The sequence below is a fragment of the Pseudoduganella sp. GCM10020061 genome, from assembly GCF_042683405.1.
Classification (GTDB): Bacteria; Pseudomonadota; Gammaproteobacteria; order Burkholderiales; family Burkholderiaceae_D; genus Telluria.
The window spans coordinates 338230-395355 of record NZ_JBHUJS010000002.1; the positions used below are offsets into that span (position 1 = coordinate 338230).

At 65.6% G+C, this 57126-nt stretch carries 48 protein-coding genes, 2 tRNA genes, 1 other RNA gene and 1 riboswitch (2 of these 52 cut by a window edge); of the genes, 21 read left to right on the top strand and 30 right to left on the bottom strand.

Annotated elements, in window-relative coordinates; all coding sequences use genetic code 11:
- Together ACFSQR_RS05360 and ACFSQR_RS05365 are read right to left on the bottom strand one after the other, a co-directional pair.
- A protein-coding gene (locus ACFSQR_RS05360; RefSeq protein ID WP_377728594.1) for a hypothetical protein crosses the window boundary here: on the bottom strand, window positions 1–91 show its 5' portion. Its footprint begins 299 nt before the window's first position; only the first 91 of its 390 coding nucleotides appear in the window; its start codon is at window positions 89–91; the stop codon falls past the left edge of the window.
- A gap of 138 nt (window positions 92–229) precedes the next feature.
- Window positions 230–1309, bottom strand: a complete 1080-nt coding sequence (locus ACFSQR_RS05365; protein WP_377728595.1) for a porin — start codon at window positions 1307–1309, stop codon at window positions 230–232.
- Window positions 1310–1528: 219 nt separating this feature from the next.
- Here ACFSQR_RS05365 and ACFSQR_RS05370 point away from each other — a divergent pair, with 219 nt between their 5' ends.
- Window positions 1529–2629, top strand: a complete 1101-nt coding sequence (locus tag ACFSQR_RS05370) for a DNA topoisomerase IB (RefSeq protein ID WP_377728596.1) — start codon at window positions 1529–1531, stop codon at window positions 2627–2629.
- A 69-nt stretch (window positions 2630–2698) separates the two neighbouring features.
- On the opposite strand, the gene ACFSQR_RS05375 is transcribed toward ACFSQR_RS05370, so the two are convergent.
- Window positions 2699–3007: a hypothetical protein gene (locus ACFSQR_RS05375; protein ID WP_377728597.1), complete on the bottom strand. Its 309-nt coding sequence runs from the start codon at window positions 3005–3007 to the stop codon at window positions 2699–2701.
- A gap of 87 nt (window positions 3008–3094) precedes the next feature.
- The gene (locus ACFSQR_RS05380) at window positions 3095–3604 is read right to left on the bottom strand and encodes a hypothetical protein (protein WP_377728598.1); all 510 of its coding nucleotides are present in this window, start codon (window positions 3602–3604) and stop codon (window positions 3095–3097) included.
- 198 nt (window positions 3605–3802) lie between these two features.
- Here ACFSQR_RS05380 and ACFSQR_RS05385 point away from each other — a divergent pair, with 198 nt between their 5' ends.
- Complete coding sequence (locus tag ACFSQR_RS05385) at window positions 3803–4873, top strand: flavodoxin family protein (protein ID WP_377728599.1); 1071 nt, start codon at window positions 3803–3805, stop codon at window positions 4871–4873.
- Between the two features lie 30 nt (window positions 4874–4903).
- On the opposite strand, the gene ACFSQR_RS05390 is transcribed toward ACFSQR_RS05385, so the two are convergent.
- On the bottom strand, window positions 4904–5536 hold the full coding sequence (locus ACFSQR_RS05390; RefSeq protein WP_377728600.1) for a 4'-phosphopantetheinyl transferase family protein: 633 nt from the start codon (window positions 5534–5536) through the stop codon (window positions 4904–4906).
- A gap of 187 nt (window positions 5537–5723) precedes the next feature.
- On the opposite strand from ACFSQR_RS05390, the gene ACFSQR_RS05395 reads away from it, so the two are divergent.
- The 5 genes from ACFSQR_RS05395 to ACFSQR_RS05415 all read left to right on the top strand — a co-directional run bounded on the left by ACFSQR_RS05395 (window position 5724) and on the right by ACFSQR_RS05415 (window position 10305).
- Window positions 5724–6545 carry a formate/nitrite transporter family protein gene (locus tag ACFSQR_RS05395; protein ID WP_377728601.1) on the top strand — a complete coding sequence of 274 codons (822 nt, stop codon included), beginning with the start codon at window positions 5724–5726 and terminating at the stop codon, window positions 6543–6545.
- Window positions 6546–6651: 106 nt separating this feature from the next.
- A complete protein-coding gene (locus ACFSQR_RS05400; RefSeq protein WP_377728602.1) occupies window positions 6652–7971 on the top strand; it encodes an amidohydrolase in 1320 nt (439 codons plus the stop codon).
- Between the two features lie 22 nt (window positions 7972–7993).
- Window positions 7994–8557: a hypothetical protein gene (locus ACFSQR_RS05405; RefSeq protein ID WP_377728603.1), complete on the top strand. Its 564-nt coding sequence runs from the start codon at window positions 7994–7996 to the stop codon at window positions 8555–8557.
- 81 nt (window positions 8558–8638) lie between these two features.
- Window positions 8639–9865, top strand: a complete 1227-nt coding sequence (locus ACFSQR_RS05410) for a DUF4214 domain-containing protein (protein ID WP_377728604.1) — start codon at window positions 8639–8641, stop codon at window positions 9863–9865.
- A gap of 29 nt (window positions 9866–9894) precedes the next feature.
- Window positions 9895–10305: a secondary thiamine-phosphate synthase enzyme YjbQ gene (locus ACFSQR_RS05415; RefSeq protein ID WP_377728605.1), complete on the top strand. Its 411-nt coding sequence runs from the start codon at window positions 9895–9897 to the stop codon at window positions 10303–10305.
- Between the two features lie 24 nt (window positions 10306–10329).
- Here the strand turns inward: ACFSQR_RS05415 and ACFSQR_RS05420 are convergent, their stop codons facing one another.
- The 3 genes from ACFSQR_RS05420 to ACFSQR_RS05430 form a co-directional block, all read right to left on the bottom strand.
- Window positions 10330–11007 (bottom strand): LuxR C-terminal-related transcriptional regulator, encoded by a 678-nt coding sequence (locus ACFSQR_RS05420; RefSeq protein ID WP_377728606.1) that lies wholly within the window; start codon window positions 11005–11007, stop codon window positions 10330–10332.
- Between the two features lie 211 nt (window positions 11008–11218).
- Window positions 11219–16393, bottom strand: coding sequence for a DUF5801 repeats-in-toxin domain-containing protein (locus ACFSQR_RS05425; RefSeq protein ID WP_377728607.1), 5175 nt, complete (start codon window positions 16391–16393; stop codon window positions 11219–11221).
- 306 nt (window positions 16394–16699) lie between these two features.
- Window positions 16700–16789: transfer RNA gene (locus tag ACFSQR_RS05430), tRNA-Ser, on the bottom strand.
- Between the two features lie 200 nt (window positions 16790–16989).
- Here ACFSQR_RS05430 and ACFSQR_RS05435 point away from each other — a divergent pair.
- Window positions 16990–19779, top strand: a complete 2790-nt coding sequence (locus ACFSQR_RS05435) for a response regulator (protein WP_377728608.1) — start codon at window positions 16990–16992, stop codon at window positions 19777–19779.
- A 1-nt stretch (window position 19780) separates the two neighbouring features.
- Window positions 19781–21907: a putative bifunctional diguanylate cyclase/phosphodiesterase gene (locus ACFSQR_RS05440; protein ID WP_377728609.1), complete on the top strand. Its 2127-nt coding sequence runs from the start codon at window positions 19781–19783 to the stop codon at window positions 21905–21907.
- A gap of 25 nt (window positions 21908–21932) precedes the next feature.
- On the opposite strand, the gene ACFSQR_RS05445 is transcribed toward ACFSQR_RS05440, so the two are convergent.
- The 8 genes from ACFSQR_RS05445 to ubiD all read right to left on the bottom strand — a co-directional run bounded on the left by ACFSQR_RS05445 (window position 21933) and on the right by ubiD (window position 31108).
- On the bottom strand, window positions 21933–24335 hold the full coding sequence (locus tag ACFSQR_RS05445; RefSeq protein ID WP_377728610.1) for a penicillin acylase family protein: 2403 nt from the start codon (window positions 24333–24335) through the stop codon (window positions 21933–21935).
- A 60-nt stretch (window positions 24336–24395) separates the two neighbouring features.
- On the bottom strand, window positions 24396–25535 hold the full coding sequence (locus tag ACFSQR_RS05450) for a glycosyltransferase (RefSeq protein ID WP_377728611.1): 1140 nt from the start codon (window positions 25533–25535) through the stop codon (window positions 24396–24398).
- Between the two features lie 69 nt (window positions 25536–25604).
- Entirely contained in the window at window positions 25605–26195 is a 591-nt protein-coding gene (gene recR / locus ACFSQR_RS05455; protein ID WP_377728612.1) for a recombination mediator RecR, read from the bottom strand.
- Between the two features lies 1 nt (window position 26196).
- Window positions 26197–26484 (bottom strand): YciI family protein, encoded by a 288-nt coding sequence (locus tag ACFSQR_RS05460; protein WP_377728613.1) that lies wholly within the window; start codon window positions 26482–26484, stop codon window positions 26197–26199.
- A 6-nt stretch (window positions 26485–26490) separates the two neighbouring features.
- Complete coding sequence (locus ACFSQR_RS05465) at window positions 26491–26817, bottom strand: YbaB/EbfC family nucleoid-associated protein (protein ID WP_377728614.1); 327 nt, start codon at window positions 26815–26817, stop codon at window positions 26491–26493.
- Between the two features lie 23 nt (window positions 26818–26840).
- Window positions 26841–29069, bottom strand: a complete 2229-nt coding sequence (locus ACFSQR_RS05470) for a DNA polymerase III subunit gamma/tau (RefSeq protein WP_377728615.1) — start codon at window positions 29067–29069, stop codon at window positions 26841–26843.
- 287 nt (window positions 29070–29356) lie between these two features.
- An RNA gene (gene ffs, locus ACFSQR_RS05475) (signal recognition particle sRNA small type) lies at window positions 29357–29455 on the bottom strand.
- A gap of 168 nt (window positions 29456–29623) precedes the next feature.
- Window positions 29624–31108 (bottom strand): 4-hydroxy-3-polyprenylbenzoate decarboxylase, encoded by a 1485-nt coding sequence (ubiD, locus tag ACFSQR_RS05480; protein ID WP_377728616.1) that lies wholly within the window; start codon window positions 31106–31108, stop codon window positions 29624–29626.
- A 566-nt stretch (window positions 31109–31674) separates the two neighbouring features.
- Between ubiD and ACFSQR_RS05485 the strand changes: the two genes are divergently transcribed.
- A complete protein-coding gene (locus ACFSQR_RS05485) occupies window positions 31675–32484 on the top strand; it encodes a transglycosylase SLT domain-containing protein (RefSeq protein WP_377729022.1) in 810 nt (269 codons plus the stop codon).
- A gap of 230 nt (window positions 32485–32714) precedes the next feature.
- On the opposite strand, the gene nusB is transcribed toward ACFSQR_RS05485, so the two are convergent.
- From nusB to ribBA, 3 genes are read right to left on the bottom strand one after another with little or no spacing between them, the layout of a single operon-like run.
- On the bottom strand, window positions 32715–33179 hold the full coding sequence (gene nusB, locus ACFSQR_RS05490) for a transcription antitermination factor NusB (protein ID WP_377728617.1): 465 nt from the start codon (window positions 33177–33179) through the stop codon (window positions 32715–32717).
- 13 nt (window positions 33180–33192) lie between these two features.
- Window positions 33193–33672, bottom strand: a complete 480-nt coding sequence (gene ribH / locus ACFSQR_RS05495; protein ID WP_377728618.1) for a 6,7-dimethyl-8-ribityllumazine synthase — start codon at window positions 33670–33672, stop codon at window positions 33193–33195.
- 48 nt (window positions 33673–33720) lie between these two features.
- Entirely contained in the window at window positions 33721–34833 is a 1113-nt protein-coding gene (gene ribBA / locus ACFSQR_RS05500; RefSeq protein ID WP_377728619.1) for a bifunctional 3,4-dihydroxy-2-butanone-4-phosphate synthase/GTP cyclohydrolase II, read from the bottom strand.
- A 194-nt stretch (window positions 34834–35027) separates the two neighbouring features.
- Between ribBA and ACFSQR_RS05505 the strand changes: the two genes are divergently transcribed.
- Window positions 35028–37883 carry a M16 family metallopeptidase gene (locus ACFSQR_RS05505; RefSeq protein ID WP_377728620.1) on the top strand — a complete coding sequence of 952 codons (2856 nt, stop codon included), beginning with the start codon at window positions 35028–35030 and terminating at the stop codon, window positions 37881–37883.
- 40 nt (window positions 37884–37923) lie between these two features.
- On the opposite strand, the gene ACFSQR_RS05510 is transcribed toward ACFSQR_RS05505, so the two are convergent.
- The 10 genes from ACFSQR_RS05510 to glyA form a co-directional block, all read right to left on the bottom strand.
- Window positions 37924–38547, bottom strand: coding sequence for a riboflavin synthase (locus tag ACFSQR_RS05510; protein WP_377728621.1), 624 nt, complete (start codon window positions 38545–38547; stop codon window positions 37924–37926).
- A 12-nt stretch (window positions 38548–38559) separates the two neighbouring features.
- Entirely contained in the window at window positions 38560–39627 is a 1068-nt protein-coding gene (ribD, locus tag ACFSQR_RS05515; RefSeq protein ID WP_377729023.1) for a bifunctional diaminohydroxyphosphoribosylaminopyrimidine deaminase/5-amino-6-(5-phosphoribosylamino)uracil reductase RibD, read from the bottom strand.
- Window positions 39628–39679: 52 nt separating this feature from the next.
- Window positions 39680–40231, bottom strand: a complete 552-nt coding sequence (locus ACFSQR_RS05520; RefSeq protein ID WP_377728622.1) for a GspH/FimT family pseudopilin — start codon at window positions 40229–40231, stop codon at window positions 39680–39682.
- Complete coding sequence (locus tag ACFSQR_RS05525; RefSeq protein WP_377728623.1) at window positions 40228–40662, bottom strand: type IV pilin protein; 435 nt, start codon at window positions 40660–40662, stop codon at window positions 40228–40230. The genes ACFSQR_RS05520 and ACFSQR_RS05525 overlap by 4 nt, the downstream gene beginning before the upstream one ends.
- Entirely contained in the window at window positions 40659–44138 is a 3480-nt protein-coding gene (locus ACFSQR_RS05530) for a pilus assembly protein (RefSeq protein ID WP_377728624.1), read from the bottom strand. The genes ACFSQR_RS05525 and ACFSQR_RS05530 overlap by 4 nt, the downstream gene beginning before the upstream one ends.
- Entirely contained in the window at window positions 44135–44734 is a 600-nt protein-coding gene (locus tag ACFSQR_RS05535; RefSeq protein ID WP_377728625.1) for a PilX N-terminal domain-containing pilus assembly protein, read from the bottom strand. The genes ACFSQR_RS05530 and ACFSQR_RS05535 overlap by 4 nt, the downstream gene beginning before the upstream one ends.
- Window positions 44731–45645 (bottom strand): PilW family protein, encoded by a 915-nt coding sequence (locus ACFSQR_RS05540; protein ID WP_377728626.1) that lies wholly within the window; start codon window positions 45643–45645, stop codon window positions 44731–44733. The genes ACFSQR_RS05535 and ACFSQR_RS05540 overlap by 4 nt, the downstream gene beginning before the upstream one ends.
- 5 nt (window positions 45646–45650) lie before the next feature.
- Window positions 45651–46181 (bottom strand): type IV pilus modification protein PilV, encoded by a 531-nt coding sequence (gene pilV, locus ACFSQR_RS05545; RefSeq protein ID WP_377728627.1) that lies wholly within the window; start codon window positions 46179–46181, stop codon window positions 45651–45653.
- A gap of 137 nt (window positions 46182–46318) precedes the next feature.
- Entirely contained in the window at window positions 46319–46786 is a 468-nt protein-coding gene (gene nrdR / locus ACFSQR_RS05550) for a transcriptional regulator NrdR (protein WP_377728628.1), read from the bottom strand.
- Between the two features lie 20 nt (window positions 46787–46806).
- A complete protein-coding gene (glyA, locus tag ACFSQR_RS05555; protein WP_377728629.1) occupies window positions 46807–48054 on the bottom strand; it encodes a serine hydroxymethyltransferase in 1248 nt (415 codons plus the stop codon).
- Between the two features lie 97 nt (window positions 48055–48151).
- A riboswitch (ZMP/ZTP riboswitch) is annotated at window positions 48152–48262 on the bottom strand.
- A gap of 111 nt (window positions 48263–48373) precedes the next feature.
- On the opposite strand from glyA, the gene ACFSQR_RS05560 reads away from it, so the two are divergent.
- The 10 genes from ACFSQR_RS05560 (at window position 48374) to ACFSQR_RS05605 (ending at window position 56742) form a co-directional block, all read left to right on the top strand.
- A complete protein-coding gene (locus ACFSQR_RS05560; RefSeq protein ID WP_377728630.1) occupies window positions 48374–49120 on the top strand; it encodes an SDR family oxidoreductase in 747 nt (248 codons plus the stop codon).
- Window positions 49121–49437: 317 nt separating this feature from the next.
- Window positions 49438–49848 carry a tol-pal system-associated acyl-CoA thioesterase gene (gene ybgC, locus ACFSQR_RS05565; protein WP_377729024.1) on the top strand — a complete coding sequence of 137 codons (411 nt, stop codon included), beginning with the start codon at window positions 49438–49440 and terminating at the stop codon, window positions 49846–49848.
- A gap of 19 nt (window positions 49849–49867) precedes the next feature.
- A complete protein-coding gene (gene tolQ / locus ACFSQR_RS05570) occupies window positions 49868–50551 on the top strand; it encodes a protein TolQ (RefSeq protein WP_377728631.1) in 684 nt (227 codons plus the stop codon).
- Between the two features lie 16 nt (window positions 50552–50567).
- On the top strand, window positions 50568–51002 hold the full coding sequence (locus tag ACFSQR_RS05575) for a biopolymer transporter ExbD (RefSeq protein ID WP_377728632.1): 435 nt from the start codon (window positions 50568–50570) through the stop codon (window positions 51000–51002).
- 10 nt (window positions 51003–51012) lie between these two features.
- Window positions 51013–51855: an energy transducer TonB gene (locus tag ACFSQR_RS05580; RefSeq protein WP_377728633.1), complete on the top strand. Its 843-nt coding sequence runs from the start codon at window positions 51013–51015 to the stop codon at window positions 51853–51855.
- 4 nt (window positions 51856–51859) lie between these two features.
- On the top strand, window positions 51860–53122 hold the full coding sequence (gene tolB, locus ACFSQR_RS05585) for a Tol-Pal system beta propeller repeat protein TolB (RefSeq protein ID WP_377728634.1): 1263 nt from the start codon (window positions 51860–51862) through the stop codon (window positions 53120–53122).
- Window positions 53123–53149: 27 nt separating this feature from the next.
- Window positions 53150–53674 carry a peptidoglycan-associated lipoprotein Pal gene (gene pal / locus ACFSQR_RS05590; protein ID WP_377728635.1) on the top strand — a complete coding sequence of 175 codons (525 nt, stop codon included), beginning with the start codon at window positions 53150–53152 and terminating at the stop codon, window positions 53672–53674.
- A 71-nt stretch (window positions 53675–53745) separates the two neighbouring features.
- Complete coding sequence (gene ybgF, locus ACFSQR_RS05595; protein ID WP_377728636.1) at window positions 53746–54501, top strand: tol-pal system protein YbgF; 756 nt, start codon at window positions 53746–53748, stop codon at window positions 54499–54501.
- A 159-nt stretch (window positions 54502–54660) separates the two neighbouring features.
- Window positions 54661–54736 (top strand) — tRNA-Lys (locus ACFSQR_RS05600).
- A 281-nt stretch (window positions 54737–55017) separates the two neighbouring features.
- Window positions 55018–56742 (top strand): methyl-accepting chemotaxis protein, encoded by a 1725-nt coding sequence (locus ACFSQR_RS05605; protein WP_377728637.1) that lies wholly within the window; start codon window positions 55018–55020, stop codon window positions 56740–56742.
- Window positions 56743–56878: 136 nt separating this feature from the next.
- Here ACFSQR_RS05605 and ACFSQR_RS05610 read toward each other — a convergent pair whose 3' ends face one another.
- Window positions 56879–57126, bottom strand: partial view of a TspO/MBR family protein gene (locus ACFSQR_RS05610; RefSeq protein WP_377728638.1) — the 3' portion only. It continues 244 nt past the right edge of the window; the window shows 248 of its 492 coding nt (coding positions 245–492); the start codon falls outside the window, past its right edge; its stop codon occupies window positions 56879–56881.

A 57126-nucleotide genomic window follows, 5' to 3' on the forward strand; every position in this document is an offset into this window, starting at 1 on the left:
TCCCGCGCGCGGTGCCCGATTCGAGGTCGGAGGTGGTGCCGCTGCCCAGGTCCAGCTCATCCTGCTGCGCCAGACCGGAACCGCCCACCATGTCGCTGCCGCTGTCCGAGGTATCGCTCGGTCCAAGGGCGCCCGTTCCGTGCCCGCGGCCTACGCTGCGGTCACGCCCTACCGGAAAGTTGTCCGGATCCAGAGTACTCGTTCCACTCATATCACACTCCAATATCGGTCAAAAAGCGTGGCGCATGCCGATGTTGATGGCCTTGTCGCCACTGCCTGAGTCGCTGGCGTTGCCTACCGTGTAGTTGGCGCCGCGGCGGTTGTGGATGCGCGAGACTGCCGCATAAAAATCGGTCCTGCGCGACAGCGCATAACTTGCGCCAAACGCGACCTGGTCCGCGTCGTTGTTTGCGAATTCCCTGTCGTTCTTGCGGATGAAGGAGACCAGCCACGTGGTCGGGCCGGACGGCACCGCCAGCCCGACCAGCACCTCGCGGCTGTCGGTCGATGGCGTGGTGGCCACCGCCGCGCTGAACGGATTGGTCGGATTCCACAGCGTGGCGTTGCCGTAGCCGCGACTGATGCCGAACGCCGTGTAGGCGATCGCCGGTCCCACCCGCAGGTTGGCGGCAATGATCGAATGCCGCGAGTCGTAGCGCTTGCCCGCCGGCATGATGGTTTCCGTGCTGGTAGCGTTGCGCTTCTGGTGAGCCGCGCGGATAGTGAGCGGCCCGCGCTGGATGCCGAGCGAAATGCCCCAGTTGCGGTTGCCGCGCACATCGCCATAGCGTTCGCGCACCGTATAGCTGGCGGCGGTAAAGATGCCTTTGCGCGTGCGTTCGAAACGGATGCTGTCGTCGGTCTGCTTGTCCAGGTAGCCAATGAGGTTGGTCGCGGTGCCCGCCATGCCGCCCTTGAACGGGTCGCCCACGTCCCGGAGGGCCAAATAGTCCAGTGCGAACTGGCGTCCCAGCGTCAGGCTACCGAAGTTCCCTGACAATCCCACGTAGGCCTGGCGGTTGAACAGGCGGTCCTCGTCCTCGCGCCTGCCGGTATCGAGCTGGATGCCAGCTTCCAGCCCGAACACGGCATTCAGGTTCTCGGAAATCTGCTCGGAGCCGCGCACGCCAATGTGCGACGTGGTGGCGATCCCGCTGCTGACCTTGGTGGACGGGCAATCGTTGACACAACCACGTTCTGCGACGAGTCCTGCGTCGGCCACGCCATAGAGCGTGACCGAATTTTGAGCGGAGGCGCCCGCTGATGCCGCTACAGTGAGCACAGCAAGCGCAACGTTGACCGTTTTCATTACGCAACCTCGCTTATGCATTCTTATACATATTCGTTTTATCTCCCGAACACGTTTTCCGTTCTGTCAAATAGCCCACATTACGAAGCGGTGACTCGACAAAAAAGCGTGAACGGTTAAGCAACTAACGCAAATCCGGCCCGCTTCGCTCTAAGCTTGCGACAACACAACACGCACACATGCCTGCACAGGCGGTGCGCAGCCTCCCACAGGAACGGCATGAAACGCGAAGACAGCATCACCGCGCCGCTCGCGGCAGAACCGGTCGCCGCCGCGCGCGCAGCAGGGCTGCGTTATGTCAGCGACGCCGCGCCGGGAATCTCGCGCAAGCCGGCGCGCACCAAGGGGTTCAGTTACGTCGATGCGGATGGCAAGGCGGTCAGGGACGAGTCCACGCTCGACCGGATCCGCAAGCTGGCGATCCCGCCTGCGTGGACGGACGTCTGGATCTGCCCGCACGCCAACGGCCACCTGCAGGCAACGGGACGCGACGCGCGCGGGCGCAAGCAGTATCGCTACCACGCCCGCTGGCGCAGCGTGCGCGACGAGGTCAAGTACGAACGCATGCTCAGCTTTGGCAAGGCGCTGCCCCGGATCCGGCACGAGGTCGACAAGGCCCTGCGCCTGCCCGGGCTGCCGCGCGAGAAGGTGCTGGCCACCATCGTCTACCTGCTGCAGGCCACCATGATGCGCATCGGGAACGAGGAATACGCGCGCAGCAATAAATCATTCGGCCTGACCACGCTGCGCAACCGCCACGTGCACATCGACGGGAGCGAAGTGGAGTTCCGCTTCCGCGGCAAGAGCGGCGTGTACCACAGCGTCAAGGTGGAAGACCGCAGGCTGGCGCGGATCATTGCGCGCACGCGCGAACTGCCGGGACAGGACCTGTTCCAGTATGTGGATGCGGAGGGCAACCGGCACGCGGTCGGTTCCAGCGACGTGAACGACTACCTGCGCACGATCAGCGGCGAGGACTACACCGCCAAGGACTTTCGCACCTGGGCGGGGACCGTGCTGGCGGCGCTGGCGTTGCAGGAATTCGAGAAGTTCGATTCGGATGCGCAGGCCAAGAAGAACATCGTGCGCGCCATCGAGTCGGTGGCCGAGAAGCTGGGCAATACGCCGTCGATCTGCCGCAAGTGCTACGTGCACCCGGCCATCATCGAATCGTATATGGACGGCACCATGCTGGAAGCCTTGCGCGCGCGGGCGGAACAGGAACTGATCGAAGGCTTGCCGTCGCTCGAACCGGAAGAAGCCGCAGTCCTCGCCCTGCTTGAAGTGCGCCTGCAGGCCGCGACCAGACCTGCCAGCTGATGCAAGGGACTGCCGGGGACGGGACTGCCGCGTTACGCACTTGTGCGGGCAGTCCCCCTCTTTGAATGCTTACTTGCCGTCGGGGCGCGACGGCTCGGCTTCGGAACGCACGTCGCGGTCGCGCCGCGCCGCTGCCTCGCCCTGCTCGTCCGGCGGCAAGCCCAGTCCTGGTCCGCCGACCGCGTCCAGCGGCTCGCCGGTTGACTTGCTGGCCCCGTCCGGCGGCGGCGCATTATAGTCATTCACATGCACGACGTCGTCATCGCCGACGATCTTCTTCTCGTCGCCCGGCGCGACTTCGGGCGGATGGGTCGGAATTTCGCGCTCGATCTTCTTGCGGTCAAGGTCTTCCGGATGCAGTGGCTCGGCTGGGGGCATGGCGTTCTCCTGGGTAGATGTTCCTGTTGCGATCATAAACAAAGCCCTCATCCGGCGACACGTCTTTGCCGCGCTGCAACCGGGCGCCTAGAAGTTCTGCTCCAGCTTTTTGTCTTCCGCCTTGGCGCGCTTCATCGCCTCCGGCTCGACATCTTCGGCTTCCCGGTTGAAGTGGATGAACACGCCCCAACCGGCCAGCAGGAGTCCCGTCGACACCAGGATCGCCGCGGCGTGCGGCAGCAGGTGCGCATCCTCGTGGATCGCCTTGAAGGTCGCGATCAGCCCTTCGATCGACAGCGCGACCACCGTCACCACCAGGAAGCGCGAGAGATAGCGCCGCGCGCGCGTCGGTGCACTGACCGTCGCATCGCGGATGACCTCTTCTTCCGTCACCGTCTGCGCGATCTGCAGCACCACCAGCGCGACCGCCAGCAGCCCGGTTGCCTCGATGGCGCGGTCGGCGCCTTCCTTGAGCGACTGCCCCAACGCCGACAGCGCGGTATCGACCGCGATCACGCCCAACATCACTGCGATGCCCAGGAACAGGACCGCCACCAGCGCATGCGCGCCCGAAAAAAAGAAGTTGAATAACTTCATCGAACGTCCTGTTTTTTGTTTGCTCCATATACCCAGGGGGAGTATATGCCCTTACCCTGCAAGGGGCTGTCCTGATGGGCGAGTATGTGCCGCCTGGCCGACAAGGAGTGCATACCCCCCTCTTCTGTTCGTCCCAGCACAGACCCGGCCGGCGCGACATGCCATCCTCACAGCCGAACCATGTTGGGGAGCGAAGCAATGACGACCGTGCGCAAGGGCCAGTTCGAAGGCAAGATCGACCGCCAGGAGTTCCACCTGCGCTTCCAGGCCAACTACGTCCAGCACGAATACGACAGCGTGCGCGACGCCCTGGCCCAGGTCGAGGAAATCGCGTGGAAGAACTATGTCGATGGCCGCAAGCCGCCCGCCACCGAAAAGGCCGGCCCGGGCTTCGCCGATCCCGACTACGACCTGTCCACCGAATGGAAAGCCGCGCACGACCGCCTGATCGAAGCCGAACGCCGCCAGAAGGATCCGGCGACACGTTCGCGCGTGCTGCTCGTGTGCTGCGCACACCGCAACGACGGCACCTGCCCCGGCGAGATTTCCAAGACCTTCCGCCTGACGGAGCAGTTGCGCGAGACGCTGGAATCGGCCGGCATCGAGGTCGATGTGCTAGACCTGAGCCGGCTGGTGTCCGACTATGACCGCCACATCCACCCGTGCAAGGCCTGCGTGTCGACCGCGATGCCGCTATGCCACTGGCCCTGCAGCTGCTACCCGAACTACGCCGAGCGCCAGACCAACGACTGGATGAACGAGATCTATGAAAAGTGGGTGAGTGCGCACGGCGTCATCCTCGTCACCCCGGTCTACTGGTACGAAGCGCCCAGCGGCCTGAAACTGATGATGGACCGGCTGGTGTGCGCCGACGGCGGCAACCCCGACCCCACGTCCACCCAGGGCAAGGACCCCGAGAAAGCCAAGGCGCTGGAGCTGCAGGGCTGGCCCTACCCTAAGCACCTGGCCGGACGCGTGTACGGCGTATTCGTGCACGGGGATGTCGCCGGCATCGAGGGAACCCGGCGCGCGCTGTCCGACTGGCTGGACTGGATGGGATTGATCGACGCCGGGGCGGCCGCACGCCTGGACCGCTACATCGGCTACTTCGAGTCGTACGCCGAGAGCCACGAGGCGCTCGACCGCGACGAGGCGGTACAGGAAGAAGCGCGCAATGTCGCGCGTGCGGTGGCCAAGGCAGTGGAAGCGCTGCGCGCCGGCACCCTGCCCAATTACTCCGCCGGCCTGCCGCAGCCGCGCCCCAAATAAACGCCGGAGCTGCCTGCGTCCGCCCGCGGATCAACCCGTGACGAATTCAGGTAGCGAGTCGACAATGCGCAGTGCCGGCGGCTCGGCCAGCGCGCGCGCCGCGCACAGCGCAATGGCCACCTGATCGTGTTCGACCGGATAGCACGTGGCGGACTCCTGCCCCAGCTTGAAGCGCGCCTCGGCGCGGCACCATGCTTCGTAGAACCTGGCGGCGCGCTCCAGTTCCGGCAACGCCATCAGGCGGCTGGCTTCCACCGCGCCAAACGCCTTGGCCGCCAGCGCCGCGATATCGCGTTGCGGGTCCGGCACCTCCACATCCAGCCCGACCGCGCTTTCCATGCTGACGGCCACCGCCACCCACGGCCCGCTGTGCGAAATGCTGAACGACGGCGTGCGCGCCCGCACGCCCAGCGTAATGACGGGCGCCTTGCCCAACTGTTCCTCGATCTGGATCGCGTCCAGCGGAATGTCCGCCGCGAGCGCTACGGCCCGGCGCAGCATCATGCGTCCCACCACGAACTGGCGTTGGCGCTGCTCGCGCACGAACGCCCGGTAGCGCTGCTGCTCGCCTGGCGTGAGCGCAGCCGCCCACACCGGCACCAGGTCGCCCGGTAGCCCGTCCACATTCGCCAGCCAGATGGTGGCATACGCCGCCTGCCGCATGCTGCTCCCTACTCAAGTAATGACACCCTCGCGGTTCGCGCCAAGGGTAAATGGCAGGGATAGTACTGGTCCGTGAAAAAATTGACAAGGACGGCAGGCCGGGCCGGCCGCAAGCGGGCAACGCGCGCGGCGGGAATGCGCTAACCTCGTCAACGGCAAAACAGGACGATCGGCATACCACGCGACCATGGACGTCTTCGGCTTCAACGCATTCTCGCCGGCTGAGATCACGGCCCGGATTGAAACGGTTGGCGTCACCAAGGCACGCCTGCCGCTGGGATCCATGCTGATGCTGTCCGTGCTGGCCGGGGCGTTCATCGGCCTCGGCGCGCTCTACTACGTGCTGGTCCGCTCCGATCCGGGGCTGGGCTTCGCGGCGCGGCAGGTGCTCGGCGGAGCCGTGTTTTCACTGGGCCTGTTCATGGTCGTCGTCGCAGGCGCTGAGCTATTCACGGGGAATAACCTGCTGGTGATGGCGTGGGCCGCAAAGAAGATCACCACCCGAGAATTACTGCGCAGCTGGATCATCGTCCTGGCAGGGAACCTGGTCGGCGCACTGGGCCTCGCGGTGTTGGTGGTGCTGTCCGGGCATCCCGATGCCAACCAGGGCGCGGTCGCCGCCCAGTACCTTACGATCGCCGCCGCCAAAACCAATTTGCCGTTCGCCCAGGCCTTCTTCAGCGGCCTGCTGTGCAATTCGCTGGTGTGCATCGGAATCTGGATGGCCATCGCCGGCCGCAGCGTGACCGACAAAGCGGTCGCGCTCCTGTTCCCGATCTCCGCGTTCGTGGCGGCTGGCTTCGAGCACAGCGTCGCGAACATGTACCTGATCCCGGTAGCGATGCTGATCCAGCTGACCTCGGGCCACGCCGGCACCGAGCCGATCCTGCTGGGTGGATTCCTGTCGAATCTGTTCCCCGTCATCCTCGGCAACCTCACAGGGGGCTCGCTGTTCGTCGGCGGCGTGTTCCACGTCATCTACCGGCGCACAGGCCTGATCGGGGATTGAAAAAAAATCACGCATTCGCGGCCAGTCGGAGTAAATTAGTTGCCGAAAGAGAAAAAAGCGGTGGCAGCTCCACCCCCGACACGCTCCGATACCCAGGAACCCTGACATGAAACTGCTGATTGCCGGCCTGCTTGCAGCCCTGCCCTTCCATATCGCCCACGCCGCCGGGCCGGACCTGTCGGCGGCCATCGCCAAAGACTACCGCGGCCACCTGGCCGGCTTGTACGACCACTTCCACCGCAATCCCGAACTATCGTTCATGGAAGTGAAGACCGCCGCACGGCTGGCCTCCGAACTGCGCGCGGCCGGCTTCGAGGTGACCGAAGGTGTGGGCGGCACGGGCGTCGTTGCGATCATGAAGAACGGCCCCGGCCCGCTGGTGATGATGCGCGCCGACATGGACGGCCTGCCCGTACTCGAAAAGTCCGGCCTGCCGAACGCATCCAAAGCGACCGGCAAGGACCGCGAGGGGAACCTGCAGCCAACGATGCACGCCTGCGGGCACGACGTCCACATCACCAGCCTGGTGGGGACAGCGCGCCAGATGGCAGCGCGCCGAAAGTCCTGGTCCGGCACGCTGATGCTGATCGGGCAGCCGGCGGAAGAGCGCGCAGGCGGCGCCGTCGCCATGATGAAGGACCGCGTGTGGGAACGCTTCGGCAAGCCGGACTACGCGCTGGCGTTCCACGTCTCGTCCGATGTCGAAGCGGGCAAGATCGTCGCCAGCGAAGCGCCCTACTCCGGCGTGGACACCGTCGACATCCTGATCCACGGAGTTGGCGCCCATGGCGCCAGCCCGCACCGCGGCAAGGACCCGGTCATGCTCGGCGCGCAGATTGTCGTCGCGCTGCAGACCATTATCAGCCGCGAACGCGAGCCGCACGAACCTGCTGTCATCACGGTCGGCTCCTTCCACGCCGGCAGCAAGGCCAACATCATCTCCGACAGCGCCAAGCTGCAGCTCACCGTGCGCAACGAAAGCGCCGCCACGCGCACCATGCTGCTCGACGCGATCAAGCGCGTCGCCATCAACACTGCGCGCGCCAACGGCGTCGCAGAAGACCAGCTGCCCGAGGTCACGGTGCTCGACGAGATGACGCCGCCGACGCTGAACGACGCCGCGCTCCTGCGCCGCATGAAACAGGCGTGGACCGACAGCCTTGGCGCGCACATCTTCGACGCCAATTACAAGCGCTCGGGCATGGGCGCGGAAGACTTCCCCTTCTTCACCGCCAAGCCGTACATTCCCAGCGTGTACTTTACCGTCGGCGGCACGCCCAAAGCCGCGCTGGAAGCTGCCGCCGCTGGCGGTCCGCCGGTCCCCAGCCACCACAGCGCCATCTTCAAAGTGGAACCCGAACCTGCGGTCACGACAGGAGTCGAAGCGACCGTGACCGCAATGCTCGCACTGATGAAAACCAGGTAAGCCCTCGTCTGCCAAGGAACCCATGAACAATTCAACGCGCCCGACTTCCGTGAAAATCGGTTTTACTGCAGCAGCATCGGCCTTCGAGGCGGCCCACTTGTGGGTCGAATACCTGAACGGCGGCGTCCTGTCCCATCACCTGCTCGCCAACCCGGATTTACCGGCGATATCCAACTGGTGGGGCCTTGTCGTGATTCCGGTGCTCACATGGTTCCTGGTCGGGCGGATCCAGTCCCGCGTCGCCAGGCAGAACGCCTTCCAGTCCGCAGCGCCACGCATCCCGTCAACCATCATGATCGCGTTCACCGCTGCGCTGGCATATGGCGCCGCGCTGTCGTTTGCCTTCGTCAGCAATTTCGAATGGATCAGCGCGGTCTTCCTTGGTGCGTTCGCGGTGGCGCTTGTCGTACCGGTGTACCGGGCCGAGTACCTCCTGGGCTTCGTGCTCGGAATGACCTTCACATTCGGAGCGGTCCTCCCGCTGATCATTGGCGCCGTCATCGCTGTATTCTCGAGGCTTGTGCACCTGGCCTTCTCTGCTGCAGTGCGGCTGATCCGCAACCAGCCTGTCTCCCGCGCCCAGTGACATGGGATTGCTAGCCGGCGACGCTGCCGCCACTGTTCCGCCTGACCTGCTGAGGTCCACCTAGTCCAACAGGAGCCGCCAATGAAACCAACCATCCGACACGTACTGTGCTGCGCGCTCGCGCTCATGCTGGCATCCTGCGGCGGCACCCAGGACGCGGCCGGGCGACCGAACCAACTGCTCGCCGGGGTCCAGACCAGTCCAGCTGAAGTCACGGTCGGCAGCTACCATGACCTCATCCAGCGCGTGTACGTGGCCTATTTCGGCCGACCGGCCGATCCGGGAGGCATCGATTTCTGGGCATCGAAGTATCTTCAATACGGAATGCCGCTGACCGCTGGCGAGGTGAGCGCCACTTACTTCAGCACCCAGAAAGTCCGCGAATTCGTGGATGCGTTCGGCGCCAGCCAGGAATCGGCGGAGCTCTACCCCGGCGACAATGTGACGTTCGTTTCGGCGATCTATCGCAACCTCTTCAATCGCGAACCCGACGCGGCGGGCCTGGCCTACTGGGTTAGTGCGCTCGACCGCGGTGTCATGTCCCGCCCGATCGCGGCCCTGTACATCATGGACGGAGCACGATCGACGGATATCACCATCGTCAACAACAAGGTGGAGGTTGCGCGACGGTTCACTGCAGGCTTGGACACGGAGGCGAAGCGCTTAGGCTATCAAGGCATGTACGCTGCGGCGTACATCCGCTCCGTACTCTCGACGGTCGGCCTGGACACCGATCCTGCGACATTCAACATCGAAGACCCGATCCAGACGCTGCAAAACCGGTTGAGTAACCACCGCCTGGCCGCCTACCTCGGCACCTGGACCACGCCTTGCGAGTGGCACTCCCGGGACGTCATCACCATCACGGAATCGCCGGGGTCCGAGACCACGGCTTACATCGCGCCGAAAACAGAGTACTACGCGACCGAGAACTGCGAAGGACCGGTCATCGCGACCGAATCCCTTAGCGCGAGCATCATCGCCGTCCACACAGGCAAAGTGAATTCCGCAATCGTATTTCAAGAAGGCGCTGCGAGCGTGCCTGCTGCGGTGGACATGATTTCCGTATCGCTGCCCGCCCACAGCACGTACGTCATGGGAACGGCGGTGACGCAGACGGTCTACGGCGGGAAAGCACAGTGGTGCATCGACTACGGTGGAGGAAACTCGACCTGCATCGACGACCCAGGCTTCACGCCCGCACAAGGTCCGGAGAATGGCGGCCTGTACGTCAACGGGAATACAATCTACCTGCTGTCCCCGGTCAGCAGCATTTTCTACGCGGACGCAGCCTATACGCGAAGGTGATTTAACATACGGCTGAGGGACCGCATGCCATGGCACACCAATATGTTCTCGAATTTGCCACCGACGGACGAGGAACGCGCGACATCACGGACGACATCGCCCGTGTCGTATCCGAGTCCGGAATCGCCACTGGACTAGCGCATGTCTTCGTCCAGCACACCAGCTGCTCACTCACGATCACCGAGAACGCCGACCCGGACGTGCGGCGCGATCTCGAAACCATCCTGGCCCGGCTGGCGCCGGACAATGACCCAGCCTACCGCCACCGCACCGAGGGGCCCGACGACATGGCCGCACATGCGCGCTCGGTGCTCACCGGGACGGCACTGACCGTGCCGGTCGGCGCCGGGAAGCTGTTGCTCGGCACCTGGCAAGGCATCTTTTTGTGGGAACACCGAACAGAACCGCAGCAACGGAAACTCGTGGTGACGGTGGTGTAAAACAGCCGCGCCGACTGCTGGTGTTCAGGCGTCGCTGCCTGGGTGCAGGGTGTTCGGCCAGCCGTCGCTCGCCAGGTGCGGGATGTGTGCGCGCCGCGTAACGTGCAGCTTGTTGAAGATATGCTTGAGATGCGTTTTCACAGTCGTATCGCTGATCGCCATGAAGCGCCCGATTTCCTTGTTGGTCATTCCGCGTGCCACCAGCCGCGCCACCTCCCATTCCCGTTCCGTCAGGCGGCCGTCCGGTATCGCAGGATCGGGGGGCTTTGCGTCCGGGTCTGCCGTTGCCAGCGCTTCCAGCAGGGCCAGCACGACGCTGCGGTTGACCCAGATGTCTCCATCGTGCACGGCATGCATGGCCTTGCGCCACAAACCCGGCGAAGCGTTTTTCTGAATGCAGCCGCGTGCGCCGCAGCGGATCAACTCCGCCAGCCTGGCGGGACCGCACTCGTCTACCACCACGATGATACGCGCCGGCGCGAAAGCGGTACGCATCCGCGCTAGCAGCCCGGTCGCCGGAAAGTACGATTCGTCCAGCAAGATCACGTCGGGGCTGGAGGCAAACACACTGGCCTGGAGGTGCTCAGTATCCTCCGCCGTGCTGGCGCTCAATGCAATGCCCTCGTCATCGCAGATTGCGGCGCGCAAGCTTGCCTGGAATGTGGCATCCGCACTCGCACTCAACACCTTGATGGCGGTCATACTGCTCCTGCGAAACTCGATAGGTAGACACAACGAACGCATGCCACCGAACGAGATTATTCTCTACGCATGAGGCTGTCAATACAGCGGGACTGAGTGCGCAGTCCTTTTTCGCGCAAATCGAAGAAGCGTCGTTTCCCCGCGAATTCGTTCCAGAAACAATAGACAAAAAGAAGCAGGCCGCACGGGGCGGCCTGCCGTCGTACCTACCCTAAGGCAGGATATCGCCTGCCACAACACTGTTGACGCCTGTAAGCTCGATCACCAGATCGGCCAGGCCGTCGCCGTTGATGTCGCCTTGCAGCGTATGGGTCGTCGCATCGAAGCGCAGCTGTCCGGCCGATGCCGCTCCCGTCCCCGAGAAGGCGGCGCCGCCGATAAAGCTGAACACATCATTGGCCCCTCCGCCGGTGGCATTGGCATCGATGCCGGACAGGTCGATCTTGTCGGTGCCGCTGACGAATCCGCCGATGATGTCATGCAGCGCACCCGCCGGGCTATGCGCCACCGCGCCGAACACGAACGTATCGGCAATGGCGGCGCGGCCCTGGATCGACTCGCGGTCCGCACCCGCGGTGAACACCGATCCCGATACCAGGGTCACGTCAAGCACCTGTGACGCCGTCGCATCGCCATCGGCATCAACCACCGCGGCATTGAACACCAGGTGGCTGTCCGGCGTGACGGTGGTCAGGAAGCCCATATCGGAAATCTTGATCACGTCGTTGTCGGTGGTCGTCACGCCGAACGCCTGCGTTCCCGAGCTGCCACCGCCGGCGCCGGTGGCCGGATTCAGGTTGATGCCGCTGCCGGTAATGCCCTCGGTCGACACCAGTACCTGGGCGCCGACGATGACATAGTTTTCGGAGCCGCTATTGAAGTCGTTCCCTTCGAAGATCACCGCGCCGTCGTTGTTGTCCAGGGTGATGTTGTACCCTGCCGGCAGCGCCGAACCCGCCCTGAAGATGTCGGCGTTATCCACCACGAAAGCCTTGGTGGTGACTACCGCCTTGGTGGGATCGCTGGCATTGGCGAGCTTGAGCACGACAACCAGGTCCTCGCTGTTGATGCCATCGAACTTAAGGAAGATCCCGGCCGCGGAGGCAGTCGGCGCATCGTTGGTGTCACCACCAGGATTGGACTGGAAGAAGTCGAGGTCCAGCACTTCACCTTTCTGGATCGTGTCGCCCGCGACACCGGCTGCGACGCCCGAGATGCTGACCCAGTCGGATGCCTGGTTGAACAGCTCACCATTGACGAACGCACCATCGTTACCGGCGCGCAGATTGTTCGCACCGGTACCTCCTCCTGGCTCGGTATAGCCGGAGAACTGGACGTAGAAGTTCGACGCCAGTTCCGCCACCGAGACCGCCGGCTGCGTATTGTCGAGCACGAAGCTGTCCGTGCCCGCGACGTAGCCGATGAACGCGGTCGCATTCGACGTCGTCAGCACGGTAAAGCTCTGGATCGGCGCGGTCATTGACAGGTGATAGGTGCCATCGTCCTTGTCGAAGGTCAGCGTACCGGTCGCAGTGGCGGTGGTGTTCAGCGCCGGGTTCGAGATATAGTCGAACGACACATTGAACACCGCCTCGGTCAGGGTCTCGGACGCCCAGGTCACCGAGCGGTTGCTGATTGCCGCAGCGCCGACGGTGCCGGATGCCAGCGCTACGGTAAAGTCCGAGTTACTGGAGCTGAAGGTCTTGCGGTCGTCGACACCGATTGCATAGCTGAAGATGCCGGTACCGCCGGGCGACGGATTGCTGCTGTTTGCGTAGATCAGGTCGGACACGCCGTTGATCACCGGGGCATCGTCCTGGAACTGCACACGCGCACCAATGCCCACCGAGGCTGTGCTGGTATCGCCATCGCCATCGGTCACGGTCGCCACCGCCAGCAGCGCGCTCGCTGCGATCGACACCGCTTCATCCGGGCTGGCCAAGCCGCCGGTGGGATGCCTGATCGAGTTGTACTGGACCATGCTCAGGACACCGCTGACCGCATCGATCGACACCGCAAACGCCGCCTTGCCGTTGTTGGCGCCTCCGGAAATCCGCCCCACCACGACGCTGCCTTCCTTGGTCAGCACGATGTCTTCGCCCTGGGTCGTATCGAGGCCAGAGTCGACGCCTGCTGCCGATACGTCGAGCGAATATACGGTACTGGCCAGGCCGTCCACGCCGCCGGTGCTGCCGCTCGAATTGATCACGCTGGCGGTGCCGGTGGCGTAGCCGGCCGTCATGTCCGTACTCAGCGTACCTACGCCGGAGAACACGGATAGCGGGCCGGCCGTATCATTGGCATCGCCCTGCAACCCTGCCGTCTCGTCGTGCGCGACGCTGCCGCTGCCCAGCGCAGCCGCGGCCATCGGCCCGTCATCCTGGATCGACACGCGCGCGCCCACGGCGACCGAAGCGGTGCTGGTGTCGCCATCGCCATCGGTGATGGTGGCAATGGCCAGCAGTGCCGCGTTCGCGATCGACAGCGATTCGTCCGGGCTGGATGCGCCACCCGTCGGATGCTTGATCGAGTGGTACTGCACCATGCTCAGGACGCCGGTCGAGGAATTGATGGATACCGCAAACGCCGCCTTGCCGTTGTCGGCGCCGCCCGAGATCCGGCCCACTACCAGGCTACCCTCCTTGTTGAGCAGGATGTTGTTGCCCTCGGTGGTATCCAGGCCGGAATCCACGTTCGCCGCGGAGACATCGAGCGAATACACGGTGCTCGCCAGTCCATCCTCGCCCGGCGCACTGCCGGACGAATCGATCACCGCTGCGCTGCCGGTAGCGTAGCCCGCAGTCATGTCGGTACTGACCGTGCTCACGCCGCTGAAGGCGCCAAGGGGACCTGCGACATCGTCCGCGTCGCCCTGCAGGCCGGCCGTCTCGTCATGCCGAACCTCGCCGGCGCCCAGCACTGCCGAAGCGAATGGGCCATCATCCTGGATCTGGACTTGCGCACCGATCCCGACCGAGGCCGTGCTGGTGTCGCCGTCGCCGTCGGTAACGGTGGCAATGGCCAGCAGCGCCGAATTGGCGACCGACAGCGATTCGTCCGGGCTGGATGCGCCGCCGGTCGGGTGCTTGATCGAGTGGTACTGCACCATCGTCAGGATGCCGCTGGTGGAGCCGATGGCGACCGCGAATGCCGCCTTGGTGTCGTTCGGTCCGCCGGAAATGCGCCCGACGACCAGGTCGCCTTCCTTGTACAGCAGGATGTTCTGGCCCTCTGTAGTATCCAGGCCGGAGTCGACACCGGCTGCCGAAACGCCCAGCGAATACACGGTGCTGGCGATGCCATCGACGCCGCCGCTACTGCCCGACGAATCGATCACGGCCGTGCCACCGCTGGCATAGCCGGGAGTCATGTCAGAGCTCTTGTTCGTCACCCCGTTGAATTCGGTGAGGGGGCCAGGTACGTCGTCCGCCGCCGGGTCGAGCGCGCTGCCTGCCGTCTCGTCATGCCGGACAAGGCCGGTGCCGAGGACTGCCGACGCTGTGGGTCCGTCGTCCTGGATCGACACGCGCGCGCCGATCGGGATCGATGCGGTGCTGGGGTCGTCGTCACCATCTGTGACCGTGGCCACGGCCAGCAGCGCTGCGTTCGCGATCGAGACCGACTCGTCAGGACTGGATGCGCCGCCGGTCGGATGCTTGATCGAGTGGTACTGCACCATGCTCAGCACACCGGTCGACGAATTGATCGCGACTGCCAACGCGGCCTTGCCGTCGCTGGCGCCGCCTGAGATGCGGCCCACCACGAGCGCGCCTTCCTTGTAGAGCAGGATGCTGAAGCCTTCCGTGGTATCGAGGCCGGAATCCACGCCGGCTGCCGACACGTCGAGCGTATAGCCGGTGGTGTTGAGGCCATCGAACCCTCCCGTGCTGGCGGAGGAATTGACCACGGAGGCGCCCCCCGTTGCGTAGCCCGGCCCCATGTCGCTACTGACATTGGTGACGCCGGCAAAGGCGGCAATGGCCAGTGCGACGTCGTCGGCATCGCTTTGCACGCCTGCGGTCTCGTCGTGCCGCACGGCGCCGGTATCGAGGACGGCGGAGGCGAATGGCGCATCGTCAATCACGGAGATATCGCCCAGCGGCGTGGAGGTCAGCGCGCCTGACTCCAGGCGGAAGCCGCCGATATCGAACGCCGAGTTCAGCTTGGCGTCGCTGCTGCCCATATTGTCGATTTTGACCCGGTTGTGGTCAGTGTTGGTGGTGTACTTGACCCGGTCGCCTGCGATGGCGCCCGAAACCAGCGCCGAGTTGCCGGAGAAGTCCAGCGAGATGCCAGCCTGCGTGCCCGTGCCCGGCGTGAAGACGTAATCGGTCAACACCGAGTTCTTGCCGACCGTGACCAGCCGGGTGACTGTGACCGAAGTAATGTTGACCTCCTCGGCGGAAGTGAATGCCAGGCCGGGAATGAAGGTATCGCCTTTCTCGCTCGTATCACTGTTGAGGATCGCGGTGATGCGCAGCGTTGCGCCCTTCGGCGGCTGCAACTGGACGACGCCAAACGACGCGGAAGTCGCGCCGAAGTAAGTGCCGAAATCAATGTTCGCGGCCACATCCGCCTCGTTCTGATCGAGGTTCGGCACGGTGAGGAGCGGGTTGGCGCCCTTGACGAATGTGAAGTACATGCCTTCGCTCGGATCGATCATCTGGTTGTTCGATCCGATCGTGGTCATGCCGCCGCCCTGCCCCGTGTTCACCGTGTTGCCGGGCGTACCGGTCACGACGATGGTCGTGTCCTGCAGGGTGGGCGTGCCGTCGCCGAACATCAGGAACAGGTTCTGGCCGGACGGCGCGCCTTCGAGCGAGAAATTGACCAGATTGTTCACGGAGACGTTCAGCTTGTTCGTCAGCGTGACCAGGTCGTTGGGGTTGGTTTCATCGGGATGGTAGAGGGGCAGGTACTGCGCTACCCACAAGCGGGCACCGGTCGACCCGGCATCGCCCGCACCTGCAGTCAGGGTATCCAGGAAGCAGGAGAAGGCGATCCTGCCGGCCGGATCTGCGGTGCCATTGGCCAGCGCTTCGCGGCCGTACACCACATTATTGTTGTTGGCATCGACGTAGAGATGGATCTTGCGCAGGCCAGTCGTTGTGAGGCCGCTGTCGGTTCCGTTGCCGCCGGTAATGGTAAAGGCAACGTCGGACACGTTGCCGCCGAATGTCTGGATCAGGTCGTCGGCTGTGCTTGCGGTGCCGTTTCCGCTCACCGCCAGGCCGAGCGGGGTCGCACTCTGGCCGGCGGGCACCGCAGCTGCCAGTGCGGTGCTGAATTCTGTGGGTATAGATGCCAGCGCGATGTCATCGCTGATGAGGGAGCCCTGGACGTTCTGGACTCCACTGGTTTCGTCGATCTTAAGGATTGCGCTCATTGTTCTTCTCCTCCCAAGTGGTCACATGGATTGCTTAAGGAAATAACGTGAGAGTGCTGTCGAGGGTGGTCACCTCCGTGGTTGTCGGATGTTCGGACGCAGCGCGAACAGGCGTGACAAGTCATGCGGTGACACGTAAATGCCGACCGAACGCGGGCGCTATCAGAGTTCTCCTACAGCTTAGGGAGGGAGAGGACTATTAACATCCTTCCGATGGGGTATGGACCCGATCTATTTTCTAGAGCGATCCACGGAGAAAGACGAAACTGGCGGGCCGCAAGGCGGAGCCTGATGAGATGGGTGGGTTGGCGGAAGCGGTGAGATTCGAACTCACGAACGGGTTCCCCCGTCGGCAGTTTTCAAGACTGCTGCCTTCAACCACTCGGCCACGCTTCCGTAGCTGCGCATTATACAAGTAGCGCTTCACCTCTGGCAAAACAGCCTCTGCGGCCCGCGCCGCGCGCCTCCCGCGCGACATTGCGATATATCAAACGTTGCAATCTATTCAGCTTGTAGGATTGCCAACCATCAAGTCCGCCGCGCTCGCCGACCGTATATTTTTCCCGTCGGCACTGCCCATCCACTGAGAGACTGTCATGCTGAATTTCGAACGCTCCAGCCTGAGTCAGAAGCTCTCCCTCCTGTCCCTCCTATCGACGGGCACCGCGCTGATCCTCGTGTTCGCGGCATTTGCGGTCGGCTCGGTCATCGAGCACCGGCGCGAAGCCCGCATCCAACTGGGTTCGCTCGCCGGCGTTATTGCCGGCAGCAGCGCGGATGCGCTCCTGCACCGCAACCGGCGCCAGGCCGAAGCCAACCTCTCCGCATTGAAGGCTCAGCCCGAGATCACAGGCGCGATCCTGTTCGATGCGCGCGGCCGTTCGTTTGCCGCCTACGGCAAGGCGGACCGCGAACAGCTCGGCAACGTCAGCCAAGAAGCGCTGTCCGCCGCCAACAGCGACAGCGCGGCATCGTGGTCGCCGCGGCTGCGGGTGTACCACCGCATCGACGACGCGCGCGGCATCGCCGGGGTGGTGATGATCGAAGCCAGCATGATCGGCATGTGGATCGACATCGCCAAAGGCCTGCTGGTGCTCGCCCTCGCGATGGGCGGCGCGATGCTGGTTGCCCTGCCTCTGGCCGGCCGCTTCAAGGCCAGCGTCGCCGACCCGATCACCAGGCTGATCTCGGCCGCGCGCAAGGTGACGGAGACGCAGAACTACACGCTGCGCGTGCCGCACAACCGCACCGATGAACTGGGCGCGCTGATCGACAGCTTCAACGCCATGCTGGCGCAGATCGAGGAACGCGGCAGTGCGCTGGCCATGCACCGCGACGAGCTTGAGAATCAGGTCGGCGTGCGCACCGAGCAGCTGGAAAAAGCGAAGAACGCCGCGGAAGCGGCCAGCCGCGCCAAAAGCGCGTTCCTGGCCACCATGAGCCATGAGATCCGCACACCCATGAATGGCGTGCTCGGGATGACCGAGATGCTGCTCGCCACTCCGCTCACCGAGACCCAGCGCAAGTACGCCAGCATGGTGCAGCGCTCCGGCGAGCACCTGCTGGTCATCATCAACGACATTCTCGACTTCTCCAAGATCGAGGCGGGCAAGCTCACGGTGGAGTACATCCACTTCAACCTGTGCGACCTGCTCGACGAGATCGACAACGTGTACCGCCCGCAGGCCCAGGCCAAGAACATCGCGTTTCACATCGAGGTGCCGAGCGACCTGCCGGTGGCGGTGTGCGGCGATCCGAACCGCCTGCGCCAGGTGCTCGCCAACCTGGTGGGCAACGCAATCAAGTTCACCGACCGCGGCGAGATCCGGGTCTGCATCAGCATGCTCACGGAGTCGGAGCAGAACGCGAGCCTGCGCTTCGAGGTGCACGACACGGGCATCGGCATCGCGCGCGAGGCGCGCTCCCGCATCTTCGAGGCGTTCTCGCAGGCGGACGATTCCACTACGCGCCGCTACGGCGGCACCGGCCTGGGGCTGGCTATATCAAAACAGCTCGTGGAGTTGATGGGAGGAAAAATTGGCGTAGAGAATGCTTTAACGCAAGGCTCCATGTTCTGGTTCACGGTAACTTTTGACAAACGGCGGATCGAAGCGGACCGCCTCGACGAGGACTCCCTGAACAAACTGGAGGGCTTGCGCGTGTTGATCGTGGACGAACTGGATGACCGGCGCACGGCGCTGGCAAGCGAACTGGCCCAATGGCGGGTGTCGTCCGACCAGGCCAGCTGCGAAAGCGAGGCGATGGACGCCCTGACACGCGCGGCCGAATCCAGCCGAGCCTACGATGTCGCGCTGGTGGCGATGTCGCTCAAAGGGACCAGCGGCCTGGCGCTGACCGCGATGGCGAAGGCGCGCCTGTCGGCCGCCCACACGCGCTACGTCCTGCTCAGCAGCCTGCACAATGCGGCGGACCCGGTGCAGCGGCGCGAGGCCGGCGTGTCCTACCAGCTGATCACGCCGGTGCGCGCGGGCGACCTGTTCGACTGCATCGCGCGCTCGCCGCGCCACCAGGCCCGGGCCGAAGCGGCGCCGGTGATTCCCGAGCGCCCCGCCCCGGCGGTCCAGACGCGCCGCCGCAAGGTGCTGCTGGCGGAGGACAACCCGGTCAATGTCGATGTGGCGACCGCGATGCTCGACGCGATGGGGCTCGACGTGCAGTGCGTGGGCAATGGCGAGGAGGCGCTCAACGCGGTGCGCAGCGGAAGCTACGAGCTGGTGCTGATGGACTGCCAGATGCCCGTGATGGACGGCTTTGCCGCCACTGCGGAAATCCGCCGCCACGAACACATGAACGGCAAGACGCGCAAGCTGCCGGTCGTCGCGATCACCGCCAATGCGCTGCAGGGCGACCGCGAATCGTGCCTGGCGGCGGGCATGGACGATTACCTGAGCAAGCCGTTCACCCAGCAGCAGCTGGCGGCGGTGATCAGCCGCTGGATCGGGCTGCCGATCACGGCCACCGTGCACCATTCGGAAATGGCGCCTGCCCCGGCGCCCGCGGCCGACAAGCGCGATGCGATCAACCGGCATGCGCTGGACAACATCCGTGCGCTGTCGGAGGACCGCGGCCCGTCGATCGTGCGCAAGGTGGTGTCGGCCTACGTGGACGACACGCCGCTGCACCTGCAGACGCTGCGCCGCGCGATCTCGGGCGGCGACAGCGAGAAGCTGCGCTCGGCGGCGCACAGCCTCAAGTCCAGCAGCGCCAACGTGGGCGCGGAGACGCTGGCACAGCTTTGCAAGCAGATGGAAACCCTCGGCAGGACCGAGACGACGGAAGGCGCAGCGACCATTCTCAGCGACATGGAGCAGGAGTTCCAGGCCGTGCGGCACTCGCTCACGGAGATCCTGGAGAGGGAGACATGACATGCCAGACGCCTCGTCCGCCAAGCGCGGCGTAGTCCTGATCGCCGACGACGATCCTGTCATGCGCATGCTCATGCTCGAGATGCTCGGGCAGGTGGGGCTGGATGCGATCGAAGCGCGCGACGGCCGCGAGGCGGTCGAGCTGTGCCGCACGGAGCAGGTGGACCTGATCCTGATGGACGTGGACATGCCCAACATGGACGGCTTCACGGCCTGCCGCGAGATCCGCCGCATCGAAGCGGCCAACGCGATCCCGATCATCATGGTCACCGGCGGGGACGATATCGAGGCGGTGACCAACGCCTACGAAGCCGGCGCGACCGACTTCGTCTCCAAGCCGATCAACTGGCCGATCCTCGGCCACCGCGTGCTGTACGTGCTGCGCGCAAGCGACGCCATCGTCCGCCTGCGCATCGCGGACGCGCACAACCGCGCCGTGCTGGCCGCGATCCCGGACACCTTCTTCCGCATGAACCACGAAGGCGTCTACCTGGACTACGAGCAGGGCCACGAGGCCTACGCCGACGGCAAGCCCGAGGATTATGTCGGCCACCACGTCACCCAGGTCCTGCCGCCCGCGATCGCCGGCCGCCTGCTCGAACAGATGCGGCACGTGCTGGAGACGCACACGATCGGCTCGGTCGACTACGAGCTCCCCGGCGGGCCGCCGGGCGCCACCACGCCGCCGCGCGAGGGGCAGGTGCGCCACTTCGAAGCGCGGCTGGTGGCGACCGGCCCGGGCGAGGTGCTGGGACTGGTGCGCGACATCAGCGAACGCAAGCGCACCGAGGAGCAGATCCGCCGGCTGGCGTATTGCGACAGCCTGACCGGCATCCCCAACCGCCAGGCCTTCCTCGAAACGCTGGAGTCCGAACTGCACCGCTCGCGCAGCGCCGGCAAGAAGTTCGCGGTGCTGTTCATGGACCTGGACGCGTTCAAGCGCATCAACGACACGCTCGGCCACAACGTCGGTGACCTGCTCCTGAAGCTGGTGTCCGAGCGCCTGCACGAGACGATCCGGCCGGGCGACCTTGTCTCGCACAATGAACCGGGCGGGAACCTGGCGCGGCTGGGCGGCGACGAATTCACGATCCTGATTCCGGACCTGGAGCTGGTGGAGGATGCGCTCAACGTGGCGCAGCGCGTCAAGGAGGCGATGCGGCGCCCCTTCATGATCGACGGCCATGAGATCTTCGTGACGGCATCGATCGGAATCTCCCTGTTCCCGGAAGACGGCGACGACTGCAACTCGCTGCTCAAGTTTGCCGACACGGCCATGTACCACGCCAAGAACTGCGGCAAGAACAACGCAAAGCTCTACAGCTCATCGCTGACCATGCAGATCATGAGCCACGTGAAGCTGGAGGTCGGGCTGCGGCGCGCGCTGCAGAACGACGAGCTGTACCTGCTGTACCAGCCGCAGATCGACGTGCGCACCGCGTCCGTGGTCGGGGTGGAGGCCCTCGTGCGCTGGAAGCATCCGGAACGCGGCATCATCTCGCCCACCGAGTTCATTCCGCTGGCCGAGGAAACCGGGCTGATCGTGCCGATCGGCGAATGGGTCCTGCGCACCGCGTGCGACCAGGCGCGCGCGTGGCAGCGGCTGACCAAGCGGCCGGTGCGCATGGCGGTCAATCTCTCGGCCAAGCAGTTCAAGGACGACAACCTGGCGCAGATCGTGCTGTCGGCGCTGCACGACACCGGACTCGATCCGCGCCTGCTGGAGCTGGAGCTGACCGAGGGCACGCTGATGGACGATGCGCGCGCGACCATGCACACGCTGGAGCAATTGCGCGGGATCGGCGTGCACCTGTCGATCGACGACTTTGGCACCGGCTATTCGTCGATGAACTATCTCAAGCGCTTCGACGTGCGGGCGCTGAAGATCGACCGCAGCTTCATCTGCGGGCTGCCGCAGGACTCCGAGAACGCGGCGATCACGCGCGCGATCATCGCGATGGCGCACGGGCTCAAGATGGCGGTGGTGGCGGAAGGGGTCGAGACGGGCGAGCAGCTGGTGCTGCTGCAGGAATACGGCTGCGACCTGGCCCAGGGCTTCTTCCTGGGCCGTCCGGCGCCGGCCGATGCGATCACCGAGCGCCTGCGCAAACAGGCCGCCCCCGCCTGAATCCGGGAGGACCTGTCGCCTTGCGCTAGCGCGTGAAGGTGAGCGTGTGGACCGCAGGCCCCGGCAGCAGCGGCACCGAGCGGCCCTGCGCCCAGTCGCGATGCCCGCTCAGGAAGTACGGCGACAAGGGATGCCCGCTCTGGCCGCCCGGCATGCTGAACACGCCCTGCTCCTCCTTGCCCGGCGTGACCGTAAAGCGCTCGGATTGCCCGAATTTCGGCCCCGCCACGCGCGGCATGTGGCCGTCGCCCGGCAACTGGTCCGCAGGCGCGGCCAGCCAGGGCCGCAGCTGGGGCAGCGCGCCGCTGATCGGGTGCGCGATCGACAGCGTGTTGCGCTCGCCCCAGGTGGCGCTGTCCAGCGTCTTGCCCGTGGTGAGGCGGTCGCGGATCACCTTGTCCAGCGCCGCCAGCGAGAACTCCTTCCAGCTCGGATAGCCCGGCGGCAGCCAGCCTGGCGGCTGCTCGTCCAGCAGGCGCGCCACCACCACGCTCCAGCGCGGGTTGGCGACGTTGATGTTGGCCTTCTCGTCCAGTTTGCCCAACTCGGCGTTCACGCCATCGAACAGCAAGGCATGCACCGCCCACATGTATTCTCGCGTGAGCCGGTACGCGACCGAATCGGTGCTGGCGCGGCCGGTCCAGCCTTTTTTCAGCAGGGTGTGCAGCAGGTCGCGGTGCGGGTGCAGGCGCCGCGCATCGCTGTCGAGCGCGCGCAGCGCCCGTTCGCGCCACGGCGCCAGGTATAGCGCGCGGTCGTCGAGCATGACGCCGTACGCCTTGCCGGTGTCGACCTGGGCGCCCAGCGCCAGCAGGCTGTTGCGCAACTGGCTCTGGCGCGCGCCGAGGTCGAAGCCGCCGTCGCCGATCAGTTCCGCTCCCGCGCCCGCCAGCTGGCGGCTGTTCGCGGTCGATACCTGCCCTGCCAGCGGGTCGACCACGCGCGGATATTCCGCCGGATCGAGCGTGCCGTCCCAGATGTGCGGATCGCCCGCCGCCAGAGGGAAGGTCGAGCCGATGCCATATTGGGGACGGCGAGGAAGCGCACCGGCGATGGTCCATCCGATGCTGCCGTTGCGGTCGCCCACCACGAAATTCTGTGCCGGCACGCCCATCGTGTTTGCCACCGCCAGCGCGCCCTCCACCGTCTCGATGGCTTCGAGCCACTGCGCGTTGAAGTTCAGCGCGTTCGGCGCATGCGCGGTCCAGTGCAGCGCATACGTCTTGTTGCCGATCACGCGCAGCGGTCCGACCGGCGTCTCGCGCACGACCATCCGGTGCGGCGCCGCGCCTTTCACCATGATCAGCTCTTCGGTGGCGGTCACCTCTTCCCATTCCGCGCGGGCGCGCACCCTGCCCGGCTGTTCCGGGCTGGTCTCGACCGCGATCAGGTCGAGGTAGTCGCCGTAGCTGTTGGTGAAGCCCCAGGCGATGTGTCCATTGCTGCCCACCAGGACCAGCGGGGTGCCGGGCAAGGTCAGGCCGACCACGCGGCGCGCGTTGCCGTCTGCGTCCGGATACTGCAGCGCGACGCGGTACCAGGTGTTGGGCAGGTTGATCCCCAGGTGCATGTCGTTCGAGACGATCGCGCCGCCGGTCTTGCTGCGCCCGCCCGCGATCGCGAAATTGTTACTGCCGACGGAATCTGCGTACTCGCTCGCAGCCAGGGCAAACACGCCCTTGTGATCAGGCGGCGGCCGTTTGCCCCACCAGCCTGGTGCTGCGGCCGGAATTGGCGCCGCGTCGCCGGGCGCTTCGCCGTCGAGCGGCGAGTCCCATTGGGTGGCCTGCGGCAGCAGGAAGTCGAGCTGCTCCGCGGTCGAATGCTCGCGCAGCCAGCCGCGCGCCAGCTCGCGCCGCTCCAGGTTGTCCTGCAGGTCGAAGAACATGGCCCATGCGACCAGCAGCGAGTCGGCGGCCATCCATGCGCGCGGCCGCGTGCCGGTCAGCGCATATTCGAACGGGCGCGCGCCCAATGCGTTGATGCCGTCGTTGACGCCGCTGACGTAGCGGTCGAGCAGCTGCCGGTCTTCCGGCGGCATCGCGGCGATGGTGCGCTCGGCGCGCGCGCGGAAACGGTGCAGGCGGTGCACGCGGTCCAGCGGCAGCGCCTTTTCGCCGAACAGTTCGGCCAGTTCGCCGGCCGCCGAGCGGCGCAGCAGGTCCATCTGGAAGAAGCGCTCCTGCGCGTGGATGTAGCCGGTGACGTAGGCGATGTCATGGCGGTTGGCGCCGCGGATCACGGGCGCGCCGTGCGCGTCGCGCGCGACCGTCACCGTGCCGGTCATGTTGAGCGAGCGGACCGTGCCATCCAGCTGCGGCAGGCTGGCGCGCAGGAACATCCACGCCCCTGCGACCGCCACCACCAGCAGCGACAACAGCGCAACTCCTGTCCACAACGCCCACTTATTCCACCTGGCCAAACGCATGCCCACTCCCAGTCAATACCTTGATAGCTGGGAATATGCCAGAAAAACGGATGCGTGGAGCTATTTGCGCCAAAAAAGGGAATCCGCCCGCGCGCCGGCAATATCGGGCGTGCGCCCGCGTTTCGGCGCCAGCAGCCGCTCGTAGCGCGCCATCACCTGGGGCAGGACCACGTCCCAGTCGTGCTGCTCGACCGCCTTGCGGCGCGCGTTCGCCGCCAGCGCCATCCGGTCCATCCGGTACACCGACTCGACCGCGGCGGCGAAGGCCTCCACATTGTCCGGTTCCGCGTGCACGCCGGTGCCCGGGGTGACCAGTTCGGCGATACCGCCGCCGGTGCAAACCACCGGCAAGCCGCACGACATGGCCTCCAGCGCGATCAGGCCGAAGGTCTCGCTGTCGCCGGCGTGCACCAGCACGTCGCAGCTGGCCAGCATGCGCGCCAGCTCGCCGCGGTCGCGCAGGAAGTCGCGCTGCACGATGCGTTCGCCCGGCTCCGGTGGCGACGGGCCGTCGCCGATCAGCAGCAGGTAGTACGGCTCTCCCAGCCGCGCCAGCGCGCCGGCCAGCACGTCGAGCCGCTTCTCGGGCGTAAAGCGGCCTGCGTAGACCAGCAGGCGCGCGTCGGCCGGCAGGCCGAGTTCCGTGCGCAGCCCGGGGTCGCGGCGCTGCGGCGAAAAGGTGCGGCTGTCGATGCCGAGCGTCTGGTGCAGCGCGCCTTCCACGCCCATCGCGGCCAGCCGCTGCACCATCAGGCGACTGGGCGCCAGCACCAGGTCGAAACGGCGGTACAGGGTGGCGAGGTAGCGTTCGCAGCCCATCTCCGCCACCGTGCCGAGGCGGCGCAGCAGCAGGCGCGGCGTGTCCGAATGATAGAAGGCCACCGCCGGGATGCCGAGCGCGCGCGCCGCCCGCAGCGCCGCGTAGGCGCACGGCCCCGCGTCGCCCGCCTCGACCAGGTCCGGCGCCAGCTCGCGCAGGATGCGCGCGCAATGGCTCACCGTCCACGGCCACTTGTAGCCGTGCAGTCCGGGCACCGGCAAGGACGGCAGCGCAACCAGGTGGCCGCCGCTGTCGACATTCGGGCTCAGGATGGTGTGGGTGACGCCGCGCTGGCGCAACCAGTCGGATTTGGCGTTGAGGTAGGTGCTGACGCCGCCGCCCTCGGCAGCGTAGAACATGGTGATGTCGGCCAGATGCATGGGGCATACCGTAGCATCCCGCCCGCGGTCACGGCGCACCCTAAACCACGGGAAACAGCGCGCGGAAAATCAGGTATTGCGCCGGTCCAGCATGGCGCGGGCGATCGTGCCCGCGTCCACGTATTCCAGCTCGCCGCCGACCGGCACGCCGCGCGCGAGACGGCTGACTTTCAGGCCGCGCGCCTTGAGCATCTCGCTGATGTAGTGCGCGGTCGCCTCGCCTTCGTTGGTGAAGTTGGTGGCCAGGATGACTTCCGCGACCACGCCGTCGGTGGCGCGGCCCACCAGCTTGTCGAGATGGAGGTCTTTCGGCCCGATGCCGTCCAGCGGCGACAGGCGGCCCATCAGCACGAAGTACAGGCCCTTGTAGGTCAGCGTCTGCTCGACCATGAGCTGGTCGGCCGGGGTCTCCACCACGCACAGCAGCGTCCTGTCGCGCGACTCGTCCAGGCACAGGTCGCACACGGTGGAATCGGAAAAGGTATTGCACATCGCGCAGTGGTGCACCGTATCGACGGCCTGGTACAGCGCGCGCGACAGCATCGCCGCGCCGTCGCGGTCATGCTGGAGCAGGTGGAATGCCATGCGCTGGGCGGACTTGGGACCCACGCCCGGCAGGCGCCGCAGCGCCTCGGTGAGGAAGTCGAGCGACTTGGACACCTCAGTCCTCGCGGAACGGCGCCAGGGCGTCCGAGCTCGCGTTCACCGCGAACTCGGTGATCTCGTACTCGGCCACGCCGGCCTGGTAGAACGGATCGAGCGCAATCGCCGCGTCCAGCTCTTCGCGCGTCTCGGCGTTGGCGATGATGATGCCACCGGTGCGCGGCCGCTTCGGGCCCGACATCAGGAAGATGCCGCGCCCGTACTGCTCACGCAGGAAATCGCGGTGCGCGCCGAGCAGCGCATCGACCTTGCCGATGTCCTTGTACGTGAGCGAGACGATGAACATGCGAGCTTAGAACGGCATCTTGAAGCCGGGTGGCAGCGGCATGCCGGCGGTGACGCCGCTCATCTTCTCGGCTGCCGTCGCTTCGGCCTTGCGCACCGCATCGTTGAACGCAGCAGCGACCAGGTCTTCCAGCATGTCCTTGTCGTCGGCCAGCAGCGACGGGTCGATCGACACGCGCTTGACGTCGTTCTTGCAGGTCATGACCACCTTCACCATGCCGGCGCCGGACTGGCCCTCGACCTCGATCTGCGCCAGCGATTCCTGCGCCTTTTTCATATTGTCCTGCATTGCCTGGGCTTGCTTCATCAGGCCCGCGAGCTGGTTCTTCATCATGATGCTTGTTCTCCGTGGATTGATTATTCAGGATTCTGGGCTGGCGGGCGCACCGAGCCGGGCACGACGAACGCGCCGAAATCGCGCATCAGCATCTGCACGAACGGATCGGCATTCACCGTCTCCTCGGCCTTGCGCTGGCACTCCTCGCGGAAGGCCTGCGCCTCCGCGCTGGCGGTGTACCACACCGGGCCGATATCGATCTCGAGGTTCACGCGGCGGCCGCCGAAGCGCTCCGTCAGCGCGGCCGCGAGTTTCTCAGTATTGCCGCTGGCGCGCAAGGTATCGATCGGCACGCGCAGGCGGATGGTCGCCGTCGCGCTATTCGCGCTGCACTCGACGAGCTGGGTCTGCAGCGCCAGCTGCTGGGCGACACCGCGCAGCGGCAGGCCGGCGGCCAGGGCCGGCCAGTTGCCGTCCCAGTCCAGTTCCGGCACCGGCGTGATCACATACGGCTCCGGCGGAGGCGCGGCAGGCTTGGCGCGCGCCGCCGGGGCGGGCGCGCTCTCGGCCTGCGCAGCGCCTTCCATCCCGTCGGTGACCCACGACGGCGGCTCCTCGTCGGTGAGCACGTCCTGGTATTCCTCTTCCATCGCCTGCGGCTGCGCTGCCTCCCATGGCGGCGGCATGCGCGCCGGCGAGGGCGCCGCGGCAGGCTGCTGGGCAGCGGACATCGACGCGCCCTGCTGCGGCGCGGCCGGCGGCATCATCGGCGGCCGGGCGGGAGCGGATGGCGCCGGTGCGGCACTGGCGGCAGGTGCCGATGGTGCTGGAGGTGCGGATGGCGCAGGCGCCGACGGCGCAGCTGGACGCGCGCCGCCGTAGCCGCGGTTCGCGGCGGCACGCGCCGCTTCCAGCGCGGCGTTGATCGCCGCGCGTGCCGACGTCATCGGTGCGGCGGCAGGCGCCGCCGCCGGCGCCGGTTGTGCGGATGGTGCTGCTGGCGGTGCGGGTGGTGCGGCCGGCTGTGCGGCTGGTTGTGCCGGCGCAGCCTGCACCGGTGCCGCAGGCGCAGGCGCCGCTGGCCGCGCGGCGGCTGCCGGCGCAGACGCCACCGGCGCTGCGGCTGCCACTGCCGGGCGCGCGGCCGGACGGGCCGGCGCGCTTGCACGCTCCTGCGAACCGCCGGAGGCGCTGCCGTCGGCCGCGCCCATGCCAGGGCGGAACGCCAGCATGCGCAACAGCGTCATGGTGAAGCCCGCGTATTCGTCGGGCGCCAGGCCGATCTCGTTGCGGCCATGGACCGCGATCTGGTAGAACAGCTGCACTTCCTGCTGGTCGAACACCTCGGCCAGGCGGCGCACATCGGCCAGCTCAGGCAGGTCCTCCGGCACCGCGGACGGCACCGTCTGGGCCAGCGCGATCCGGTGCAGCAGCGTGCCCAGGTCCTGCAGCGCGCCGTTGTACGACAGGCTGCGGCTGGCCATCTCATCGGCCACCGCCATCAGGTCCGCGCCATCGTTATTGGCCAGCGCATCGAGCAGGCGCACCAGGTAGGACTGGTCGAGCGCGCCGAGCATGCCCTGCACCGCCTCCAGCGTCACCTGTCCGGCCGCATAGGCGATTGCCTGGTCGGTCAGCGACAGCGCATCGCGCATCGACCCGTGCGCGCCTTGCGCCAGCAGGCGCAGCGCCGGCTGCTCGAACGCGATGCCTTCCTGGCCGAGGATATTCTCGAGATGCCCGATGATGTGCCCGGGCGGCATCTGCTTCAGGTTGAACTGCAGGCAGCGCGACAGCACCGTCACCGGAATCTTCTGCGGATCAGTGGTCGCCAGGATGAACTTGACGTGTTCGGGCGGCTCTTCCAGCGTCTTGAGCATCGCATTGAACGCGTGATTGGTCAGCATGTGGACTTCGTCGATCATGTAGACCTTGTAGCGCGCATTGGACGGCGCATAGATCGCCTGCTCCAGCAGCTGCGCCATCTCGTCCACGCCGCGGTTCGACGCGGCGTCCATCTCGATATAGTCGACGAAGCGACCGCCATCGATTGCGGTGCAGGCCTCGCACACCCCGCACGGCGTCGCGGTGACCCCGCCATTGCCGTCCGGCCCGACGCAATTGAGCGACTTGGCCAGGATGCGCGACAGCGTCGTCTTGCCGACCCCGCGCGTCCCCGTAAACAGATAGGCGTGGTGCAGCCTGCCGGTACCGAGGGCGTGGGTGAGCGCGCGCACAACGTGCTCCTGGCCGACCAGCGTTTCGAAATTCCGGGGGCGATATTTGCGTGCGAGGACTTGATAGGACATGACAGGATTTTACCGCAGATGTCCGCCCCCGCGAACTTCTCCCCGCCAACACATTCAGAAAACACCCCGGTGGGGTCAGGCACCTTTTGAAGCGGCGTCCGATAGCATTGTTCGGACTTGGCTGAACCACGCGCCGCGCGCAGCTCGGGAACCGCCCCCCGGGGGTCAGGCACCTTTTGTGGAATCGGATGACAGGGTTGTTCGGATAACGCTGAACGAGCAGAACTGCGCACGGTCCCGCCGGGAGCACGTACTTGATGGGATAAAACAGGGGAAGAAAAAAGGAAAGAGGCGAGCCTGATCTGCGGCACTTGCGGGGAATAGCTGTGGCTGCTTCGTTCCCGACCTGACCAGGTTGGCTATGCCGCAATGCGCAGGGGCCCGCCCGTGCGAATTATAACAGGCCGGGGAGGATATTTGGAACTGGAAGGAAAAAGACTGGTGGCCGGAATGCGCCGCCGGCGGGCGGATGCCCTTCAGCGGTGGCGGAATCGGTCATAGCTGGGCAGATTCCGCCAGCGGCTGGCGAAAGCTACGGACAACCCCATCACTCCTCAGATGCCGAGCTGGGACCAGATGGCGTCGACTTTGGCCTTGACCTCCGGCGTCATCTCGATGGTGGTGCCCCACTCGCGGCTGGTCTCGCCCGGCCACTTGTTGGTGGCGTCGATGCCCATCTTGCTGCCCAGCCCACTCACCGGCGAGGCAAAGTCGAGATAGTCGATCGGCGTGTTGTCGACCAGCGTGGTGTCGCGCGTCGGGTCCACGCGCGTGGTGATCGCCCAGATCACCTCCTTCCATTCGCGGATGTCCACGTCCTCGTCCACCACCACGATGAACTTGGTATACATGAACTGGCGCAGGAAGCTCCACACCCCGAACATCACGCGCTTGGCATGTCCGGCGTACTGCTTGCGGATCTGGACCACCGCCATGCGGTAGCTGCACCCTTCCGGCGGCAGGTAGAAGTCGGTGATCTCGCTGAACTGCTTCTGCAGCAGCGGCACGAACACTTCATTCAGCGCCACCCCCAGCACGGCCGGCTCGTCCGGCGGCTTGCCTGTATACGTAGAGTGATAGATCGGATCGCGCCGCATCGTGATGCGGTCGATGGTGAAGACCGGGAAGCTGTCCTGCTCATTGTAGTAGCCGGTGTGGTCGCCATACGGCCCCTCGAGCGCGTGCTCATAGCCGCTCGGATGGGACGCATCCGGATAGATATGCCCTTCCAGCACGATCTCGGCGCCCGCCGGCACGCGCAGCTCGCTGCCGATCGCCTTCACCAGCTCCGTGCGGCTGCCGCGCAGCAGGCCGGCGAACTGGTACTCCGACAGGCTGTCCGGCACCGGCGTCACCGCGCCCAGGATGGTGGCCGGGTCGGCGCCCAGCGCCACTGCCACCGGATACGGCTTGCCCTTGCTCTGCACCGCATGTTCGCGGAAATCGAGCGCGCCTCCCCGGTGCGCCAGCCAGCGCATGATCACCTTGTTCCGCCCCAGCACCTGCTGGCGGTAGATCCCCAGGTTCTGGCGTTTCTTGTTCGGTCCCTTCGTGATCACCAGTCCCCAGGTGATGAGGGGCGCGATGTCGCCCGGCCAGCAGTGCTGGATCGGCAGGCGCGACAAGTCCACGTCGTCGCCCTCCCACACGATCTCCTGGCACGGCGCGCTGCGCAGCTCCTTGGGCGCCATGTCCCACACGGCCTTGACCAGCGAGCCCATGCCCATCAGGTCCTTGAAGCCCTTGGGCGGCTCCGGCTCCTTCAGGCGCGCCAGCACGTGCCCGATCTTGCGCAGTTCGCTCACGTCAGACGCCCCCATGCCCAGCGCCACCCTGCGCGGCGTCCCGAACAGGTTGCCCAGCACGGGCATGCTGTGCCCCGCCGGGTTCTCGAACAGGAGCGCCGGACCGCCCGCACGCAATGTGCGGTCGCACACTTCGGTCATTTCGAGGTGTGGCGAAACCGGCACGGCCACCCGCTTCAATTCCCCAATTTGTTCCAATTGAGCAATAAAGTCCCGCAAATCAGCGTATTTCATCGTTTGTTACATCTTTTTTCGGTTAGAACAAGCTTGTTGAATTCACCACGACAAGTTGTTGATTTCATAGGGGATTGATGCAACGCAGCAAGAAAAGTCATACTTAAAAGTAATAAAGTTCAATAGTGCTAGTATTGACTTGGCATAAAGCGGCTTCTACAATCTGCCCTACATTGATGAGCGGATAGGCAACAAAGCACAATTCTATCCGACTCAGCACATCCACGGGGTGGGGGCCCCAGCGACATCTTAAGGAGTGTTTTCCTAGGCGACTGCCTATTCCCCCGCATAGTTGTTTAGCTCTGGCGCCGCCGCTTCGCGGTCAAAGCGCCAGCTCAAGCAAGCAATGACGGCGTTTTTCGTGCGCATGAGCGACGACGGACGATATTTCTGATGCACGGCGAAGTGCCCGCCCACTGCTTAATTTAGCAGTGAAGGACGAGTTTTCGCCGCGACAAAGGGGAGATTCGAGAATGAATCGTTTCAGTGCGGTGGGCGCAAAGCTCACCCAACAGGCAAGCCTGCCTGCCATGAACTTCGATATGGCGAAAACGGCGCGCAGCGTAATGGCTGCGCTTCAACACACCCTGACCGTAGTCGGTCTTTCTGCAGTATTCGTATTGACGGTGCTGTACCTGCGTCCCGACCTGGCCCAGGAAGCGTCGCGCCTGCTGAATCCTCAGCCGGCCGTGCCCCAGGTGCAGGCGCCATCGCTCTCCGAGCTGATGGACGGCCCGCAGGTGTCCAGCGCGGTGGAAACCGAGTCCGAGCCGCTGAGCGCCGAGGAAAAAGCGCTGCTGGGCAGCCGCAAGCAGCAGCAGTTCGTCACCGACTGGCTGTCGCGCCGCTACCGCGTGGCCGACGAGGCGACCAACATGCTGGTCTCCACCGCCTACCTGACCGCCAGCGAGATGAAGCTGGACCCGCTGCTGATCCTGGCCGTGATGGCGATCGAATCGGGCCTGAACCCGTTCGCGGAAAGCGCCATGGGCGCGCAGGGCCTGATGCAGGTCATGTCCAAGGTCCACCATGACAAGTTCGAGGAGATGGGCGGCGTGCAGGCTGCGCTCAACCCGGTCGCGAACATCCGCGTGGGCGCGCAGATCCTGAAGGATTATGTGACCCGCGGCGGCTCGGTGGAAGCCGGCCTGAAGACGTACGTGGGCGCTGCGGCGTTCGAGACCGACTTTGGCTATGGCTCGCGGGTGCTGGCGGAGTACCGCAAGCTCAAGCAGGTCGCCATGGGCAAGAAGGTCCCTGTCACCAATCCAAAACCGGTTGCACCACTTGTGCCCAAGGCCGAGACCCCGGCGGTGACGCCTGAAGTGGCGCCCGAGGCGGCCCAGCCTGCGGCGCAGCAGATCGCCGGTATCTGATCAATCTCACTTAGCAGAGAGTTTGGACGCCACCTTCGGGTGGCGTTTTTTTCGCCTATATAAATATCGCCTATATATATATTAGGTACGTCCTCCCGGCGCCAGGGCGGCACCCGGCTGGGCTCCTCATACGGCGGAAATGAAAACGCCACCTTTGGAGGTGGCGTTCGGGGTGCGGACTAAACAGCGGCGAGGACCCGCCGCCTTCGACTGCGGGCATCGCCCTTTTCTTAGCGGGCGGCCTGGACTTCGGTGGCGCGCAGCTGGGCGGCCAGCTTGTCGAGGACGCCGTTGACGTACTTGTGGCCGTCGATGCCGCCGAAGGACTTGGTCAGCTCCACCGCTTCGTTGATGACGACGCGGTACGGGATTTCGATGTTGTTCTTCAGCTCATACGCGCCGATCAGCAGCACGGCGTGTTCGACCGGCGAGATTTCGTCGATCGGGCGGTCCAGCAGTGGCGCGATGGCGGCGCGCAGCGCCGGCGCATCCTTGATCGCGCCGTACACCACCTGCGCGAAGTGCTCGGCGTCGGCCTTGTCGAAGCCGTGCGCGGCGCGGATGTTGTTGACCACGGTGCCGGAGTCTTCTTTGCTCAGCAGCCATTGGTACAGGCCCTGCAGCGCGAACTCGCGCGCGCGGTGGCGCGGGGTGCGGTTCTTGCTGGGGTTTGCGTGGATCAGTTTGTCGTTCATTGTGTGGTTCCGTTTATTCTTCGTCGGCCTGGAGTTCTTCCAGAGCCAGCAGCAGGTTGGCCATTTCGACGGCAACGCGCGCCGACTCGGCGCCCTTCTCCGCCATGCGGGCCTCGGCCTGCTCGTCGTTCTCGGTGGTCAGGACCGCGTTCGCGATCGGCATGCCGTAGTCCAGGCTCACGCGGGTGATGCCGGCGCCCGACTCGTTCGACACCAGTTCGAAGTGGTAGGTCTCGCCGCGGATGACCGCGCCCAGCGCGATCAGCGCGTCGAACTGCTCGGTCTCGGCCATCTTCTGGCAGGCCAGCGGGATTTCGAGCGCGCCCGGCACGGTCACGTGCAGCACGTCCTCGTCCGCCACGCCCAGGTGCTTGAGCTCGGCCAGGCAGGAGGACAGCAGGCCGTGGCCGACGTCCGCATTGAAGCGCGCCTGGATGATGCCGATACGCAGGCCTGAACCGGTCAAGTTGCTTTCGTAAGTTCCAACGGTCATGGCTTGCTCCCTTATTGATTAGTGGTGTTCTTGATATTCTAGCGCCGCTCAGGCCTGGGACTGGTCCAGGTAGCCCGTCACTTCGAGGTCGAAACCGGTCATGGACGGCATCTTGCGCGGATTGGCCATCAGCTTCATCTTGCCCACGCCCAGGTCGCGCAGCACCTGCGCGCCGATGCCGTAGCTGCGCAGGTCCATGCTGGCCGCACGGCCGGTCGGGCGCGCGGCCGGCTTGTCCAGCGCGTCGAACTGCGCGAACAGCTGGTCGGCGGTTTCGCCGCAATTGAGCAGCACGATCACACCGCGCTCGGACTTCTGCACCGCTTCCATGGCCGCCTGCACGCTCCAGGAGTGAGTGGTGGCCTGCGATTCGAGCAGGTCCAGCACCGACACCGGCTGGTGCACGCGCACCAGCGTCTCGGCATCGGCACGGATCTCGCCGTGCACCAGCGCCAGGTGGGCGCTGCCGCTTGGCTTGTCGCGGTAGGCGATCATGCGGAAGGCGCCGGCCTGGGTGCGCAGTTCGCGTTCGGCGACGCGCTCGACCAGGCTTTCGGTCTGGCTGCGGTAGTGGATCAGGTCGGCGATGGTGCCGATCTTGAGCTTGTGTTCCTTGGCGAATTCGAGCAGGTCCGGCAGGCGCGCCATGGTGCCGTCGTCCTTCATGATCTCGCAGATCACCGATGCCGGGGTCAGGCCCGCCATCGCGGTCAGGTCGCAGCCGGCTTCCGTGTGCCCGGCGCGCATCAGGACCCCGCCCGGCTGGGCCTTGAGCGGGAAGATGTGGCCCGGCTGGACGATGTCGTTCGGGGTTGCGCCCCTGGCCACCGCCACCTGGATGGTGCGCGCGCGGTCGGCCGCCGAGATCCCGGTCGTCACGCCTTCGGCCGCTTCGATCGAAACGGTGAAGTTGGTGCCGAAGGAGGTACCGTTCCGCGAGGTCATCATGCCCAGGTTGAGCTGGTCGACGCGTTCCTCGGTCAGGGTCAGGCACACCAGGCCGCGCGCGTGCTTGATCATGAAGTTGATCGCTTCGGGCGTCACGAAGTCGGCCGCCAGCACCAGGTCGCCTTCGTTCTCGCGGTCCTCCTCGTCGACCAGGATCACCATGCGCCCTGCGCGCAGTTCTTCGACGATTTCCTGAGTGGTGGAGATGGACATGGGCGGCTTCCTTGGGTGACGGCGGTAGTGCGTAATCCGCTATTTTATCGGATTTGGACGGGCTCTTGCTGGTCTCTTGCTGTTTTGACCCTGATCAGATACCAGTCCCAACGGTTTTGTCCGTTAGGAGTAGAATCGACCGGCATATTTCCGCCACGAACCAGAGGTTCTTCCCCCCGATGACAAAACGACTAGTGCGAAGCGCAGTACTCAGCGCCCTCCTCCTCGCCACCACCCTTGCGGCGCAGGCGGGGATCCAGCTGGACCAGACGATTCCCGTCGGCCCGCAGGTTAAAGTCGGAAAGCTCGACAACGGCCTCACCTACTACATCCAGAAGAACGGCAAGCCCGAGAAGAAGCTCGAGCTGCGCCTGGTCGTGCGCGCCGGTTCGATTCTTGAAGACGACGACCAGCTTGGCCTTGCCCACTTCGTCGAACACATGGCCTTCAACGGCTCGACCCATTTCAAGAAGCACGAACTGGTCTCCTACCTGCAGTCGATCGGCGTGCAGTTCGGGGCCGACCTGAACGCCTATACCAGTTTCGACGAGACGGTGTACATCCTGCCGATCCCGACCGAGCGCCGCGAGAACATCGAAAAGGGCTTTACCGTGCTGCACGACTGGGCGCAGGGCGTGAGCTTCAACGCCGAGGACATCGACAACGAGCGCGGCATCGTGCTGGAAGAAGCGCGCCTGGGCAAAGGCGCGTCCGACCGCATGAACAAGGTGCTGCTGCCAAAGATCTTCAACGGCTCGCGCTATGCCGAGCGCCTCCCGATCGGCAAGGAGGAAGCCCTCAAGACCTTCAGCCACGACGCGCTGCGCCGCTTCTATCGCGACTGGTACCGTCCCGACCTGATGGCGGTGGTGGCGGTCGGCGACATCGACCCGGCCGAAGCCGAGCGCCTGATCCGCACCCACTTCGGCAAGCTGAAGAACCCGGCCAATCCGCGCCCGCGCGTCTCGGCCACGATCGCGCCGCTGCAGAAATCGGAAGGCCTGGTCATCACCGACAAGGAAGCCAACACCAACTCGGTGTACATCCGCTATCCGGTGCAGGAAGACCGCGAGGACGGCACCTTCCGCGAATTCCGCAAGGGGATGGTCGAGACGCTGTTCTCGATCATGCTCAACGCCCGCCTGCAGGAGCTGGCGCAGCAGCCGGAACCGCCGTTCGTCGGCGGCGGCAGCGCGATGAGCGGCCTGGTGCGCGGCTACAAGTCGTTCAGCTCCGCGGCGGTGCTGGGGCGAGGCGGCGTACTGCCCGCGATCGACACGCTGGTGCAGGAGAACGAGCGCGCGCGCAAGCTGGGCTTCTCGGAAGCGGAGCTGGACCGCGCCAAGAAGAACGTCATGCGCAACCTGGAGCGCGAATTCGCAGAGCGCGAAAAAACCGATTCACACCGCTACGCCGCCGAATACATCCGCAACTTCCTCGACCGTGAGCCAATCCCGGGCATCGTCAACGAGCATGCCTACGTGCGCGAGCTGATGCCAACCATCACGCTCGACGAGATGAACCGCTACGCGCGCGAGACCATCCCGGACCACGCGCAAAAGCTGGTGGTCTTCATGGGCTCGGACAAGCAGGACGTGCCGATCCCGGCGCCGGATGCGCTGCTCGCTGCCGCCATCAAGGCCGAGGACCTGGAAGTCACGGTCCGCAAGGAGCAGGCCGTGGCCGCGTCGATCATGGACAAGCTGCCCAAGGCCGGCCGCATCGTCGCCGAAACCAGCGACGCGAAGCTGGGCATCACCACGCTCACCTTGTCCAACGGCGTGAAAGTGATGCTCAAGCCGACCGACTTCCGCAACGACCAGGTGCTGATGGCCGCGGCGCGCTACGGCGGCCGCTCACTGGTGGACGACGCCGACATCCACAACGCGCGCTACGCCAACGCGATCGCCGCGACGATGGGCGTGAACGGACACTCGCCGGTCGAGCTGAACAAGATCCTCGCCGGCAAGGCGGCCGGCGCCAACCTGGCCCTGACCAACTTTACCGACAGCGTGACGGCCAGCGCAGGCAGCACCGACATCGAAACCATGCTGCAGCTGGTGCACCTGAAGTTCACCAGCGTGCGCCGCGACGAGGACCTGTACAAGTCGTTCATTGGCAAGCAGCGCGAACTGGCGCGCAACGAGATCTCGCGTCCCGAATCGGTGTTCCGCGACGAGCTGTACACGACCCTGTTCAACGGCCATCCGCGCGTCTCGCTGACGCCGCGCCCGGCCGACTTCGACAAGGTCAGCCTGGACCGCAGCCTGGACCTGTTCAAAAGCCGCTTCGGCAGCGCCAAGGGCCTGACCTTCGTGTTCGTCGGCAGCTTCGACCCGGATGCGATCAAGCCGCTGCTGGCGACCTACCTGGCCAGCCTGCCGGTGACCGACATCCCGGTGAAATACCGCGACCTGAAGGTGCGTCCGGTGACGGGCGTGGTGAAGAAGGACGTCTACGCGGGCAAGGAGCAGAAGAGCATCATCTCGCTCAACTTCACCGGCACCACCCGGTACTCGGAGCTGGAACAGATGCGCTTCTCGGCGATGCTGGAGGTGATGAACCTGCGGATCAACGAAGTGCTGCGCGAAAAGCTGGGCCTGATCTACGGCGGCGGCGTGTCAGGCTCGATCGACAACGTGCCTTACCCGAACTACCTGATCGGCGCGACGCTGCCGACCGGGCCGCAGAACGTGGATAAGGTGATCGCCGCGACGATGGACGAGATCCGCCTGCTCAAGGAGAAAGGGCCGGATCCGGCGGACCTGAACAAGGTCAAGCAGGCCTGGCTGATCAACCACACCAAGTCGGTGCGCGAGAACGGCTACTGGCTGGCGCGCATCCAGAACGCGCTGCTGAAGGGCACCGACCTGCACAGCGTGTTGAAATACGAGGAGATGGTCAAGTCGCTGACGCCGGCGCAAGTGCAGGCTGCGGCAAAGCGGTACTTCAATACGGGGAACTACGTGCAGGTGGTGCTGTATCCGGAGAAGGCGGTAGCGAATGCGGCGCCGGTGTCCGCGCCCGCCGCCGCCAGCACCGCCGACTGAACATTAGGGGACCGTTCCCTGCCGGGACAGTCCCCTTTCTTCATGCAGGCTTGTCCAGCGAGAGCATGCGCTCCACATAACGCGCGATCAGGTCGATCTCCAAATTGACGCGCGCGCCCACCTTCAGGTGCCGCAGCGTGGTCACCTCGATCGTGTGCGGAATCAGGTTGATCGAGAACCGGCACACTCCCCCATCCACGTCCCCGACCTTGTTCACGGTCAGCGACACGCCATTGACCACCACCGAGCCCTTGTACGCCAGGTAGCGCGCCAGGCTGGCGGGCGCATCGACCATGAGCAGCCACGATTCACCCACCTGCTCGAAGCGGTGCACATGGCCGATGCCGTCCACGTGGCCCGACACGAGGTGACCGCCCAGGCGCTCGTTCAGCGTCAGGGCCTTTTCGAGGTTCACTTCGCCCGGCGCATCCAGGCCCGCCGTGCAGTTCAGGCTTTCCCGCGAGACGTCGACGGTAAAACTGTCCGCGGTCTTGGCCACCACCGTCATGCAGGCGCCGTTCAGCGCGATCGAGTCGCCCAGCGCCACATCGCCCAGCGGCAGCCCGCCCGCATGCACGTCGAGGCGCACGCCAGCGTCGGGGCCGCCCTCCAGCGGAGTGACGGAATTGATTTTGCCGACAGCGGCAACGATACCGGTAAACATGCTTGTCCTGTTTTAGTGATTGAATCTTGCGAGGATGCGCAGGTCGGCGCCGACCTGGGCGACATCGTGGAATGCGAGCTGCTGGCGGTCATCCAGCGACGACAGCGACGGCAGTGCGAACATGCCCTGCCCGTCGCCGACCAGCGACGGCGCCACGTACACGAGGAGCTCGTCCACGCAGTGTTCGCGCAGCAGCGAGCCGTTCAGCTTGTAGCCCGCTTCGACGTGCAGTTCGTTGATCTCGCGCCGGCCCAGCTCCCGCATGAGCGCGGGCAGGTCGACCTTGCCGTCCGGGTTGGGCAGGCAGATCACCTCGTGCCCGGTGGCGTGCAGCAGGGCTTCCTTTTCCGGGTTGCGCAGGGCCGACACAACCAGGGTGCGCGCGCCGCTCAGGATGCGCGCCGCAAGGTCGATCTCGAGCTTGCTGTCGACCACCACGCGCAGCGGCTGGCGCGGCGTATCGATTGCGCGCACCGTCATTTGCGGATCGTCTTCCTTGACGGTGCCGATGCCGGTGAGGATGGCGCAGGCGCGCGCGCGCCACGCGTGGCCGTCGGCCCGTGCTTCCGGCCCCGTGATCCACTGGCTGATGCCGTTGCGGAGCGCGGTCGTCCCGTCCAGGCTGGCCGCGATCTTCAGCCGCACCCAGGGCAAGCCGGTGCGCATACGCTTGAAGAAGCCGATATTCAGTTCGTGCGCCTCGTCCGCGAGCACCCCGATGGCGGTCTCGATACCCGCTTCGCGCAGCTGCGCCATGCCGCGGCCGGACACCAGCGGATTCGGGTCGGCCATCGCTGCCACGACCCGGCCGAGGCCCGCCTTGACCAGCGCTTCCGAACACGGCGGCGTGCGGCCATGGTGGCTGCACGGCTCCAGCGTGACGTAAGCGGTGGCGCCGGCGACGTCGTTGCCGCGCTCGCGCGCGTCGCGCAGCGCCATGATCTCGGCATGCGCCTGTCCGGCCGGCTGGGTGGAACCGGCGCCGATGACCTGGCCGTCGCGCACGATCACGCAGCCGACACGCGGGTTGGGAGTGGTGATGTACATGCCCTTGCGCGCCCATTCGAGCGCGAGGCGCATGCCGTCGATATCGTCGATGATCTGCACTATGGAGTTCTGGCCTTCCTGGTCATCAGGGAGCGGCGTCGTCGTCGCCCCCGCAGCTGTCGTCATGCGCCGGATTGCACACCCGCGCACGTCCGAGCATGCTGATTTTAATACGCCGGACGGCATCTCCCTGCTGCAGGGTCAGCGATCCGAACCGGGCGACCATGCTGCTGGTGGCCGAGCATGCGCGTCCGCTGCCATTATAGGCAATATAAGGTGGGCTCGGTTGGGTCGAAAAGCTTGCACGGGCCACCAGCCCGGGCGGGAGCGGGCCACGCCGCAGCAGGAACTCGTCCCCCTCGCCGGGGCGGCGGTCGGCGTCCCGGTCGATGAACACGGCCCAGCCGTCGGCCCAGTCGCCTTCCTCGCCCAGCGGCGCCAGCATGACCCGGGTATTGCGCGCGATCGCCTGCGCCCGGGTGAACTGCACCGCCGAGAACAGCTCGCCGGTGGCCGAGCGCAGCGCCAGTGCATCGAGCAGGCTGGCGTAGTTCGGCGCGGCCGCTGCGGCCAGCACCAGCGCCAGCGATGCGGCCACCATCAGTTCGGTGAGCGTGAAGCCGCGTTGGCGCTTCATGGCCAGCACCGTTTCCCGCCCGCTTCGGCGCCGCGCCGGCCGTCGCTGCCGAGGTAGAGCGCACCGCACTCGGCGTCCACGAAGGTGCGGTCCACGCGCGGACTGCCGGGAATCGCGCGCACTTCGACGCATTCGGCCAGCGTGGCGCCCATGCAGGGCGCGGCCACCAGCTCGTAAGCGCTGCGGGACGCGCTTGGCCCGACCCACCAGCGGAACGGCGGGTGCGGCTCGTCCGCCGAGTACGCGGCATAGACATTGTGCCTGGTGTAGTAGCGCTCCTGCTGCTGCATGGCTTCCACCAGTGCGACGCGCGCTTCGGTGCGGCGCGTGCGCACCGCATATTCCGCGTAGTTCGGCACCGCGACCGCGAGTATGACGCCGATCACTGCCATCGCAGCAAGCAGTTCGGCCAGCGTGAATCCGTTTTTCACTTCGACTCTCCTTCCTCGATCGCTGCATCGTGCAGCTCCTGCCAATTGGTGATCTCGCGCCAGCTTAGGCGCTTCGCGGGAAGTGCCACGCTGACCGCGGGCAGCGCCTGGCCGCCGGGAGCGACCGGGACGAACGCGTAGCGGCGCACTGCCCTGGCAAGTCCGGCTCCGTCCCGCGCAGTCGTCGTGGTGCCGGCGAGGACGAGCAGCGGCGGTATCGGAGAGGAATTGGCGCTGGTGGTTCCGGTCACACCCGCCGTGGCTGCACCGGCGTCGGCGCCGGCGTGGGCGAGCCCGCCCAGGGCCGAGAGCACGTAGGTGCGCGTGGCGGAAGTGCTGCACGGGTCCGCGGCAGGAACGGTCGACGTGGCGACCAGCACGCCGCCATCGGCAAGCGGCGGCGCAGTCATTCGCTCTCCCGTCCGGGCAGAGTCCGGAAAGTCGAAGTACCAGCCCTTGTGCCGCGCGTAGTCCACCGGCTCTCCCGCAACCCTGAAACCGGCACCGCTGCGCTCCAGCATGCGCACCGCGAGCTGGCTGCGCGAGCCCACGGCAGCGCCCTCCGCAAGGCTGTCGTACACCGCATACAGCGACTGGATTCCGCTACCGGAGGGGAGCGCGTCGCGCGCCTCCAGCATGCGGCCGGTACCGAACAGGACGAGATGCCCGCCGCCGGGCCCGTACACGATCCGTGGCGCGGAGCTGATCGGCTGGAGCGTGCCGCGCCCGTCCCGTGCAGTGAACAGCTGCGTGGCCGCGCCGCGCCATGGCGGGCTGCCGCGCAGATCGAAACGCCACAGGCGTCCCTGCAAGTCGCCGGCATAGGCATGGGTGACGCTGCCATCGGCTGCCAGCACGACCGAAGGCGGACCGAGCGCGTTCGCATCGCCGCGCTCCGCAGCAGCGGCATCGAAGCGGTAGTAATTGACGTTGATGCGCCAGCGCTCGCGGCGCGGCTTGTCGAGCGCAAGCAGAAACAGTGCACCGTCGGGCGCTCCGCCGTTCGCGTAGTTATTCAGCCCGCTGCTCACCAGCGCGAAATAACGGTAGCGCGGCGGCGCCTTTCCGCTGCTGACCTTCAGTTTGGCGATGACGGGAGGAGCAAGCACATGGCCCATCCTGCGGTCGTCCGCATCGGAGAACTGCCACAACTCGCCCGCTCCCGCCGCGAACGCCTCGGGACGGGTGATATCGATCGCGAACAGTCCCTTCGCGCCCATGCCATAGCCGGATGCGAGCACGGTGCGCCATGCGTCGCCGGTGTAGGCCTCCCCTGCACCCGGGCTCCCGTCCACCCATGCGCGGTGGGCGTAGCCGGGGCTGGCGAGCTGCGGCAGCGCGGGGTACAGGGCGCGCGGGACGTACGCGAAGCGCTCGATGCCGGTCGCGGCGTCGAAGGCGTGCAGCATGCCGTCGTTGGCGCCGACGTAGGCCAACGTCCTGCGGCCCGCATGCCGCTGCCGGAATTCCGCATACCCCTCGCCCTGCACCGACACCGAAGGCGGACCGACCACAAGGGGAACAGAACGCACGATGTCGCCCAGCATGCCTGCCCGCGCCCGCATGGACTTCCCTTCATCCCTGCGTTCGCCGCGCAGGTAACGGACCAGGTCCGGGTCCATGTCCACCACGCCCGGCTCGAAGGGGACGGCGGCGCCTGTGCCGTCCGGGCGCTCGATCGTGGTGAATATATTGCGTGTGGATGGCGGCGGCAGTTTGCCGGCCGCGCGCCACGAAGCGCCCGGTGCGATGCGGCCGTCGACAAGCTCGAACCGTGCAAGGTCGCCGGACCAGCTTGCACGGTCGTAGGATGACAGCAGGATGAATCCGCCGCGGCTGTCCACGGACGCTGTCGCCATCGCGGGCACCGAACCTTGCGGCCGCACCGCGCGCCGCGCCACTGCGAGGGCCGCCTCGCGCAGCCCGGCGGCATTGGCGCCATCGAACCAGGCGCCACGGGCCGCCAGCGCGAGCGGATTCAGGCCGGACTCCGGTGACGTCTGCAGGGCGAGCGTCTCGACGGTGCCGTCCAGGTCGGCGCGTATCGGCCGCGTGGAGGACCACAGCGCGGCGCCGGCCAGGTAGAACGAGCCGGTCCCGTCCGCCCCGCCCGCCTTGCGCGCCAGGTTGACCACGCCCGCATCGAGGCCCGCACGGTCGGTCCACGCCATGACATTGAACGGCTCCCCTGGCGCGAAGGTGTCCGCCGCCCTGCCCCGGTCGAGATAGGAGGTGACCCAGTTGCCGGGCAGGTAGCGGTCCTCCACGCCGAACGGCCGGGCGACCACTGCGACCGCATTGCGCTGGCACCTCGCCAGCAACGGATCGGGCTGCGGCCCGAGCACCGCAAGCTGGCCGTCGCTTCCCGCTGATGCATCCAGTGCACGGCCCTGCAGGTAGCGCAAAGCTTCGTAGTACAGCTCCGCGGTGGGTGCATATGCCTTGTAGATGCCATCGCGGCCGGTGCGGTTGATGACATTGATCGCGCCGCTCGCCGCCGCGCCGGTATTGTCCGGATCCCGCGCGAGCACACCGGTCTGTTCGTTCCATTCGGTGCGGATGTCCTTCAGCGGCGCGCGCAGCACGCCACCGTACAGGTTGCGGTCCTCGACACCCCGGCCGGTGAGGTAGGACATCACGCCGATCCGTGCGGCCGGCGCGATCTCCTGCAAGGCGCCTTCGGGCTTGCTCGCGCTGCCGCGCGGGCGGCACAGCGCCGGCCTGTCCGCTGCGTCGTCCGCGTCGCACACGCGCACCCGCGCCGCATATTCGCCGAGGTGCTTGTCGGAGACCAGCAGGCGGCCGGTCTTGCCGCGGCGTGGCGCGTCACAGCGCTTGCCGCGGTCGGTGCGGCTGAACAGGATGCGGTCGCGGCACGACACGATATGCAGCTCGCCCGCCCCGAACGGCGCCAGCCCCGTTCCGTCGGCCACCGTCTTGCGCGCGAAGTACTCCGGATGCGCATAGAAGTCCACGCCAGGCGGGCCGTCCGGAAGCACGGCGCGCTGGAGGACGGTCATGCCGGCGGTATCGATCCAGCGGTCGCCGCCGGTCAGGCCAAGACGCAAGAGATCCAGGCGCGATGTCGCCGCCCAGTTCAGGAAATTGCCACTGAAGCCGGCGCCGCACATGTGACGCGCGTCGGCGCGGCCGTGCGCGGAAAAGTATCCACGTTCAGGCGAGAGGTCCGCATCGCCGCCGGCGCCGCCGGGTTTGCCGCTCGCAGCGGGATAGCTGTAGCAAAGGCGCGGATTGAAGTAGCCGTCGTACGTAGTCGCAGTGTCATAGGGGGCGGTATAGGCGGCAGCCGCATCGCGGTAGGTCAGCGACAGCGCGATCAGCACGTTCGGCGGGACTGCGCCGCCGGGCGCGCCAGGCGGCACCTCCGGCACCTCGAGCGTCGGCGCAGCCAGGGCGAGTCCTGCCGCGCACAGGCATGCGGCGACGGCGCCTGCAATCGGGCGTAATGGTGTCATGGGTCCACCTTGCGGTAGACCGACTGAAGCACGACACGCGTCGTCTGGCGCGCGCCGAATCCCATTGCCGTGATGCGGTACACGTTCGGCATCGGCGCAGATGCGTCCTCGCCAGCGCGCTGCACGGGAAGCGCCTCGATGATGTACTGGGGCGGGCGCGCCGGTGCGGAGCCGCCGCCCGTCGCCATGACCGCGCCAGTAAATGCGCCATACGCCACCGCCCTCGCGACCTCTCCTGCCTGCGCCAGGTCGACCAGCTGCCAGGCAGGAAGCGGGTCCGTGCGCATGCATAAGCCGGCGTCGGGCTGGCCACGGCGCCCGCAGCCCGGAGCGAATCCGCCGGTGCTGCCGCTTGCGAACATCGCGGCGCGGACGGCATGCGCATCGCTTTCGATATCGCGTTCGGCGTCGCGCAGCGCCGCCTCAGCGGCCAGCAGCGCCACTTGCCGGTCCCGCTCGGCGCGCGCCTGCTTTTCGGCCGACAGCGCAGCCTGGGCGGCAGCGATGCCGATCGCCAGCACCGCGATCATCAGGAACAGCGTGACCGCGAGCGCGGCGCCCCGCTGCGGAATACGGCTGTGATTCGCGCGCTTCATACCGGCCGGTTCCGCAGCATGAAAGTCGCCGAGAACAGGCGCCGGTCCCGGTAGCGCAATGCCTCGGGCAGCTGCGCGGCCTCGATCACGGTGCCGGCATCGCCATCGTTGCCCGGGTAGCCGGGGCCGAACAGGTGGAACGCCTCCGGCATGTCGCCGCGCCGCGCGGTCCGGGTCCCATGCAGCAGCAGGCTGACACGCACCGCGCAGACCCTTTTCCAATGGGTCTTGCGGTTGAAGTCGCGCTCGCGCGCGGCGGCATTGGCGCCGGCCAGCGCCAGGCCGGCGTCACGCGCCGCGACCGCATCGGCATTTTCATACGTGTCGGGCAGGCCATCCTGCGGCGTATCGGTGTCGATGCCATACAGGACCTGCATGGTGTCGATGCCACGGGCAATCGCTTCCGCGCGCCAGGCGTTGGGACCCCGGTACTTGCAGCGCAACTCGGCGATGCCATCGACGCCGCGCGCGACGTAGAAGATGCTCCATCCGCGCACATCGTCGGTGACGGGGAAGCCTGCGCAATTGAGCACGCTGCCGTCCGGCGTGGCGGCGTAGCGTACGGCCAGAACGTCGCTGCCGTTGACTGCATCGTCGCGCGGGTGATCGAGCCCCGGCGCCGTGCCCGGGAGCGAGCGGCTGTCCAGCCCGAGTACCATTGCAGGTGCATCGCCGGCGTCCCCGACGAACTGGTCCCAGTCCACATACGATCCCTGGCGCACCGCCCTGCCCAGCGCATCGAGCGCAAAGCGCCCCGCGTCCTCCACCGTAGCGATGTCCTCCTGCGCCACGTAGCTCGCGTTGGACGCCACCATCAGCGACGCGGCGAACAGCGACACGGCCAGGCCGACCGCCATCGCCACCAGCAGCTCGGCCAGTATCCAGCCGCGACTTGCGCCTGCGCGACCCATGGCGTCTACTCCGGCACGGGCAGCGCGACGCGCGGCCCGTCATCGCGGGTGCGGGACGAGGTGGTATCGGACCTGCGTTCGCGCCAGCCGATCTTGATGACGTAGGGCGCGCCGGCGGCGTCGCTGCACGGCCACCGGAGCGATTCGCGCGACGCGTTCCATGGCTGGGCGTCGCGGCATACCTTGATGCGGCCGCCGGGGAACGATGCGGCCAGCGCCTGCGAGACGTCGTGGATGTCGAATGCGGCGAGCTGGGTGGAGTTGCAGGCGGCGCCCGCAAAGCATCGGGCGGGAGGCGCGGCCGGACCGGCGCCGTCGCCTGCGTCGTAGTCGAATACGTAAGCCACCAACGCCGACGGGTTGGCGCGCATCCGTTCGGCGAGCGTGGCGCCGAGGCGCACCGCGGCCGTCATGAGGTCCGAATCGTGGCGCATGCGCGTTGCGACGGCCTGCGTGCCCGCAGCGCCAAGGACGCCGGCCGCGAGCACGAACATCGCCACCAGGACCTCTATCAGGGAATAGCCGCCGCAGCGCATCGTCGCCTCCGAAAGTGCGTTGGGTTCAACGCATTTCCAAGGTAACGGGGTGGGTCAGGCCGAGCGTGAGGTGGCTCAACCGTGTGCGGGGATCGAATGGAGCCGGGGAAGGTCCCCTGCGGGGAGGGCTCCCTGGATTACTTGCGGGGCTTGCCGTCGGTACCGACTTCCGCGATCGCTTCCTGGAATTCGTTCAGGTCTTCGAAGTTCTTGTAGACGGAGGCGAAGCGGATGTACGCGACCTTGTCCAGGCGCTTGAGCTCCTGCATCACGAGCTCGCCGATGAAGCCGGAATCGACCTCGCGCTGGCCGCTGGTCAGCAGCTTTTCTTCGATGGCGGCGATGGCCATGTCGATCGCATCCGCAGGCACCGGCCGCTTGCGCAGCGCGAGCATCAGGCTGCCGCGCAGCTTGGACGACGCGTATTCGGTGCGCATGCCGTTCTTCTTCACGACGATCGGCATCGACAGCTCGACCCGCTCGAACGTGGTAAACCGTTTATCGCATTTGCCGCAGCGGCGGCGCCGGCGAATGGCGTCGATATCCTCCTGCACCCGGGTCTCGAGGACCTGGGTGTCGTCGTGGTGACAGAAGGGACACTTCATCGCCGGCGTGCCGAATCAGCTCAGGACGCGTACACAGGGTACTTGTCGGTCAGCTTCTTGACCTCGGCCTTGACGCGCTCGATGGTCGCCGCGTCGTGCGGGTTGTCGAGCACGTCGGCGATCAGGTTGCCGACCAGGGTCGCATCCTCTTCCTTGAAGCCGCGGGTGGTGAACGCCGGCGAGCCCAGGCGGATGCCGGAGGTGACGAACGGCTTTTGCGGGTCGTTCGGGATGCCGTTCTTGTTGCAGGTCATGTGCGCCTGGCCGAGGATCGCTTCCGCTTCCTTGCCGGTCAGGTTCTTGGCGCGCAGGTCCACCAGCATCACGTGCGATTCGGTGCGGCCGGACACGATGCGCAGGCCGCGCGCGATCAGCGCCTTGGCCAGCGCGTCGGCGTTCTTCACCACCTGCTTCTGGTAGTCGACGAACGACGGCTCCAGCGCTTCCTTGAACGCCACGGCCTTGCCGGCGATGACGTGCATCAGCGGGCCGCCCTGGATGCCAGGGAAGATCGCCGAGTTGATGGCCTTTTCGTGCTCGGCCTTCATCAGGATGATGCCGCCGCGCGGGCCGCGCAGCGACTTGTGCGTGGTGGAGGTGACGAAGTCGGCATGCGGCACCGGGTTCGGGTACACGCCCGCGGCGATCAGGCCGGCGTAGTGCGCCATGTCGACCATGAAGTAGGCGCCGACGTCCTTGGCGACCTTGGCGAAGCGCTCCCAGTCGATCTTCAGCGAGAACGCCGATGCGCCCGCGATGATCATCTTCGGCTTCTTCTCGTGCGCCAGGCGCTCCATCGCGTCGTAGTCGATGTCTTCCTGCTCGGTCAGCCCGTAGGAGACCACGTTGAACCACTTGCCCGACATGTTCAGCGCCATGCCGTGGGTCAGGTGGCCGCCTTCGGCCAGCGACATGCCCATGATCGTGTCGCCCGGCTTGAGCATGGCGAAGAACACGCCCTGGTTGGCCTGCGAACCGGAGTTCGGCTGCACGTTGGCCGCTTCCGCGCCGAACAGCTTCTTCACGCGGTCGATCGCGAGCTGCTCGGCGATGTCGACGAATTCGCAGCCGCCGTAGTAGCGCTTGCCCGGATAGCCTTCAGCGTACTTGTTGGTCAGCTGCGAGCCCTGCGCCTGCATCACGGCCGGCGAGGTGTAGTTTTCGGAGGCGATCAGTTCGATGTGGTCCTGCTGGCGCGCGTTCTCCTTCTGGATCGCGTCCCACAGTTCAGGGTCGATGTTGGCGAGCGTATGGTCTTTGGCAAACATGAAAACTCCAATCGATAATGTGCCGGGGCACGGGCGTGTCGAAGATTAAAGCCGGGGAGCCGTCCAGCAGAATGGCCGCCCCAACGCTTTCCATCGTTTTGGCTGCCCAGGCGAACGGCATTGGACATCTCACGTTCCCCGGTGGGTTCCCACCTTTTTTGCAGCGCGGTTGATCCGGCGCGGCATTTCGCCAGTCACGTGAGACGGAAAATGGAGCCAAGATTGTAAGTTAAGTCAGCACAAGCGGCAAGAAAGCCCCTATCAATATGCATGGTCATTGTCATACAATTCACCGCTATAACAATCATCAGGATCCCACATGATCGTATTGATCACAGGTGCAACGTCGGGCTTTGGCGCCGAAATGGCGCGAACTTTCGTTAAAAACGGTTATCAGGCCATTATTACCGGGCGCCGCGAGGACCGGCTGCGCGCGCTGGCGGACGAGCTGGGCGAAAACTGCCTGCCCGTGCCGATGGACATGACCAGCCGCACCTCGGTCGAGGACGCGCTGGCGATGATGCCCCAATCGTGGCGCCAGGTGGAGATCCTGATCAACAACGCAGGGCTCGCGCTCGGTACCGCGCCGGCGCAGGAAGCGCTGGTGGACGACTGGGAAACCATGATCGCCACCAACTGCACCGGCCTCGTGACGATCACCCGTGCGCTGCTGCCCTCGATGGTCGCGCGCGGTTCCGGGCTGGTCATCAACCTCGGATCGATCGCGGGCCACTACCCCTACCCCGGCGGGAACGTGTACGGCGCGACCAAGGCCTTCGTCGAACAGTTCACGCTGAACCTGCGTGCGGACCTGGTCGGCACGGGCGTGCGCGCGACCAACATCGCGCCGGGCCTGTGCGGGGGAACCGAGTTTTCCAACGTCCGCTTCAAGGGCGACGACGCGGCCGCATCCAAGGTGTACGAAGGCACGCAGCCGCTGACCGCGCAGGACATTGCGGAGACGGCGCTGTGGGTGGCAAAGCTGCCGCCGCACGTCAACATCAACAATATCGAGATGATGCCGGTATGCCAGGGCTTCTCGCCCTTCAACATCAAGCGGAGCTGACGTCAACGTCATCCCTGCGCAGGCAGGGATCCATGCTGAGGCGGCGCGCCGTTAGCGTCTGGGCCACTTCGGAAGTCCGGCATGGGCCCCAGCCTTCGCCGGGATGGCGAATGTATCGCCACTACCCCAAATGTTAGGGAATGTTACAAACCTTGGCGATTTGCCATCCGGTAAGCTCTACTGAGCCCGCTTCGCTGTAAAGCTTGCACATAGAACAACCCATAACTACAAGTGATGACCCTGCTATGTTCGGTGACGTACATAGCTCTGTGGAAAATCGCGTAAAATGTTTCACAAGTTCACTTATGGCAATTGACATGCCTTCAGCTTTCGACTGGCCAGTCCGGGTCTATTACGAGGACACGGACGCCGGTGGCATCGTTTACTACGCAAACTACCTCAAGTTTTTCGAGCGCGCCCGCACCGAGTGGCTGCGCTCCGTGGACATATCGCAGCAGTCGCTGGCGGGCGAGGCCGGCGCCATCTTCGTCGTGCGCAGTGCCGCGGTGGACTATCATGCGCCGGCGCGGCTGGATGATGAACTAAAATTAACATTGCAGGTTGAGAAGCTTGGCCGCGCGTCGGTCGAGTTCCTGCAGCAAGCGTGGTGCGGCGAGCAGCTCCTGGCCAGTGCCCGCGTCAAAGTAGGCTGCGTGGACGCCGCCACCCTGCGCCCGCGTGGCCTGCCCGACACGGCCGCAGCCGCCATGCGCGCCGCTCACATTTGATTACCCAGAAACGTTAATAATGAACGCAGCCCAAGACCTGTCCTTTGTCGAATTAATTGCAAATGCGCACCTGATCGTCCAGTTGATCATGGCGCTGCTGCTTGGCCTTTCGCTGGTAAGCTGGACCTATATTTTCCGTAAGCTGTTTGCGATCCGCGCCGCGCGCAACCAGACCGAAAAGTTTGAACGGACCTTCTGGGCAGGCGGTAACCTGCACACCCTGCACCAGAACGCGAGCAGTTCGCGCGAACACGGCGGCGCACTGGCACGCATTTTCGAGGCGGGCATGGGCGAGTACATCAAGGGCAAGCAGGCAGCGCGCGACGCGCTCGACACCGGCGCCGTGCTCGATGGCGCGCGCCGTGCGATGCGCGCCGCCTTCCAGCGCGAGCTCGATGCGCTCGACCTGCACCTGAACTTCCTCGCCTCGGTCGGCTCGGTGTCCCCTTACGTGGGCCTGCTGGGCACCGTGTGGGGCATCATGAACGCCTTCCGCGGCCTGGCCAGCGTCGAGCAGGCCACGCTGATGGTGGTCGCCCCCGGCATCGCCGAAGCGCTGATCGCGACCGCGATCGGCCTGTTCGCCGCGATCCCTGCGGTGGTGGCGTACAACCGCTTCACGCACGACATCGACCGCCTGGCCACGCGCTTCGAGAGCTTCGTCGAAGAGTTCTCCAACATCCTGCAGCGCCAGTCGCGCTAAGGACGGGACGACAGCCATGGCCAGTTCCTTCTCCAGCAGCCTTCGCGGCGGACGACGCAGGAAGTTCAAGTCCGAGATCAACGTCGTGCCGTACATCGACGTGATGCTGGTGCTGCTGATTATCTTCATGGCGATCCCGCCGTCGAACAGCCCGGCCGTGATCAACCTGCCCAAGGCGGAGCGCTCGGCGCAGCCGCCGGACGACTATATCCAGGTGATCGTGCAGCCGAACCAGCTGTCGATCGCCATCAACGGCAAGAACCCGCGCGCGCTGGAGACGGTGGACGACCGCCCGGCGCTGGTGCAGCGCCTGCGCGCGCTGCATGACGAGCAGCCCGAACTCCCGGTCATGATCTCGGGCGACAAGGACGTGAAGTACGACGAGGTGATCCAGCTGATTTCGGAAGCGAAGAAAATGGGGATCAACCGCGTCGGCCTGGCGACGAAGTGAGTAGCGAGCGATGACAAGCGCAGTAGCAGGCAGCCATTACCAGGTGCCGCCGGAACCGTCCCGCCTGTCGGCCATCGTGCTGGCGGTGGTGATGCACGCCGGGCTGTTGTTCTTCCTGTGGTTCGGCACGCAGTGGCAGGCCACCGAGGAAGTGGCGATGGAAGCGGAAGTATGGAGCGTGACGCCCGAAATGGCCGCGCCGCTGCCGCAGCCGGTGCAGGCCGAGCCGGAGGTCAAGCCGGAGCCGGAACCTGAGCCGCCGCCGCAAAAGGTCGAGGAGCCGGTGGCCCAGACGCCGCCGGACATCGCGCTGGAACGCGAAAAGAAGCGCAAGGAAGATGAACGCAAGAAGGCCGAGCAGCTGGCCAAGCAGGAACAGCTGAAGAAGGAACAGCAGGAAAAGCTCGAGAAGGAAAGACTGGCGAAGGAAGCGAAGCTCAAGGCCGACAAGCTGGCCAAGGCCAAGGCGGCCGAGGAAAAGCAGCTCAAGGCGCTGCGCGACGAAGAGATGCGCCGCCTGACGGAAGCTGCCGGCAGCGGCGGCAGCGGCACGGCCGCGCGTTCGGCCGCGCCCAAGAGCGACCCGGGATACATCGCCAGCCTGACCGCCAAGATCAAGGGCAACATCATCTACGGCGGCAACCGGGATGTGCCTGGCGACCCGCGCGCGGTGTACCGGATCGAGCAACTGCCGACCGGCGAGATCATCAGCTTCAGGAAGATCAAGAGCAGTGGAATACCCGAGTATGACCTTGCAGTGGAACAGGCGATCACCGCATCGTCCCCGCTGCCGAAGAAAAAGAACGGCACGGTCGAACGGACGATCGAGCCTATCTTCAGACTAAAGGAATGAACACATGAATTTTGCAAAAGGCCTGATCCTGTGCGGCGCGATTGTCGCCGCTTCGGCGAATGCGCAGCTGCGTTTCGAGATCTCCGGCGTGGGCAGCACCCAGATCCCGGTCGCGGTGGCCAGCTTTGCCGACGAAGCCATCGCCCCTGCGATCGTATCGAACGTGATCAAGGCCGACCTGGAGCGCAGCGGCGTGTTCAAGGTGATCGACGCGGGCCGCGTCATCTCCGAAACCTCCGCGGTCGACTATAACGAATGGAAGGCGCGCGGCGCCCGCGCGCTGGTGGTGGGCAGCGTGTCCAAGCTGGCCGACGGCCGCTACGACGTGCGCTACAAGCTGCTGGACGCGGTCAACAGCGGCGAACTGTCCTCGATGGGCCAGTCCACCGCGGCGCGCTACACCCGCCTGGCGGCCCACAAGATCGCCGACGACATCTACGAAAAGCTGACCGGCGTGCGCGGCGCATTCGCCACCCGCATCGCCTACGTCAACGAGAACCGCGCGAACCGCCTGTACAAGCTGGAGGTCGCGGACGCCGACGGCGAAGGCACGCAGGTCGCCGTCACCTCCAACGAACCGATCATCTCTCCATCGTGGTCGCCGGACGGCACCAAGGTCGCCTACGTCTCGTTCGAGCAGAAAAAGCCCATCATCTACGTGCAGGACCTGGTCACCGGCGGCCGCCGCGTGGTCGTCAACCAGAAGGGCAACAACTCCGCGCCCGCCTGGTCGCCGGACGGCAGCAAGCTGGCAGTCGCCCTGTCGCGCGACAACCATACCCAGATCTACGTCGTCAACGCCGACGGCTCCGGCCTGCGCCGCGTCTCGAACAGCGCCGGCATCGACACCGAGCCGCAGTTCTCGAGCGACGGCCAGTACATCTACTTTACGAGCGACCGCAGCGGCGGTCCCCAGATCTACCGCATGCCCGCCACCGGCGGCAATGCGACCCGCGTAACCTTCAATGGCAACTACAACACCAGCCCGCGCGTCTCCTCCGACGGCAAGACGCTGGCCTGGGTGTCGCTGCGCAATGGAGATTACGGCCTGTATGCGATGGACCTGGCCACCGGCCAGGAGCTGCGCCTGGCCGACAACGCGACTGAACCGAGTTTTTCCCCGAACGGCAAGTACATCATGTACGCCACCGAAGCGGGGCGACGTAAAACGTTGGCAGTAGTGTCGGTCGACGGCCGTGTAAAGCAGCGCCTGACTACGAACGCAGGAACGATCCGGGAGCCCAACTGGGGCCCGTTCATGAAGTAGGACTTTTAAAACCGCTAGGAGAAGATCATGCAAAACTTTAAAAATATCGCCATCCTCATCGCCACGGCCACCATGGTCGCAGCCTGCAGCTCGCCAGAAGTGAAACTGGACGAGACCCCTGTGGTTGAAAAGCCAGTCGAGCAGCCAGCACCGGTTGCCGATACCCGCGACGTCAAGCCAGTGGAAACCGGCTCGACCGACCCGCTGAACGACCCGCAAGGCGTACTGGCCAAGCGCAGCGTCTACTTCGACTACGACAGCTATGTCGTGCGCGAAGACGGCCGTCCAGTGGTGGAGAACCACGCCGGCTACCTGACCAAGAACACCGGCCGCAAGATCCTCATCCAGGGCAACACCGACGAACGCGGCTCGACCGAGTACAACCTGGCCCTGGGCCAGAAGCGTGCCGAAGCCGTCCGCCGCTCGATGGCAGCGCTGGGTGTGGCCGACTCGCAGATGGAAGCCGTGTCGCTGGGCGAAGAGAAGCCTAAGGCACAGGGCAGCACCGAGCAGGCATGGGCAGAAAACCGCCGCGCCGACATCGTGTATTAATCCGTAAGTCTGTTTGACAGCGTGGCGGCTTGCAGTGCAGACTGCTTGCCGTCACGTTGAAAAGAGTGCCCATGAAGACCCTGACCAAATCCCGCATCGCCGCCCTGTTCCTCGCCTTTGCCGCCGCCAGTTCGGCGCACGCCGGCATCCTGGACGACGACGAAGCACGCAAGGCCATCATCGACCTGCGCGCCAAGGTGGACAACATGGTGCGCGAAATGAACGCGCGCATCGACACCAAGGCCGACAAGACGCAGTCGCTCGAATTCATCAACCAGAACGAACGCACGCTGGCCGAAATCGCCAGCCTGCGCGGCCAGATCGAAGTGCTGGCCAACGAGATCGCCAACGTCCAGAAGCGCCAGCGCGAGTTGTACGCTGACCTCGACGCGCGCATCAAAAAACTCGAACCGCGCGAAGTGACCATCGACGGCCAGACCGCCGAAGTCGACGTCTCGGAGCAGAAGTCCTACGACGCGGCGATGGCGCTGTTCAAGGGGGGCGACTACGCCGCCGCTGCCGCCGCGCTGTCGGAGTTCGTGCGCCGCTACCCTGCTTCCGGCTATGCCGCGAACGCGCAGTACTGGCTGGGCAACGCCTACTATGCCGCGCGCGACTACAAGAAAGCCATCGCCGCCCAGCGCGACGTGGTCGCCAACTACGGCGACAGCGCCAAGGCGCCGGACGCGCTGCTCAACATCGCCAGCAGCTACACCGAGCTGAAGGACAAGAAGAGCGCGCGCAAGGCCTTGCAGGACCTGGTCGCCAAGTATCCCGACTCGGCCGCAGCGCAGGCCGCCACCGACCGCCTGAAAACGCTGAAGTAATCCGCGTGGCACGGGCGACGGCCATCGCCGCCGCCCTGTGATCCCGGCGAACGTGGGATCCATGCCGAGTCGGCTCAGCGCGACAGCCACGCAAAGCCGATAAATTTCTCGCAGGGGTTTGACAGCTTCCGCCCCACCCCCTATAATCTTGCTTCTTTCGGGTCGTTAGCTCAGCTGGTAGAGCAGCGGACTTTTAATCCGTTGGTCGCAGGTTCGAATCCCGCACGGCCTACCACGAATTGAAACAGAAACGCCAACCTTCACCGGTTGGCGTTTTTGTTTTTGTGCGCCAGATTTCTCCGCCGCCGCGCGCCGCGGCAACGCATCGCCCCTCCGCCGGAGCGCGCTGGACCCGTGTTCCCAAAACTGCACACGGTTTCTCTCTTTTGCCACCAAAAATTCTTCTTGCTCAGGTAATATTGACTAGTGGGAACATCTGTTTCCAAATTTGACTCTTAATAACAACGCTGCCTCGAATGGGCGGCGGGCACCACGCCCTACTGCAAAGGTCACATCATGTTCAAAAGCCTGTCGATCAAGGCTCGCCTCATCCTCGTCCTCTCCTTCCTCTGCGTCCAGCTGCTGGTGGGCGCGTTCATCGGCATCGGCAGCCTGAGCCTGTCCAATGCCTCGATGCAGAGCATGTATGCCGACCGCCTCGTGCCGATCGGCCAGCTCGACAGAATCATGGGCCTGCTAGACAAGAACCAGATGGCGCTGGCGCGCAGCCTGACGACCGACCCGGCCGAGGCCGCCCAGCTGATGAATGGCGTAGAGGCCAACATCCCGCAGATCAGCAAGATCTGGGATACCTATATGCAGACCAGGCTGACGGACGAAGAGCGCATATTGGCCGAGCGTTTCGCCGCCGCCCGCAAGGCCTACCTGGCCGACGGCCTGGCGCCGGCCATCGCGGCAGTGCGCGGCCAGGATATCGCCGGCGCGACGGTCCTCGTGAACGGCAAGATGGCCTCCCTGATCGCACCGGTGCGCAGCGGCCTGGATGAGCTCATCCGCCTGCAGGAGCGCGTGGCCAAGGCGGAATACGAAGAAAACGAAAGCACCTACCTCCTGATCCGCAACACCTGTATCGCTGCACTGATCCTCGGCATGGCCGTCGCCATCTCGATCGGCGTGTGGCTGGTGCGCGCGATCACCCGTCCGCTGAACGAAGCCGTCGAAATCGCAGGCCACATCGCCGCCGGCGACCTCACCCAGCAGATCGAAGTCAAGTCGCAGGACGAGATGGGCGTGCTGACCGACGCGCTCAAGAAGATGAATGACAGCCTGGTCTCCATCGTCGGCCAGGTGCGCACCGGCACCGACATGATCGCCACGGCATCGAACCAGATCGCCAGCGGCAACATGGACCTGTCGGCCCGCACCGAGCAGCAGGCAAGCTCGCTGGAAGAAACCGCGTCCTCGATCGAAGAGCTCACCTCCACCGTGCGCCAGAACGCCGACAACGCGCGCCAGGCCAACTCGCTGGCGCAGTCGGCATCCGACGTCGCCGGCAAGGGCGGCGCGGTGGTGTCCGAAGTCGTCACGACCATGGACGCCATCAACGAATCGGCCAAGAAGATCGTCGACATCATCGGCGTCATCGACGGCATCGCCTTCCAGACCAACATCCTGGCACTGAACGCCGCGGTGGAAGCGGCGCGTGCCGGCGAACAGGGCCGCGGCTTCGCGGTCGTCGCGTCGGAAGTGCGCAGCCTCGCGCAGCGCAGCGCCAACGCCGCCAAGGAAATCAAGGAACTGATCGGCGACTCGGTCGAGAAGGTCGAGGCGGGCAGCCGCCTCGTCAACCAGGCCGGTACGACCATGGCCGAAGTGGTGGACAGCGTGAAGCGCGTCACCGACATCATGGCCGAGATCACTGCAGCGAGCGTCGAGCAGACTGCGGGCATCGAGCAGATCAACCAAGCCATCACGCAGATGGACGACGTGACGCAGCAGAACGCGTCCCTGGTCGAAGAAGCCGCCGCCGCAGCGCAATCGCTGGAGCAGCAGGCCGGCGAACTGTCGCAGCTGGTCAGCATCTTCAAAGTCGAGCGCCGCCGCACCAGCCGCGCCGCCAGCGCCGGCGCCACCGCCGCTGCGCCGCAGACAACGGAAGTGGCGACCCTGCCGGTGCGCCGTCCGCCAGCCAAGCGCCTGGCGCGCCAGGCTGCCGCCCGTCCGGCCGCGAGCGAACGCGCACCAGCGCCAGCCGCTACCGAGGAATGGGAAGAGTTCTGAAGCAGGCGCCGGCGATATAAAAAAAGCGGATACTCCCCCGGAGTATCCGCCATTACAGGTCCGGAGAGGATATACCCCCCCGGAGTATGCCAGGGCCGCGCAATGCGGCCTTTTCTACAGGGGGGTATGTCTCCGCCTACCCCAGCAGCTGCGGATTGAGGCGCCAGGTGCTCCACGTCAGGGCGCACGCGAAGCCCACCCACGCGACGTATGGCATCATCATGACGCCAGCCAGTGGCCGTACACGCCAGAAAGCGATCGTGGTCGCCGCGACCAGCAGGAACAGCAGCACTGCATCCGCGAATGCCGCGGCGCCCGAGCGCAGGCCGAAGAACAGCCAGCTCCAAACCGCATTCACCACGAGCTGCACCACAAACAGCGCCA

Coding starts and splice junctions, on each gene's coding strand:
- ACFSQR_RS05365 (WP_377728595.1), bottom strand. CDS start 1,309: ATGAAAACGGTCAACGTTGCGCTTGCTGTGCTCACTGTAGCGGCATCA.
- ACFSQR_RS05370 (WP_377728596.1), top strand. CDS start 1,529: ATGAAACGCGAAGACAGCATCACCGCGCCGCTCGCGGCAGAACCGGTC.
- ACFSQR_RS05375 (WP_377728597.1), bottom strand. CDS start 3,007: ATGCCCCCAGCCGAGCCACTGCATCCGGAAGACCTTGACCGCAAGAAG.
- ACFSQR_RS05380 (WP_377728598.1), bottom strand. CDS start 3,604: ATGAAGTTATTCAACTTCTTTTTTTCGGGCGCGCATGCGCTGGTGGCG.
- ACFSQR_RS05385 (WP_377728599.1), top strand. CDS start 3,803: ATGACGACCGTGCGCAAGGGCCAGTTCGAAGGCAAGATCGACCGCCAG.
- ACFSQR_RS05390 (WP_377728600.1), bottom strand. CDS start 5,536: ATGCGGCAGGCGGCGTATGCCACCATCTGGCTGGCGAATGTGGACGGG.
- ACFSQR_RS05395 (WP_377728601.1), top strand. CDS start 5,724: ATGGACGTCTTCGGCTTCAACGCATTCTCGCCGGCTGAGATCACGGCC.
- ACFSQR_RS05400 (WP_377728602.1), top strand. CDS start 6,652: ATGAAACTGCTGATTGCCGGCCTGCTTGCAGCCCTGCCCTTCCATATC.
- ACFSQR_RS05405 (WP_377728603.1), top strand. CDS start 7,994: ATGAACAATTCAACGCGCCCGACTTCCGTGAAAATCGGTTTTACTGCA.
- ACFSQR_RS05410 (WP_377728604.1), top strand. CDS start 8,639: ATGAAACCAACCATCCGACACGTACTGTGCTGCGCGCTCGCGCTCATG.
- ACFSQR_RS05415 (WP_377728605.1), top strand. CDS start 9,895: ATGGCACACCAATATGTTCTCGAATTTGCCACCGACGGACGAGGAACG.
- ACFSQR_RS05420 (WP_377728606.1), bottom strand. CDS start 11,007: ATGACCGCCATCAAGGTGTTGAGTGCGAGTGCGGATGCCACATTCCAG.
- ACFSQR_RS05425 (WP_377728607.1), bottom strand. CDS start 16,393: ATGAGCGCAATCCTTAAGATCGACGAAACCAGTGGAGTCCAGAACGTC.
- ACFSQR_RS05435 (WP_377728608.1), top strand. CDS start 16,990: ATGCTGAATTTCGAACGCTCCAGCCTGAGTCAGAAGCTCTCCCTCCTG.
- ACFSQR_RS05440 (WP_377728609.1), top strand. CDS start 19,781: ATGCCAGACGCCTCGTCCGCCAAGCGCGGCGTAGTCCTGATCGCCGAC.
- ACFSQR_RS05445 (WP_377728610.1), bottom strand. CDS start 24,335: ATGCGTTTGGCCAGGTGGAATAAGTGGGCGTTGTGGACAGGAGTTGCG.
- ACFSQR_RS05450 (WP_377728611.1), bottom strand. CDS start 25,535: ATGCATCTGGCCGACATCACCATGTTCTACGCTGCCGAGGGCGGCGGC.
- ACFSQR_RS05460 (WP_377728613.1), bottom strand. CDS start 26,484: ATGTTCATCGTCTCGCTCACGTACAAGGACATCGGCAAGGTCGATGCG.
- ACFSQR_RS05465 (WP_377728614.1), bottom strand. CDS start 26,817: ATGATGAAGAACCAGCTCGCGGGCCTGATGAAGCAAGCCCAGGCAATG.
- ACFSQR_RS05470 (WP_377728615.1), bottom strand. CDS start 29,069: ATGTCCTATCAAGTCCTCGCACGCAAATATCGCCCCCGGAATTTCGAA.
- ubiD (WP_377728616.1), bottom strand. CDS start 31,108: ATGAAATACGCTGATTTGCGGGACTTTATTGCTCAATTGGAACAAATT.
- ACFSQR_RS05485 (WP_377729022.1), top strand. CDS start 31,675: ATGGCTGCGCTTCAACACACCCTGACCGTAGTCGGTCTTTCTGCAGTA.
- nusB (WP_377728617.1), bottom strand. CDS start 33,179: ATGAACGACAAACTGATCCACGCAAACCCCAGCAAGAACCGCACCCCG.
- ribH (WP_377728618.1), bottom strand. CDS start 33,672: ATGACCGTTGGAACTTACGAAAGCAACTTGACCGGTTCAGGCCTGCGT.
- ribBA (WP_377728619.1), bottom strand. CDS start 34,833: ATGTCCATCTCCACCACTCAGGAAATCGTCGAAGAACTGCGCGCAGGG.
- ACFSQR_RS05510 (WP_377728621.1), bottom strand. CDS start 38,547: ATGTTTACCGGTATCGTTGCCGCTGTCGGCAAAATCAATTCCGTCACT.
- ribD (WP_377729023.1), bottom strand. CDS start 39,627: ATGCGCCTCGCGCTCGAATGGGCGCGCAAGGGCATGTACATCACCACT.
- ACFSQR_RS05520 (WP_377728622.1), bottom strand. CDS start 40,231: ATGAAGCGCCAACGCGGCTTCACGCTCACCGAACTGATGGTGGCCGCA.
- ACFSQR_RS05530 (WP_377728624.1), bottom strand. CDS start 44,138: ATGACACCATTACGCCCGATTGCAGGCGCCGTCGCCGCATGCCTGTGC.
- ACFSQR_RS05535 (WP_377728625.1), bottom strand. CDS start 44,734: ATGAAGCGCGCGAATCACAGCCGTATTCCGCAGCGGGGCGCCGCGCTC.
- ACFSQR_RS05540 (WP_377728626.1), bottom strand. CDS start 45,645: ATGGGTCGCGCAGGCGCAAGTCGCGGCTGGATACTGGCCGAGCTGCTG.
- pilV (WP_377728627.1), bottom strand. CDS start 46,181: ATGCGCTGCGGCGGCTATTCCCTGATAGAGGTCCTGGTGGCGATGTTC.
- nrdR (WP_377728628.1), bottom strand. CDS start 46,786: ATGAAGTGTCCCTTCTGTCACCACGACGACACCCAGGTCCTCGAGACC.
- glyA (WP_377728629.1), bottom strand. CDS start 48,054: ATGTTTGCCAAAGACCATACGCTCGCCAACATCGACCCTGAACTGTGG.
- ACFSQR_RS05560 (WP_377728630.1), top strand. CDS start 48,374: ATGATCGTATTGATCACAGGTGCAACGTCGGGCTTTGGCGCCGAAATG.
- ybgC (WP_377729024.1), top strand. CDS start 49,438: ATGCCTTCAGCTTTCGACTGGCCAGTCCGGGTCTATTACGAGGACACG.
- tolQ (WP_377728631.1), top strand. CDS start 49,868: ATGAACGCAGCCCAAGACCTGTCCTTTGTCGAATTAATTGCAAATGCG.
- ACFSQR_RS05575 (WP_377728632.1), top strand. CDS start 50,568: ATGGCCAGTTCCTTCTCCAGCAGCCTTCGCGGCGGACGACGCAGGAAG.
- ACFSQR_RS05580 (WP_377728633.1), top strand. CDS start 51,013: ATGACAAGCGCAGTAGCAGGCAGCCATTACCAGGTGCCGCCGGAACCG.
- tolB (WP_377728634.1), top strand. CDS start 51,860: ATGAATTTTGCAAAAGGCCTGATCCTGTGCGGCGCGATTGTCGCCGCT.
- pal (WP_377728635.1), top strand. CDS start 53,150: ATGCAAAACTTTAAAAATATCGCCATCCTCATCGCCACGGCCACCATG.
- ybgF (WP_377728636.1), top strand. CDS start 53,746: ATGAAGACCCTGACCAAATCCCGCATCGCCGCCCTGTTCCTCGCCTTT.
- ACFSQR_RS05605 (WP_377728637.1), top strand. CDS start 55,018: ATGTTCAAAAGCCTGTCGATCAAGGCTCGCCTCATCCTCGTCCTCTCC.